We start from the raw sequence: 54,136 nt of genomic DNA, 5'->3' as shown, positions 1-54,136 counted from the left end.
GCCCGGCCTCGGCATAGAAGGGGGCGAGCGCCGCGCGCCAGCTGGCCTCGCGGGCCGCATCGGGCTCGGGTGGTGTGTGGCAGAAAAAGTTGACGTTCCAGGGACGCTGCGTGCCGGTGCTCAGGGTCGTCAGCTCGCGCTGCAGGGCCTCGGGTGTGAGCATGGCGCAGGGCAGGGAGCCCAGGCCGCCGGCGTTGCTGACGGCAATGGCCAGGGCCGCGCCCTGCACGCCGGCCATGGGGGCCTGGATCAGCGGGAATTCGGTGCCCAGCAGGGAAGGGAGGTTTTTCATGGCGCGCATTGTCCCCCTGCGCCGCCCGGTCGTGTGCTGCCCAAGGGCTTCATCGGGAAAACCCTCGGTTTGAGGCTGGGGAAATCATTTAACATATTAAATAAATGAGCACCGAAACCCCCTTTGTCCACCGCAACCTGCCGCGCCTGCTGCTCGAAGCGCGCGAGGCCGTGATGCAGCACACCCGGCCCAGCCTGCGCGAGCACGGCCTGTCGGACCAGCAGTGGCGCGTGTTGCGCGTGCTGGGTGAACACGCGGCCGATCCGGCGGGCGTGGAGACCGGCCGCGTGGCCAGCGAAGCCCTGCTGCTGGGCCCCAGCCTCACCGGCGTGCTCACGCGCATGGAACGCGACGGCCTGATCAGCCGCGCGCGTTGCCCGCAGGACGCGCGCCGCACGGTGGTGCGCGCCACGCCAGCTGGACTGAAGCTGGTGCGCACGCTGTCGTTGACCATCGAGGCGCACTACGCCTGGATGGAATCGCAACTGGGTAAGGCGCGGCTGGCGCAGCTCTACACCCTGCTCGACAGCGTGATCGCGCTGGAAGTGCCCGATGCCGATGCGGTCGAGGGCGGGGCCGAACAAGACGCCGCATGAAGGAACCGAGATGAACACCCCCTGGACCCCGCCGTACCTGCCGCAGGGCACGGTCTACGGCACCCTGCTGAACTTCCGGCGCGAACACGCGCTGTGGGCGCCGCGCATGAACGAGGCGCCCTACAAGGCGCCGCCGCAGGCGCCGGTGCTCTACATCAAGACCGCCAACACCTTCACACCGTCGGGCCATGCCATCGCGCTGCCCCGCCAGGTCGCCGAGGTCGATGTGAGCGCGTCGCTCGGTCTGGTTGCGGGCGAGGGCGGCCGGGTCGCGAGCGCCGTGCTGTTCAACAACGTGGCGATTCCGCACGAGAGCTACTTCCGCCCGTCGGTGAAGTTCCGCTGTGTGGACGGCTTCCTCGGTGTGGGGCGCGATGCCGTGGCGCTGGACGTCCTGGGGGGCCTCGACGGCCTGGCCGGGCTCGTGATCGAGCTGCGCATCAATGGCGTGCACCGCCAGACCGTGGCGCTGGCCGATCTGGTGCGCGACGCGGCCACGCTCTGGGCCGACGTGAACGCCTTCCAGGCCTTGCGGCCGGGCGACGTGTTGATGCTGGGCACCGATTGCCTGCCCGACGGCACCCGCCCGCGCGCCAAAGCCGGGGACGCGGTGGAGATCCTGGCCACCGGCTTCAAGCCGCTGGTGAACGCCTTCGTCGGAGAAGCGTCATGAAAAGAGCCCGTATCGCCTGGGCCGGCGCGGTCCACGACGCCATCGAAGCCGATGGCCAGCTCGAACTGCTCACCCCCGCTTTCAAAGGTCGCCGCGTGACTTTCAACGAGGTGGTCTGGCTGCCGCCGCTGGCGCCCGTTGACCGCGCGCGCACTGTGCTCGCGCTGGGTCTGAACTACGCCGATCACGCCAAGGAACTTGATTTCAAGGCGCCCGAAGAGCCGCTGGCCTTCGTCAAGGGCGAGTCCTCGCTGATCGGTCACCGCGCCTTCACCGTGCGACCCGACGGCGTGATGTTCATGCATTACGAATGTGAACTCGCGGTGGTGATCGGCAAGCCTGCGAAGCGCGTGAAGAAGGCCGACGCATTGCAGTACGTGGCCGGCTACACCGTGGCCAACGATTACGCGATCCGGGACTACCTGGAGAACTGGTACCGCCCCAACCTCAAGGTCAAGAACCGCGACACCTGCACACCCATCGGGCCTTGGCTGGTGGACGCGGCCGATGTGCCCGACCCGATGAACCTGGCGCTCACGACCACCGTGAACGGTCAGCTCACGCAGCAGGGCAGCACGAAAGACATGATCTTCGATGTGCCCACGCTGATCGAATATTTCAGCAGCTTCATGACCCTGATGCCCGGCGACCTGATCCTCACCGGCACGCCCGACGGCGTGGTGGATTGCCAGCCGGGGGACGTGATCGTCACGTCCATCGAACACATCGGTGAACTCATGAACACCATCACAGCGGCGCCCAAGGCCGCCTGACAACGCAGGAACCGACATGACCCAACGCATTGACCACCTCATCAACGGCAAGACGGTTGCTGGCAGCGACTACTTCGAAACGATCAACCCCGCCACACAAGGCGTGCTGGCCGAAGTGGCTTCGGGCACCGAGGCCGACATCAACGCGGCGGTGCAGGCCGCCAAGGACGCCTTCCCGGCCTGGGCCGGCCTGCCGGCCACCGAGCGCGCGAGGAAGATCCGCGCACTCGGCGAGCTGATCGCGAAACACGTGCCCGAGATCGCGCAGACCGAAACCGACGACACCGGCCAGGTGATCGCGCAGACCGGCAAGCAGCTGATCCCGCGCGCGGCGGACAACTTCAGCTACTTCGCCGAGATGTGCACGCGCGTGGACGGCCACACCTACCCCACGCCCACGCACCTGAACTACACGCTGTTCCACCCGGTCGGCGTGTGCGCGCTGATCAGCCCGTGGAACGTGCCCTTCATGACGGCCACCTGGAAGGTCGCGCCCGCGCTGGCGTTTGGCAACACGGCGGTGCTGAAGATGAGCGAGCTGTCGCCCCTGACCGCCGCGCGTCTGGGCGAGCTGGCGCTGGAGGCTGGCATCCCGGCCGGCGTGTTGAACGTGGTGCACGGCTTCGGCAAGGAAGCGGGCGAGCCGCTGTGTGCCCACCCGGACGTGCGCGCGATTTCCTTCACCGGCTCCACGGCGACGGGCAACCGCATCGTCAAGACCGCGGGCCTGAAGAAATTCAGCATGGAACTGGGCGGCAAGAGCCCGTTCGTGGTCTTCGACGACGCGGACCTGGACCGCGCGCTCGACGCCGCACTCTTCATGATCTTCAGCAACAACGGCGAGCGCTGCACCGCCGGCAGCCGCATTCTGGTGCAGCAAAGCATCTACGCCGACTTCGCTGCGAAGTTCGCCGAACGCGCCAAACGCATCGTCGTGGGCGACCCGCAGGACGAGAAGACCACCATCGGTCCGATGATCAGCCAGGGCCACATGGCCAAGGTGCGCAGCTACATCGAGCTGGGGCCGAAGGAGGGCGCGACGCTGTTGTGCGGTGGCCTCGACCGGCCGTCGTATGCGGCCGAACTGCCCGCGCATGTGCAGCGTGGCAACTATGTCTGGCCTACGGTGTTTGCCGACGTGGACAACCGCATGCGGATCGCGCAGGAAGAGATCTTCGGCCCGGTGGCCTGCCTGATTCCGTTCCGGGACGAGGCTCACGCCATCGAGTTGGCGAACGACATTGCTTACGGTCTCTCCAGCTACGTCTGGACCGAGAACCTGGGCAAGGCACACCGCGTGGCCGCGGCGGTGGAGGCGGGCATGTGTTTCGTGAATTCGCAGAATGTGCGGGATCTGCGGCAACCCTTCGGTGGCACCAAGGCTTCGGGCACGGGGCGCGAGGGCGGCACCTGGAGTTACGAGGTGTTCCTGGAGCCCAAGAACGTGGCGGTCTCCCTCGGTTCCCATCACATTCCTCATTGGGGGGTGTGATTTGTTCTCCGCTGTTTCGCTCAAAGGGGTGGGCAGGATCGAACGGCCGGGGCGCTCTGCTCCGCTCATGTCCCCCGGAACGGGCTGCGCCCGTTCCTCCTCCTTTACTTCGCTGCGCAGAACACCCCACCCGATCGATCCGACGCGAGGTGTCGGCGCTCATGCGGCGACGGACCAGCTGTGCAGTGGGTTGGCTACGCCGGGTGTCCACCGCAGCGAAGTAAAGGAGGAGGGCTGCGCGCAGCGCAGACCGGGGGACATGAGCGGAGGTGGGCGCCCGGCGTGGCCAACCCACGGGGCCAACGAAGTATTTCCCACCATCAGCAGGAGACAAAACACATGGGCAAAGTAGCACTCGTAGGAAAGATCACCCACGTCCCTTCTATGTACCTCAGCGAACTCGACGGCCCCCGCAAAGACTCCCGCCAGGACGCCATCGACGGCCACAAGGAAATCGCGCGCCGCTGCAAAGCGCTGGGCGTCGACACCATCGTCGTGTTCGACACCCACTGGCTCGTCAACGCCAGCTACCACCTCAACTGCGCGCCGCATTTTGAAGGCACCTACACCAGCAACGAGCTGCCGCACTTCATCAGCAACATGCCGTTTGCCATCCCCGGCAACCCCGAGCTCGGGCAGCTGCTGGCCAGGGTGGCCAACGAACACGGCGTGGAAACCCTGGCACACCACGCCACCACGCTCGGCCCGGAGTACGGCACGCTGGTGCCCATGCGCTACATGAACGCCGACCAGCACTTCAAGGCCGTCTCGGTCTCGGCGCTGTGCACGGTTCACTACCTCAACGACAGCGCGCGCCTGGGCTGGGCCATGCGCAAGGCGGTCGAAGACCACTACGACGGCACCGTCGCCTTCCTCGCCAGCGGCAGCTTGAGCCACCGCTTCGCACAGAACGGCCTCGCGCCCGAATTCGCCTTCAAGGTCTGGAGCCCCTTCCTCGAAACGCTGGACCACCGCGTGGTGCAGATGTGGGAAAACGGCGAGTGGGCCAACTTCTGCGGCATGCTGCCCGAGTACGCTGCCAAGGGTCACGGCGAAGGCTTCATGCACGACACCGCCATGATGCTGGGCGTGCTGGGCTGGAGCGAATACGACGGCAAGGCCGAGGTCATCACGCCGTATTTCGGTGCCAGCGGCACCGGCCAGATCAACGCCGTGTTTCCCGTCACCCCCGTCACGGGCAAAGCCATTCCCAAGGCGCAGGCCTCGGCCGCCGACGGCTTCAGCCTGGTCAGCACGAGACTCTGAACATGCCCCACCTCGTCATCCTCTACACCCCCAACCTCGACAAGCCCGCGGCCGAAGGCGGCGTCGACATGAGCGGCCTGTGCCGCGCCCTGTGCGACACCATGCTCGCGGTGCGCGACGATCAGGACCGGCAGGTCTTCCCCCACGGTGGCACGCGCGTGTTCGCCTACCCCGCCGCGCACAGCGCGGTGTCCGACGGCGGTGCGGCCGGCATCGCGGCCGGCCTGGGCGGCGACTACGCCTTTGTCTACATGAACGTGCGCATGGCCCAGGGCCGCAGCGCTGTCGTTCACCAGCGCGTGGGCGAGGCGCTGAACGCCTGCGTGAAAGAACGCTTCGCCGAGCAACTCGCCAGACGCCCCATCGGCATCACCGTGCAGGTGGACGAAGGCCACGAGGTCTTCGACGCCAAGAACAGTTCCCTGCACCCGCTCTTTGCACCCAAGAAAGCCTGACCCCATGTTCAGCCCCGAACTCATCGCCCAGCTCGCCGCCGAGCTGCAGCAGTCGCAACAGACGCGCACGCCGGTCGAACATTTCTCCAAACGCCACCCGGGCATGACCGTCGACGACGGCTACCGCATCGGCCGCGCCTGGGTCGAACTGCAGAAGGCCGAAGGACGCCAGGTCATCGGCCACAAGATCGGCCTCACCAGCCGCGCCATGCAGATCAGCAGCCAGATCGACGAGCCGGATTACGGCACGCTGCTCGATCACATGCTCTACACCGCGCAGGCCGGCGAGGTGCTGGAGATCCCCGTGAAGCACTTCATCGCCCCGCGCGTCGAGGTCGAGCTGGCCTTTGTGCTCAAGGCTCCACTCACCGGGCCGGACGTGACGGTGGACGATGTGCTCGCTGCCACCGACTACATCACGCCCGCCATCGAGATCATCGACGCACGCATCGAGCAGTTCGACCGCCACACGAAAGTGATGCGCAAGGTCTACGACACCATCAGCGACAACGCGGCCAACGCCGGCATCGTGATCGGTGCGGGCGACCCGGCGTTCCGCGCTGACCCGCGCGCCACCAACCGCCCCTGGTGTGGCGCCATCCTGCGGCAGAACGGCGCGGTCGAAGAGACGGGCCTGGCCGCCGGCGTGCAGGGCGACCCCGCCATCGGCATCGCCTGGCTGGCCAACAAACTGGCGCCCTGGGGCGAATCGCTGCAGGCCGGCGAGATCGTGCTGGCCGGCAGCTTCACGCGGCCCGTGGCCGCCAGGGCGGGCGACCTGTTCGAGGCCGATTACGGCCCGCTGGGTTGCCTGCGTTTTCGCTTCGTCTGAAAAGCACCCGAGGAGACCAACACATGTCCGAAGCCTTCCTGCGCCCCGCGCGTTTCAGCGAAGCCGAGTGGGCCGCCCGCGTGCAGCTCGCCGCGTGTTACCGCATCTTTGCCCACCTCGGCTGGGCCGAGCTGATCTACAACCACATCTCGCTGCGCGTGCCGGGGCCGGACGACCACTTCCTCATCAACCCCTTCGGCCTGCACTACACCGAGGTCACGGCGTCCAACCTGGTGAAGGTGGACATTGATGGCAACACCATCGGCCACAGCGACTGGCCCATCAACCCGGCCGGCTTCACCTTCCACGGCGCCATCCACGCCACGCTGCCCGACGCGCACTGCGTGATGCACGTGCACACCACGCCGACCATGGCGGTGTGCTGCCTGAAAGACGGCCTGTCGTTCACCAACTTCTACGCCGCGCAGCTCTGGGGCCAGGTGGCCTACCACGAGTTCGAGGGCATCACCGTGCACCGCGATGAAGGCGCTCGCATCCTCGCGTCGTCGGGTGGCAAGCCGGTGCTGCTGCTGCGCAACCACGGCCCGGTGGTCATCGGCCGTTCGCTGGCGCAGGCGTTCAACCTGATGTGGCTGGTGCAGCGCGCGTGTGAAATCCAGGTGGCCTCGCAGCCGCTGGGTGAACTGCAGCCGATCACCGAAGCCGCTTTGCAAGCCTGCGTGCGCGACTCGCTCAACTTCAACCCGAAGTTCGGCGCGGGTGAGGACTCCTTTGCCGCCATGCAGCGGCTGATCGACCGCATCGACCCGGGGTATCGCGCATGAACACGACACCGTCATTCAAGAAAGTCGCCATCGTTGGTGTCGGCGCCATCGGCGGCCTGTTCGCCGGCTGGCTGGGCTCGCGCCTGCCGGCCGGTCAGATCCAGCTCTCTGCGGTGGCGCGCGGCGACACGCTGCGGGCGTTGAAGGAGCGCGGCCTGGTCTGGGTCGACGCCGACGGCGCGGAACACCGCGTCGCCGTCAACGCCAGCGACGACCCGGCCAGCCTGGGTGTGCAGGACCTGGTGATCGTCTCGGTCAAGGGCCCGGCGATGCCCGCCGTCGCGCCCGCCGTGCGCGCCCTCATGGGGCCACAAACCACTGTGCTGGTCGCCATGAACGGCGTGCCCTGGTGGTTCTTCGACGGCCTGCCCGGCGAAGCTGCGGGGCTGCGCCTGAACGCGGTCGACCCCGGTGGCGTGACGGCCGCGCAGATCCCCACGTCGCAGGTCATCGGCTGCGTGGTGCACGCCAGCGCCGCCGCGCCCCAGCCCGCGCGCATCGAGCGCATCAAGAACAACCAGCTCATCATCGGCGAGCCGGCCGGCGGCGTGAGCCCGCGCGTGCAGGCCGTGGCCGAGCTCCTGGGCGCGGCCGGCTTCGGCGTCACCGTGTCCGAGCGCATCCAGCGCGACATCTGGTTCAAGCTCTGGGGCAACATGACGATCAACCCCATCTCGGCCATCACCGGCGCGCCCTGCGACCGCATCCTCGACGACCCGCTCGTGCGCGGCTATGTCAGCGCCATCATGCTGGAGGCCAAGGCCATCGGTGCGCGCATCGGCATCCCCATCGACCAGAGCCCCGAAGACCGCCACGCCGTCACGCGCAAGCTCGGCTCGTTCAAGACCTCCATGCTGCAGGACGTGGAAGCCGGCCGCCCCATCGAGCTCGACGCCCTGGTCGGTGCGGTGCGCGAGATCGGGCAGCACCTGGGCGAACCCACGCCGAGCATGGACGCATTGATGGGCCTGACGCGCCTGATGGGTCAGATGCGCGGCCTCTACCCCGAACCCACGAAGACACCATGAAGATCCCCCAGAACACCTTCCGAGACGCCCTCAAGGCCGGCCAACCCCAGATCGGCTGCTGGGTCGGCTTCGCTTCGCCCGACGTGGCCGAGGCCCTGGCCGGCTGCGGCTTCGACTGGCTGCTCATCGACGGCGAACATGCGCCCAACGACCCGCGCACCGCCCTCGACCAGCTGCGCGCCATTGCGCCCTATGGCAAGACCCACGCCGTCGTGCGCGCGGTCGAGGCCAATGTGGCCCTGGTCAAGCAGTACCTCGACATCGGCGCGCAGACCCTGCTGATCCCGATGATCGACACCGCCGAACAGGCCGCGCTTATGGTCCAGGCCATGCGCTACCCGCCCGAAGGCATCCGCGGCATGGGCGCGGCGCTCGCGCGCGCCTCGCGCTGGAACCAGGTGGACGACTACCTCAACCAGGCCAATCACCAGATGTGCCTGCTGGTGCAGGCCGAGACCGTGACCGCGGTGAACAACCTCAAGGCCATCGCCGAGACCGAGGGCGTGGACGGCGTGTTCTTCGGCCCGGCCGACCTCTCGGCCAGCATGGGCCACCGCGGCCAGCCCGGCCACCCCGAGGTGCAGAAGGTCATCCTCGACGGCATCGCCACCGTGCGCGCCGCCGGCAAAGCCGCCGGCATCCTCGCCACCGACCCGGCGCTGGCGCAGCAGTACCTCGACGCGGGCGCGCTGTTCGTGGCGGTGGGGGTGGACACGACGCTGCTCGTGAAGGCGGCGAGTGGGTTGGTGGAGCGGTTTGGCGCAGGGGCTTCAAAGGGGGCGGCTGCGCCGTCGGGTGGGTACTGAGCGGCGACGGGGTGTCGAATCTGAAGAAGAAGTCTTCGACAACCCGATTTTTGAAGAAAAAGTCGGTCGCCTGAAGATTTTGTCTGGCCGGTGTGTGCCTTCTGATGGTTGGGTAGCAGCAGGTTGCTGATCGGGATCTGAAGAAAAAATCTTCGAATCCTTTATTTCTGAAGATAATTTCAGAAATCTGAAGATTTTTGCTGTCACCACTCTCCTACCAACATGAGCGACGTCGGCTACGCCTGGATCCAGGACACCATGGGCACCCCGGATTTCCTGGGCGCTCAGCGGGCGCGTCTGGCGCCGGTCAGCCGCATCGAGCGCCTGGAAGACGGCGCCCTGCTGGTGCCCCTGCGGCAGGCGCCCGACGCCAGCCTGCTGCACCACGCCCTGTTCGCCCTCAAGCACGAAGGCGTCCGGCTGGACCTGCTCCTGTGCGCCCTGCGCCGGATCCCGCCCGCCGAGCTGGTGGCCTGGGTGCAGGCCACGCCCAACAGCCTCTACGGCCGCAAGCTCGGGCACCTGTGGGAGCGCCTGCACCAGCAGCGCCTGCCGGGGCTGGACGACTTCAGCTCGACAGCGCCCTATGCGCCGCTGTTCGACCCGGCGGACTACTTCGTGGGGCCCGCCCATCGCGACGCCCGCTGGCGCATCGTGTTCAACGGCCTGGGGGACATGCATTTCTGCCCGGTCGTGCGCAAGACCCTGGCGCTCAATGCCCTGATCGACAAGGACATCCTTGGCCAGGTGCAGGCGTTTGCCCAGTCTGTAGGCCAGGCCATGCTGGAGCGGGCCCTCAACTGGGCCTACCTCAGCGAAACCGAAGGCTCATTTGCCATCGAAGGCGAGTCGCCCTCTGCTGACAAGGCCACCCTGTTCGCAGCCCTGCTCAGGCGCGCACACGAACCGCGCCCCCTGACCGAGGACCTGCTGGTGGAGCTGCAGAATGCGGCCATCTCCAACCCCTTCGACAAGGCCGTTCAGTTCCGCACCGAGCAAAACCGGCTGCAACGCGACGTGCCCGGCGCCGCGGGCGTGACCTATGTGCCGCCCGAGCCCGAATTGGCCGTGGAACTGATGGAAGGCCTGATGCGACTGGCCAACCAGCCACCCGCCACGCTGGACCCGCTGGTGCACGCCAGCGTGGTGTCGTTCGCCTTCGTCTTCATCCACCCCTTCATGGACGGCAACGGGCGCCTCTCGCGCTACCTCATCCACCACTGCCTGGGCCAGTCGGGCCGCCTGCCGCCGCAGTTTCTGCTGCCGATTTCGGTGGCCATGAAGAAGCACGAGGCCGACTACCTGCAAGCGCTGACCGCCTTCAGCAAACCCGCGCGGCAACTCTGTCAGGTGTCCTGGGCTGGCGACGAGCATTACAGCTACGACTGGGTGCCCGAGGCGGACACCTGGTTCCGCCACATGGACCTCACCGAGGCGGTGACCTTCACCCTGGCCATGGCCGAGGCGTCACTGGACACCCACATGCGCCAGGAGGTGGAGTTCCTAGGCCTGTTCGACCGCGTCAAACGCCACATCAACGACCGCTTCGACCTGCGGGGCAGCGATCTGGCGACGCTGATCATCACCATCTTCCAGAACGGTGGCACGCTGTCCAACAACCGACGAAAGCGCTATGCGGACAGGGTGCAGGCCCATGTGCTGGATGCGGTGGAAAGCGCGGTTGCGAGGGCGATGCGGGGGGACCCGCTGGACGATGCGGAGCAGGCTTGAGCAAGCATCTGCCATAGCCTGACCCAGTAGTAACTCGTCGCTGGGGCGCTGTTTGTGGCGGTGGGGCTGGACACCAGCCTGCTGGTCACAAGGCCGCGGCCGAGTTGGCGCGACGCTTCTCAGGAGTGAGCGCGCTTGCGCCTTCTGCTGCCGGGGGCTACTGAGAGCGACCACAGTGGCAGGCGCACACGCTTGCGTTCAAACGATACCTCTCGGGTATGACGAGAGAGTCAATCGATATTGTTGCCAGGCCTTGCGGACATCATCACAAAGTCCTTCTTTGGAACCTCGCCAACGGATCTTCCGCCTTCAAACATCAGTGTCAGGGCATTCGTTGCCTGCATCATGACGCCCAGGCGGTCGTGCTCCAGGTGATGGAACAGGGCGGCCTTGCTGAGAAGCCGGATGCTGATGCCGGTGGAAACGATCACCATGCTTGCCGTCAAAAGGGCGAAGAAGAACCTCTGCCGCAGGGTGACTTGGTTGAACATGGAAATTTTCTACCCAACGATGTTGGGTAGTGCTGCGATTGCTTGCAGTCTCTCATTCATCGGAGCATTCATCGTGAACCTGAGATGGTGCTCGAAGCATGAGTGACCAAACGCTCAGAGAAGGTCAACCCATGCTGGCTGCAAGCCAACCGCCACCCGAACGGGTCGGGTGGCACGCTTCAGAACCGACGACCGACCGAGAGGAACACCACCAGCGGATTGAGCCGGACATCGGCCCGTGTGGAGGCACCACCGAAGGCGGGCAGTGTGCCTGTGGCCTTGGTTTTCAGAAAGATCTTGCGGGCATCGAGCGACACTGACCAGGTCGGATCGATCGGGAGCTCCACGCCGAGCTGCAGCACCGACCCCCAGGCGCTGCGAGTGTCCAGGTCGGTGATGAAGGCGTCGCGGTTCCGGGTCACGATGGTGTAGTTGATGCCGGCGCCCACATAGGGGCGTACCGGTCCGTCTTCCAACAGTTTCCAGGTGAGCGACAACACGGCCGGGGCATAGGTCACCTTGCCCAGCTGGCCGGCACTGGCCAGAGCGCCTTTGCCGCTGAGCGTGGTCTCGGGTGGAATGCCGGCCAGGAAGCGGGCGGTCAGGCGGTCCGAGATGTCGTAGGCAACCTCAAGGCCCAGCGTGGTGCTGCTGCTGGCCGATGCATCGCCGCCCGGCACCAGGCTGCCGCCGACCTGCACGTCGGCCCTGGTGCTGAAAGCGACGTGGGCCGGACCCAGGCGCACCGTCCAGGGGGAGGTACCGGCGGCGTTCGCTTGTCCGACAGTGAGGCACAGCGTGCCAGCGGCCAGGGAAATCAGGGTTTTCTTCATGGTTTGTCTCCTGCTGAAAATCAAACGTATCGGTCAAAACGGATCTGCTCGAAAGGCACCTGGTGGCGCACCATCAGCAGGTCCTGCATGGCATCGATCATGGGTGGCGGGCCGGCCATGTAGTGGTCGAAAGTGCCGAGTCCGGGCGCGAGCTGGCGCTCGACCTCGGCGTGCACGAAACCGGTGGCGCCGGACCAATCCGACGGGTTGCCCGGGCTGGACAACACCACCGTGGCCGACAACCGCTCGCCGATCAGGGTCTGCAGTTCGGCCGCGGCGCCCAGCTCGGCCTCCTGGCGCAGACCGAGAAAAAAGTGCACCCTTCTCGTGCTGTTCTCCGCCAGCACACCGCGAGCGATTGACAACATGGGCCCCAGGCCCGACCCGCCGGCCACGCACACAGCGTCGCGGGGTGAAGGCCGTAGCCAGGCGTGTCCGTAGGGTCCGTCGATGTCCAACGTCGCCCCCACGGGCAGCTCGGTGCACATCACGGTGCTGCCGCGGCCGCTGGGCGTGCGGCGAACGATGAAGCGCCACTCACCGTTACCCTGGTCCAGGTGGGACATGGAATAGGCGCGAGCCCCGGCGACCCCCGGCGGGTAGAGCAGGGCGTACTGACCGGCGAGAAAGGTCGGCGCGTTGGCCAACTTCAGGCGCAGCTCGACCATGTCGTCGGTGATGGCGCGCCGGTCCGTCAGCGTGGCCGTGATGCGTTGCGGCAGCACGGCCGGCTTGTCTGCCTCGCTGCCCAGTCGCACCCGGATGCGCGCATCGCCCTGGGGGTGCGACTGGCAGGCCAGGCGCTTGCCGCGTTTTCGGTCGCGCTCGGACAGGCCGGGCGCGCCTTCCCACAGCGTGTGCACCACGCCCTCCAGCAATTCGAAGCGACAGGCACCGCAGCCCCCCACGCTGCATTCGTAGGGGAAGGCCAGGCCCGCGCGCAGCGCGGCCCTGAGCAGGGTGTCGTCGTTCGGCCCGACGGTGAACCCCGGGCCGTTGTCGACTTCGATCCGGGTGGCTGGGAGCAGGGCGGCGATCACCTCGCTCACAGGCCCAACCCGCTGCGGAAGTCGCGGGTGGCCTGCCGCGCGCGCTCGGCGGCGCCCGCAGCGTCAGGAAGGGCCGCGCAGTAGGCGGCGATGGCGGCGTCGGCCAGCGGTTCCCACTGCTGCACCCATCGCTGGATCACCTCGCGGTTGCCGGGCTGCTCCAGCGCCATGCGGGTGAGCGTGCTGGCCCAGCGGCGCTGACGCTGTGCGTCCAGCAGCTGGGCATCGACCAGCAGGCCGAGCAAGGTGTCGCTGTTGTGCCGACCGGCATCGCCCAGGGTGCGCAACAGGCCTTCTTCCACTGCAGGGCGGATCACCAGGCTGAACGCGGTGAAGCTCTCGGCCCAGTCCCAGGCCACCAGGGCTTTTTCGATCAGCTGGCGCCAGCCCTGCCAAGCAGGATCATTCTCCCAGTAGGCACGCTCACCGCTGCCCAGGCCAATGCCCGGAAAGCTCTTGGCCAACTCGGCCGTGCGGTAGGCGGTGTGGGTGAGCCAGCGCAGCGAGTCAGCCGTCTGGTACGTCGCGCAGTTTGAGATGGTCGAGGCCGGAGCCATCTGCGACAGGTAGGCAGAGGCCATCTGCAGCGTGTGGAACAGGTAGCGTGTCGGGGTATAGAGCCGTGCCAGGCTGCCGGCCCAGGTGGGATCGAGCATGCTGTCGTGGCCGCGCGCGGAGAACTGCTCGAACAGGCCCTGGACATAGGTCTCTTGGCCGTCCTGTTGCAGGTTGTAGGTGCGGTAGACCATTTCATCCGGATCGCGGAAGGCATCCCAGTCGGGATGCTTCAATGGCGAGGCGTTGCGGTGCTGCTTGAACCACAGCGCCATCGCGAAGTTCGGGTCGAGCTCAAACGGCGCGTCCGGGTTGTCGGTGGAGTAGTGCAGATTGGTGGAAACGATCTCGTATTCGCTGGGCTTGCGGCGGCGGCCGGCCAGGTGGCTCCAGGTCTTGAGTGGCTTGAGCACGTCGGGTTGGGTCATGGGGTATCTCCGGTCAGAGCGTCTTGTTGAAATAGAAGCGCACGTGGTCTTCGGTGGTCTCGATACGGCCTGCAAACGAGCCGAGTTCGACCTCGAGTTCGGACATGCGGAACGGCCGGCCCAATGCACGTTCCAGGGTCTCTCGGCGCAGGATCAGCTCGCCTTCGCAGTCGATGCGCACATAGGCCACCTTGTCGTCGACGCGGATGGTCTTGTCGGGGTTGTCTTCTTCGGCTGCCTCAATGACGGCCGCGGTCAGCGGGCTGGCGCGCAGCACGGGGCCGACGCGGTTGTTTCGGTAGGCTTCGGCGGTGGTGGTATCGCTCATGGTGTGTCTTTCATAGGATCAAGAATGGGCGAATAGCGGTGTGACGCCCTCGACCTGGACCAGTACGTCGTTGCCTTCGATGCGCACCGGGTAGCTGGCGAGCTTGCAGTCGCCGGGGTTGAGTCCCTGGCCGGTGCGCGCGTCGAAGGTCCACTGGTGGGCACGGCAGGTCAGCACCTTGCCGTCGAACCTGCCTTCGCACAGGGGAATGTCCTGGTGAGGGCAGACCGCTTGAAAGGCGCGCACGTCACCGCCTTCCACGCCGACCAGCAACACCTCGTGCTCACCGATCTCGACCTCGGTCATCTCGCCTTCCCAGACGTCGTCGAGCGTGCAGACTTTTTGGAATGTCATGCAGCGCTCCTTCAGCTGTCGCAGAAGATGAACTCGAGCGCCTCCATCGGTTTGATGTCGGTGTCGCAGAGCTTGGCCTGGCGAGGGTAGAAACTGTCGCTGCCCTGGCGGCGCACGCGCACCACCTTGTCGGGCCGAGGTGCCACGCGCCGGCCCACCGAGTGGTGGGCGGCGGCCGCGGCCACCTCGTCCATGGTGTTCTCGGTGTCGACCGGAACGAGCTGCAGCACGAAGTCGTACTGAAAGTTGGAGATCACGGGAAAGAGTGCCATGGTGGTGTCCTTGTTCGATGAACTCAAGCGGCCTTCTTCTCGGCCCATTTGTCGCGGTAGGCCGCGACCCAGGCGTACTGGTGCGCGTCGTCGCCGATCTCGCCCGGGGCGAGATTCATGTACTGCAGCGCGCCCATGAGGTTGGGCGGCTGGATGTGGCCGGCCAGGAAGCGGTCGACCAGCGAGAGGTGGTCGCGGTAGCGCACCGGGTCCTGCTGGAACACCCAGCGGTCAATCTCGGAGTTGAAGTGGTAGGTGCGGCCCTTGTAGTCGAGCGGGTAGTCCTTCACGTTCCACTTGTTACCGGGAATCGCGCAGATCGGGATCTGGCTCATGTTGCAGACGATGGGCAGCGTCTCGGGGTAAGTGAGCTCGGTGCGCCCAGCCAGCAGGTTGTCGATGATCACGTCCCAGGCCTGGCCGAAGCTGTCGTTCCAGCCCGGGTATTTCTCTTCGAGCCAGTCACGGCAGTCGGGCGTGACGCCGGCAGCCACGTTCCACCACAGCGTGGGGCGCCAGAACCAGATGCCCATCTGGTAGGCGTGGTGCTGGTAGTCGAACTCGTTGATCATCTGGTCCCAGTACCAGGGCAGGTCCAGGCCCATGTCGAGCAGCGAGCGCTCGAACTGGCCCACGATCCACTCGCGCATGAACTCCTTGAACGACTGCTTGCGGTGGTGCAGCGGCGTGGCGTAGTCCATGGCGGTGCCGGTGAGCAGGCTGAACAGCCGCCAGGCGCGCGCGATCGCCACGTCGACCAGCTTCTGCGCCTCTTCCTTGCGGCCGTTGGCGATCAGGATCTGGAGCGCCGGGCCGCCGATCTGTGCGTGGCGCGACTCGTCGGTCTGGATGCTCGAGATCAGGCTGGAGAAGGTGAAATCACCCGCCTCGGCCGCGTCGGCGGCCAGGCCCAGGAACTGCATGTTGGTGAAGCCGGTTTCGAATGCGAAGGTCAGCATCACCGCAATGTCGGTGGCGCTGCGCGAGAGGAAAAGATCGTCGAAGGCGTGGCGAGCGGCGATGGCGCCCCATTCGTTGGTGTGGTACGCCTTGTGCGCCCAGTCGAACTGCCGGTCTTTGGCGCAATAGCTGTGTGGGAAATACAGCTGGATTTGCGCGTGGCGGTTCTCGTCCATCATGCCGAAGGTGGCCATGTTGCGCATGCCCGGGGCGCGCCCGAAACGCGCCATACGGGCCTCGGCGCTCATGGCGGCATACTCGCCCAGTGCGATCGCGCCGTAGTGCGACTTGAGGATCGACAGCCAGCCCGGGTCGGCTTCTTCGAACATGCGGCTGCGCTCGAGCGCAGCCTTCACAGAATACGCGCCCGCGTCTTTCTCTCGCTGGATCTTCACGTACTCGGGGTACGAGGTTTTATAGGGCTCGTCGTAGGACTCCCACTGTTCCATGGGCACGCCTTGCGCGCCAGTCATGAGGTCGGGGAAAAGTTCGGATTCGCTGACGTAGGTCGGCGTCCAGTTGGTGGCGCGCGCAATGTCGTACCACTCGCTGCGTTCCAGCAAGGCCATGGTTTGTCTCCAGTCGTTGTTGAAGTGGGTGCTTTCAGGGCCGGTCCGCTTGCGGGACAGAAGGCCGCTGTCACATCAACAACTGTAGGGAGCACACCGCTCTTGCACCATTGGACTTTGGTTTATTTGGCGCCTAGGGAATTCCCTCAATCTGCGGCCCGGGGACGTTCGGCAATGGCCGGGCGCAACTGTTCCAGCATGCTGATCAGCATCGGTACCGAGCCGGCCTGCATCTTCTCCATGAGGTTGTGGCGGTGCACCTTCACCGTGACCTCGCTGATGCCCATGCGGTCGGCCGTTTGCTTGTTGCGCAGACCTTGCGCGAGCAGTGTGAGAACCTCGCGTTCGCGCGGTGTCAGCGAACCGTAGCGGTCCTTGAGCACCTGGATGGTTTCGCGCTCGCGCAGCGCAGCACGTGAGCGCTCGAGCGAGGCCTCGATGGCGTCAAGCAGGTCCTGGTCGCGAAACGGTTTGGGCAGGAATTCCATCGCACCTGCCTTCATTGCGCGCACGGTCATGGGGATGTCGCCGTGCGCGGTGATGAAGACGATGGGCAACTGGTGCTGCAACGGCTGCAGCTGGTGCTGCAGCTCCAGACCGCTCAGACCCGGCATGCGCACATCGAGCACCAGGCATTCGGGCTCGTCCTTCGAGCGCACATAGTGGTTCAGAAAGTCGGTGGCGAGGGCATACGTCTCCACGCGCAAGCCGAACGAGCGCAGCAGGCTGCTGACCGCCTCGCGCATCGACAGGTCGTCATCGACCACGTGCACCAGGGCATTGCGCGGGGTCACGACGAACTCTCCTGTAACGCAACGGGGAGGCTGAAGCTGAAGGTCACGCCCGGCCCGGGGTTGGGTGTGTACCAGAGGTTGCCGCCGTGCGATTCGACGATGGAGCGGCTGATGGCCAGTCCCATGCCCATGCCGTCGGCCTTGGTGGTCTGGAAGGCGTCGAGCAACTTGTCCTTGATCGCCGGGGCGATGCCGGTGCCGCTGTCGATCACGTCCACCTGTACCCCCATGGCTTCCAGGTGGGTGGTGATCTGCAGCGTGCCTTGGTGGCCGCCGCCATCGCGCGTCATGGCCTCCAGGCCGTTCATCACCAGGTTCAGGATCACTTGTTGCAGCTGGATGCGGTCGGCCATCACTTCGGGCATCGGGGCCGTTTCCATATGCACGATCTCGATGCGCCGCGCCTGGGCTTCGCTGCGCACCAGCTCGAGCACGTCGCGGATCGCGTCGTTGATGTCGAGCACCGTGTACCGGGTTTCATGGCGCTGTACGAAGCCGCGGATGCGGGTGATGACGTCGCCAGCGCGGTTGGCGTCTCGGATGATGCGCGCCACCGCCGCCTTGGCCTCGGGCTCGTCGGGCGGGGACGCTTCGAGCCAGCGCAGGCTGGCGTGGCCGTTGGCCACGATGGCGGCCAGGGGCTGGTTGACCTCGTGCGCGATCGAGGCGGTGAGCTCGCCCAGCGTGCTGACGCGCGCGACTTGGGCCAGCTCGGCGCGCGCCCGAGCCAGCGACTGCTCGGCGTGCCGCTGCTCGGTGATGTCCGCGGCCACCAGCACCAGCAGCTGTTCACCACCGGGTGCGCCGGGTACCCGGGACATGCTGGTGATGGCACAGACCAGGGCGCCGTCCTGGCGCTGGAAGCGCCGCTGCACGTGGTGGGTGTCGAGCTCACCGGCCAGCAGGCCTTCGATGCGGCGCTGCGTGGCCGCGCGGTCTTCCACCGGCGTGAGCCTCGGCAGATGGAGCGCCAGCAGCTCTTCTTCGCTGTAGGCCACCATGTTTCGGAACGCCGGGTTGGCCGCCTTGAGGCCTCCGTCAGCGCCGATCAGCGCGATGCCCACCGGTGCATGCTCGTAGATCGCCCACCAGCGGTGCTCGGAGGCCTGCAGCGCGCGCCGGTTCTCGATCAGGCTGCGGGTCAGCTCGGCCAGGTCGTTGCTTTGCGAGAGCAGCTCGCGCTGCAGGCCGTCGCGCGCCAGCTTCATGGTGGTCAGGTTGCGCACGCGCGCGCGCAGCTCTTGTGCCGAAAACGGTTTGGTCACATAGTCCTGCGCGGCGCTGGCGAGCAGGCGCGCGCGCAGTGCTGCATCGTCCTTGGCGGACAGCACCAGCACGGGCAGGTCTTTCAGACGGGGAATGGCGTGCAAGGCATTCACCAGACGGTCACCGCCCATGCGCGGCAGCATCAGGTCGGTCACCAGCAGGTCGGGGGCCGAGGCCAGCGCGGCTTCGAGCGCGGCCTGGCCGTCGGGCGCCGAGGTCACGTTGAACTCGGTGCCCAGCGCATCGCAAATGAAACGCCTCATCTCGGGGATGTCCTCCACCACCAGGATGCGCGGCGCGTCGGTGGGTGCCTGGCCATTCATGGGGGCTTCTTCGGGCGGGGTGAGCTCGGCCAGCGCGGGGTTGAGAGCCGGCGCCTTCAGCGTGCGCGCGGGCGAGATCCCGCCGTGCAGCGCGGCCTCGCCGGGCGGGGGCTCCTGCGGCAGTTCAACCTGGAACAGCGATCCGCCCCCGGCGGCGGCCGTGACCGTGATGGTCCCGTGCAGCAGGTCGGTGAATTCCTTGGCGATCGCCAGACCCAGGCCGGTGCCGCCGAAGTTGCGGGTGGTGCCGGTCTGCCCCTGGCGAAAGCGCTCGAAGATCAGCTGTCGCATCTCGGGTGGCACGCCGGGCCCCGAGTCCTGCACCGTGATCAGGCAGCGACCTTGACTGGTCTTCTCGAGCGCACAGCTGACGCGCCCGCCGGGTGGCGTGAACTTGAAGGCGTTGGACAGCAGGTTCTGCAAGATGCGCTCGGTCTTGTCCTGGTCAAGGGTTGCGCGCAGCGTCTTGGGGGTGGCAATGACGTAGCTCAGGTCCAGCTGCGGCGCCACCGCATGAAACTGTTCTGCGTGTTCACGCACCAGCGCCGCCAGGTCGAGCTGCGTGTAGTGCAGGTCCATGCGCCGGGCGTCCAGTTTGGCCAGATCCAGCAGGTCGTTGACGTGTTTGAGCAAGGCGGTGGCGTTGCGCTGTATCACGCCGAGCTGGCGCCGCTGCGGGTCCGACAGGTTGCTGCCCGAGCCCAGCAACTCTTCGGCCGGACCCAGGATCAGGGCCAGTGGTGTGCGCAGTTCGTGGCTGACGTTGGCGAAGAAGTCGGTTTTCTGCTGGTCCAGCTGGCGGATGCGGGCGAGCAGGCTTTCGAGTTCGGCGTTCTTGCGCGCGATCTCGTCCTCGGCGCGCTTCTTCGCGGTGATGTTGCGGCCCTCGGCCAGAAGGAACACCACGTTCCCATCGTCGTCCCGCACCGGCAGCAGCGAGAAGTCCACCACAATGGTTTCGTCTCCCGCCGCCTGGCCAAAGACCTCCAGGTCGCAGCGGATGAACTCGCCGCCCCGAGCGCGGCGAATGAAGTCGCGCGCCAGTTCGGTGATTTCGCGCGACACCTGGAACCAGCGTGCCTCCCAGAACGGTTTGCCACGGATGTCGGCCAGGTCCACGCCCGCGCCTTCAAGCGCTGCGCGGTTGATCTCCAGTGTGCGCCCTTGGGCATCCAGCAAACCGACGAACTGGTACATCGAGTCCAGCACAATGCGCGCGAGCTTTTCGCGCTGAGCCTGCGGCGTGTCCGTCTGGTGGAGCGCCACCGACCCGACCTGGTACAGAGGGGATTCCGCGAACAGGGGGCTCATGGGAGGTATGTGAATGGGTGCGGGACAGGACAATATCAGGCTCCACCAGGGCGGCTGACACCCACTTCGACCGACTTCGCGTCGCCTGCCGAGAAACGGGCCTTCAGACGACCTCCAGGCGCCAGCGGAAACGCGGCCGTGAGGCCGCCGGTGATCACCAGGTCGCCGGGCTCCAGCCGCCGGTCGATGCCGGCCAGCTCGTGGGCGAGGCGGGCCACCGCATCGAGAGGATGGCCATCCGCCGCGGCGCCCACGCCCTTGCCAAGCGTTTCGCGCTCGTCGGACAGGCAGACGGCGACGGTGTCGAGGTCCATGAAACTGGAGACGGCCAGCGGTGGGCCCACGACCACCTGGCCTGCCGAAGAATGGTCGGCGGTGTTCTGTTCGAGCGTGAAGCGGTAGCCGGTCCAAGTCGAGTGCACGATCTCCAGGCACGCCAGGGCTTCGGATACCGCTGCCGCCACCGACCAGCGGTCCACCGGGGCCGATCGGGCATCGATGGCCGTTCCAAGTCGAAAGCCGATCTCGGGTTCGACCCGAGGCTGCACGAACCGGTCAGACACCGCGTCGCCGGATTCGAGCAGCATCCAGTCCGTCAGCGGCCCGAAGTTGGGCCTGTCCACGCCCATCTGGCGGCGCATCACTTCCGAGGTGTAGCCGAGCTTCCACCCGATGACACGCTCGCCCGCCGCAATGCGCAGCGCGACGAGCGCCTGCTGGATGTTGTAGGCCGTTGCAAGGTCGATCGGACCGAGCGTCTCCTCGGCATCGAGGGTGCGCCCGGCCCGGCGTGCAGACCAGAGGGTGTCGGCATGCTGTGCCGGCGTGGGCGTCCTGTTCATGTTCGCCTCCGTTCCCTTCGGCCCGCTCGCGCACCGAGCGTGCATACCGCCCGCTCAGGCGGCGGCGTGCAGCAGTCCGCGCTCGCGGGCCATGGTCATGGCCGTGTCCTCGATCATGTCTTCCTGGCCGCCGACCATCTTCCTTCGGCCCAGCTCGACCAGGATGTCGCGTGCCGGAATGCCGTACTTCACACTCGCCCGCTTGGCAAACAGCAGGAAGCTGCCGTAGACACCGGCGTAGCCCAGCGTGAGCGCGTCGCGGTCGATGCGGATCGGGAAGTCCATGATCGGCACCACCAGGTCTTCGGCCACGTCCTGGATCTTCCAGACGTCGACGCCGGTGCTCACGCCCATGCGGTCGAGCACGGCAACCAGCACTTCCATCGGCGTGTTGCCGGCGCCCGCGCCCAGGCCGGCGGCGGCGGCGTCGATGCGGGTGGCGCCGCACTCGATGGCGGCGACCGAGTTGGCCACGCCCATGGCGAGGTTGTGGTGACCGTGGAAGCCCAGCTCGGTCTCGGGCTTGAGCGCGTCGCGCACAGCCTGCAGGCGGGCCTTCACGTCGCCCGGCAGCATGTAGCCGGCCGAGTCGGTGATGTAGATGCAGTTGGCGCCGTAGCCCTCCATCAGCTTGGCCTGTTTCACCAGGCCTTCGGGGCTGTTCATGTGGGCCATCATCAGGAAGCCGACGGTGTCCATGTCGAGCTTGCGCGCATAGGTGATGTGCTGCTCGCTCACGTCGGCCTCGGTGCAGTGCGTCGCAACGCGGATGGTGTGCACGCCCAGACCGTGCGCCATCTTCAGGTGGTCGACGGTGCCGATGCCGGGCAGCAGCAGGGCCGAGACCTTGGCCTGCTTCATCAGCGGGATCACGGTGCCCAGGTACTCCTCGTCGGAGTGGGCCGGGAAGCCGTAGTTGACGCTGGAGCCGCCCAGGCCGTCGCCGTGGGTGACTTCGATCAGCGGCACACCGGCGGCGTCGAGGCCGCAGGCGATGCTCTTCATCTGGTCGAGCGTCATCAGGTGGCGCTTGGGGTGCATCCCGTCGCGCAGGGTCATGTCGTGCAGGGTGATTTTCTTCGTCATGGTGGTGTGCTCCGGTTCAGGCGGCAACGGGTTCGAGCACCAGCTCGCCCTTCAGGATCTCTTCGGCAAACATCTCGGCCGTGCGCGCGGCGGCGGCGGTCATGATGTCCAGATTGCCGGCGTACTTGGGCAGGTAGTCGCCCAGGCCCTCGACCTCCATGAAGACTGAGACGCGGTTGCCGTCGAAGACGGGGCCGTTGACCAGCTGGTAGCCCGGCACGTACTTCTGCACTTCCTTGATCATGTCGTGCACGCTCTTGGTGATCGCGGCCTGGTCGGGCGTGCCTTCGGTCAGGCAATGCACCGTGTCGCGCATGATCAGCGGCGGCTCGGCCGGGTTGATCACGATGATGGCCTTGCCCTTCTTCGCGCCGCCGACCTTCTCGACCGCGCCGGCCGTGGTGCGGGTGAATTCGTCGATGTTCTTGCGGGTGCCGGGGCCGACCGATTTGGACGACACGGTGGCGACGATCTCGCCGTAGGCCACGGGCTGCACACGCGACACCGCGTAGACCATGGGAATGGTCGCCTGTCCGCCGCACGTCACCATGTTCACGTTCATCTCGCGCAGGCCGACATGCTGCTTGAGGTTGACCGGCGGTACGCAGTAGGGGCCGATGGCCGCGGGCGTGAGGTCGATCATCATCGCGCCCTGCGCGTTGACCTTGCGCGAGTTCTCGGCGTGCACATAGGCGCTGGTCGCGTCGAACACGATCTGCACGCCGTCGGCCTTCATGTGCGGAATCAATCCGTCCACGCCATCGGCTGTGGTCTTGATGCCCATCTCTTTGGCGCGCTTGAGGCCGTCCGAGGCCGGGTCGATGCCCACCATCCAGACGGGTTCCAGCACCGGGCTGCGCTGCAGCTTGGCCAGCAGGTCGGTGCCGATGTTGCCTGGGCCGATGAGGGCGCATTTGATTTTTCTTTGAGTCATTTCAGAGGCTTTCATTTCAGTGATTCATTCAGTCGGAGCGCAATGCTTTCACCGGGAACCCGGCGGAACCGGCTCAGCCGGTCCGCACCGGGTTGCCCCCTTGGGGGTTGACGCGAAGCGGCGCGGGGGCCGGCTCACCGTCCCAGGTCTTTGGCGGTGACGCCTGCGATGCCCCAGTTTGTCTTGGGCACTTCGGTGATCCAGACGCGGACGGTTTCCTTTGGCGCGCTGGTGGCTTCGACCAGCGCGGCGCTGACCTTTTCGATCACGGCACGCTTCATGTCTTCGGTGCGGCCTTCGATCATGTAAATCTGGGCAAATGGCATGGGGTTCTCCTCGGGGTTCAAACGAAGCGCAGGCCGGTGCTGCCCATGCCCTGCACCTTCAGGGTCACGGCATCACCGGCGTTGACGGACACGGCTTCGGTGATGCCGCCGGACAGGATCAGGGTGCCGGCGGGTATCTCTTCGCCGCGCGCGCCCAGGTGGTTGGCCAGCATGGCAATGGCGGTCGCCGGGTGGCCCAGCACGGCGGCGCCGGCGCCGAAGGCCACGGGCTGGCCGTTCTTCTCCATCACGATGCCGACGGTGCGCAGGTCCTGGCCGTCGACCTTCATGGGCTGGCCGCCGACCACGAAGCGCGCGGCCGAGGTGTTGTCGGCGATCACGCTCTTGAGGTCGAACTTGAAGTCGCGGTAGCGGCTGTCGATCACCTCGATGCCGGGCAGCACGAAGTCGGTCGCGGCCAGCACGGTGCCCATGTGGCAGCCCGGGCCCTTGAGCGCGCGCTTGAGCACGAAGGCGATCTCGGGCTCGACCTTGGGGTGGATGAGTTCGCTGGTCTTGACTTCGCCGCCGTGCGGCACGGCGTAGTCCTCGGTCATCCAGCCGAACACAGGCGAGCTCACGCCCATCTGCTTCATCTTGGCGAACGAGGTCAGGCCGGCTTTCAGGCCCGCGAGCTTGAGACCGCGCGCCTGTTTGCGCGCGAGGATGGCGGCCTGGATCGCGTAGGCGTCGGCCCAGTCCATGTCCGGGTGGTCGTCGGTGATCTTGGTGGTGTCCCTGGCCTGCAGCTGGCAGCTCTCCAGGTGTTCGGCCAGGGCGTCGATGGTGGCTTTGTCGAGTTTCATGGGGGTGTGCCGAACGGGTTCAGTTGAAGCGCACCGAGCACTCGCCCAGCCCGCCGATGGAGACGCGGAAGAAGTCGCCCTTCTGTGCCGGGAACATGGCCGCCAGCGCGCCCGAGAGGATCACGTCGCCGGCCTTCAGGCCAATGCCCAGGCGGCCCATGGTGTTGGCCAGCCAGGCCACCGCGTTGAGCGGCGAGCCCAGGGCCGCGGCGCCGGCGCCGGTGGCGACGATCTCGCCGTTTTTTTCCAGCACCATGCCGCAGGTCTGCAGGTCCAGCGCGAGCGGGCTGACGGCGCGGTCGCCGAGCACGAACACGCCGCAGGACGCGTTGTCGGCGACGGTGTCGGTGATCTTGATCTTCCAGTCGCGGATGCGCGAGTCGACGATCTCGAAGCAGGGCATCACACACTCGGTCGCGGCCAGCACATCGGCCACGCCCACGCCCGGCCCCATCAGGTCGCGCTTGAGCAGGAAGGCGATCTCGCCCTCGGCCTTGGGCTGGATCAGGGTCGAGATGTCGATGGCCTCGCCCTGGTTGACGATCATCGCGTCGGTCAGGTAGCCGAAGTCGGGCTGGTGCACGCCCAGCATGTTCATCACAGCGGCCGAGGTCACGCCGATCTTCTTGCCCACGATCCGCTCGCCGTCCTGCAGGCGGCGCTGCAGCATGCGCTCCTGGATGCGGTAGGCCTGCTCAATGGTGATGTCGGGGAAGCGGGTGGACAGCGGGTCGACGACCTGGCGGTCGCGCAACGCGGTGTAGAGCTCGTCGCCCAGGGTTTCGATGGAGATCATGGTGTGGGTGCTTTATGTAGAGGTCTTGTCGGCTTCGTCGAGGAAGTTGGCCACCAGTTGCGCAAAGCGCGCCGCGTGTTCGATCTGCGTCCAGTGGCCGCAGTGGCCGAACACGTGCAACTGGCTGTTGGGAATCCACTGGCTCAGCGTGAGCGAGGTCTGCAGCGGGATCACCTGGTCCTCGCGGCCGTGCACGATCAGGGTCTCGTGCGGCAGCGCGCGGACGGCCGCCTCGGGGCTGGCCATGGCGTCGACCCAGCGCTGGCGCGGGGCCGGGAACATGGCCGAGAAGGACTCCTGGAAACCGGGGCGGATGCTGGCCTGGTAGCGCAGCTGGGCCAGCTCGTCGGTCACCAGCGCGCGGCTGTAGGCAAAGATGTCCAGCAGGCGTTTCATGGTGTCCAGCGAGGGCTCATAACCCCACACCGCGTCCAGGCCCGGCGTGATCGGGAAGGGCACACCGACCGAACCCATGAGCACCAGGCGGCGCACGCGCTGGGGCGCGCGGATCGCCAGCGCGAGCGAAAGCGCACCGCCAAAGCTGTTGCCGACCACGTCGGCCTGCTCGACGCCCACCGCGTCCATGACATCCAGCGCCTGCTGCACCCAGGTGTCCATGGTGTAGCTGATGCCCGCAGGCCGGTCGGTGTAGCCGAAGCCCACCATGTCGGGCGCGATCACGCGGCGGTCCTGTGCGATGACGGGCATCGCCAGTCGCCAGTTGGCCCAGGCGCTGACGCCGGGGCCGGAACCGTGGATGAACAGCACCGGTGGCTGACCGGGTTTCGATTCACCCAGGTCGTGCACGTTGCTGTTGAACGTGCCAGTGCGGATGCTCAGCGCGACTTCGGGGTTGTGGGGTGCGTTCACAGCTTCACCATGACGTTTCTGAGTTCCGTATAGAACTCGAGCGAGTGCACGCCGCCTTCGCGGCCGATGCCGCTCGCCTTGGCGCCGCCGAATGCGGTGCGCAGGTCGCGCAGGAACCAGCTGTTGATCCAGCACAGCCCCACCTCGATCGCAGCGGCCATGCGGTGGGCGGTGCCGAGGTTCTGCGTCCACACGGTGGTGGCCAGGCCGTAGTCGGTGGCGTTGGCCAGGGAAATCGCTTCTTCTTCGGTGTCGAACGGTGCGATGTGGCAGCAGGGGCCGAAGATCTCTTCGCGAACCACGCTGGCGTTCTCGGGCAGGCCGGTCCAGATGGTGGGCTGCACGAAGTGGCCCTGGGCGTATTCGCCGTCCATTTCAGGCGCGCCACCGCCTGTGACCACCGTCGCGCCTTCGGCCCTGGCCTTGGCGTAGTAGCCCAGCACCTTGGCTTTGTGTTCGGCCGAGATCAGCGGACCCAGACCGACACCGGGTGTATCGGGACCGCCGACCTTCAGGGCTTCAGCCTTTTCCTTCAGCGCAGCCACGAACCGGTCGAAGATCGGGCGCTGCACGTACACGCGTTCGGTGCCCAGGCAAACCTGGCCACAGTTCTCGAACGCGCTGCGCGTGATGCCCGCGACGGCTTTGTCGAAGTCGGCGTCGGCGAACACGATGCCGGCGTTCTTGCCGCCCAGCTCGAAGCTGACCGGGCGCACGCCTTTGGCGGCGGCGGCCATGATGGCCTCGCCGGTGCGGGTCTCGCCGGTGAAGGTGATGCCGTTGACGCGCGGGTGCCTGGTGATGAATTCGCCCGCCGATCCGGGGCCGAAACCGTGCAGCACCTGGTACACGCCCTTCGGCACGCCGACCGCGTTCATCACCTCGCCCAGCAAGGTGGCGGTGGCGGGGGTTTCTTCGGAAGGCTTGACGATCACGGTGTTGCCGCAGGCCAGCGCCGGGCCGACCTTCCAGGTCATCAGCAGCAGCGGCAGGTTCCAGGGGCAGATCACGCCGACCACGCCGAGCGGTGAGCGGATGGCGTAGCTCACGGCGGTGCCGCCGTCGGGCGTGGTCATCTGGAAGCTCTCGGTCGGCACGTTCTTCACGATGTCGGCGAAGACCTTGAAGTTGGCTGCGCCGCGCGGGATGTCGATGTGGCTGGCCAGCGAACGCGGCTTGCCGGTGTCCGCCAGTTCAGCTTCGAGGAAGTCGTCGAAGCGGCGGTTGATCTCGTCGGCCACGGCGTGCAGCAGCTCGGTGCGCTTGACCACGCTCATGCGACCCCAGTCGCCCTTGAGCGCGGCGTGGGCGGCGTCGACGGCGGCGTCGACCTCGGCCTGACCCGCTTCATGGACCATGCCGACCACGGCGTTGGTCGCCGGGTTGCGGTTCTCGAAGGTCTTGCCGGTGGCGACGAACTCGCCGTTGATGAAGTTGTGGAACTGTTTCATGTTGCGTGAGGGAGATGGGAAATCAATCCAGGCCCAGGGCCTTCAGGCCGGCGCGGGCACAGGCTTCGTCCTGCTCGGCCGATCCACCGGAGACCCCGATGCCACCGATGCGCGTGCCGTGCTCGACGATGGGCAGGCCGCCGCCGAACAAGACCAGACGCTGGCGCTGGTTCAGACCGATGCGCAGCAGCTCGTCGTCGCCGATGACGCCGCCCCACTTCGAGGTCGGGAAGCCGAAGCTCGCGGCGGTGTAGGCCTTGTCGATCGCAATGTCGATCGAATGCAGAAAGGCATGGGGCATGCGCAAGAAGGCGGCGAGGATGCCCGAGGCATCGGTCACGGCCACGTTGATGCGTATGCCCAATGCTTCTGCGTGCGCAATCGCGGCCTGACAAGCCAGCGAAGCCGCTGAAGCGGTGATCACGGAAGAGGGAGCAGAGAGTGCGGATGACATGAAAGGAAGCGGTTTTGGCGTGAGGGGACTTCAACCCAAGGGCACCGAGGAACCGGCTTCGCCGGGCCTCAGGTGCCGTCCCCCCTCGAAGCGCCGCAGGCGCGCCACGGAGGGGGGGGAAGCCGCGTCAGCGGCGCAGGGGGGTGGTCAGGTGTACACCTCGGTAAAAGAAGCCACCAGGTCACCCGTGTGATAGAAGATGCCGCTGCCCAGCATGTCTTCGGTCCAGGTGGTGACCGGACGATCACGCTGCGCCAGGTAGCCCAGGCCCGCAAAGGTCTCGTTGCGGTTGCCGCTGGGGTCGAAGAAGTAGATGGTCTCGCCGCGCGTGATGCCGTGGCGCGTGGGCGCCACGTCGATGCGCACCTTGTTCTTGGCCATCACGTCCGCCGCCTTGAGCACGTCGTGCCACGAGTCCAGGAAGAACGCGATGTGGTGCAGGCCGCTGCGCGGACCGCCCACGAAAGCGATGTCGTGCGGCGTCGTGGTGCGGCTCATCCAGGTGGCGGCCTGCATGTTGCCGTCGGGGCCGACCAGCACCTGCTCGGTCAGGAAAAAGTCCAGCGCCTCGGTCATGAAACGCGTGTTGTCGGCCACGGTGTTGATGCCGGCTTCCGGGTTCATCTCGCACATCAGCAGCAGGTGGTCCAGCCAGTGCGCGCCAGCACCTTTCAGGCCATCGGGCCAGGGATCGGGGTTGGTGGTGCCGACATCGGTTCCCACGTATTCCTTCATCGCATAGAGGCGCATTTCATGGCCGCTGGGCAGGTTGAACTGCAGCATCCGCCCGGTGGAAGGCAGCGTGCCTTCGGGCAGCATCGTGGTCTTCACGCCCCAGGCTTCCACGCTTTTTTGCAGCGCGTCCAGGTCGGCGTCTTTCTCGACCTTGTAGGCCACGTGGTTCAGGCCGGCCTGGTCCGACGGCGTCAGGATCAGCGAGAACTTGTCCCACTCGTCCCAGCATTTGAGGTAGACGTTGCCGGCCTTGTCCTTCATGGTCGTCTTGAGGCCGAGCACGTTTTCGTAGTGCCGGACCGCGGCGTCCATGTCCATCACTTTCAGGCTCGCGTGCCCGATGCGCATCACACCCATGATTTGTCTCCTGTGAGTTGGTTTACTGCTGCTGAGGGATCGGGCTGGCAGTCGCAGACTCTGCGCGCCCTTTTGAAAACGGTTTCTCCAACTTGCCGGCCACCTCCAGGTGCACCGGCGTCTGGGGCGCCACGCGGCAGGCCAGCGTGTAGCCCAGGCGTTCTTCTTCTCGCGTCACGTGGGCGCGGCTGATCGGACCGAGGGCCTTGATATCGCCATCGAGGATGCGGACCTTGCAGACGCCGCAGCCACCGTTGACGCAGCCCACCGGGATGCCCTTGCGGCCCAGGCGCAACATGCCGGTGAGCAGGCTTTCGTTGGCGGCGCAGGGGAAGGTCTCGTCGGTCTGCGCGACGTTCACGGCGAACTTGGGGCGGGTGTCGAAGATGGACATGGCCGTCACACCCGCTGGAAGAGAGGGCTGCGCGTGGCCTGTGCATCGGCCGCCGAGAGGAACTTCTCGGTGTAGATGTCGCGCTCGAACAACCGGCCCTGCATCAGGGTCGTGATGCAGGCCTCGATCATGGGCGGCGGTCCGCACAGGTAGGCTTTGCGACCGGCGAAGTTGCCGTTGAAGTGCACCTTGGCCGCCTCGTGCACGAAGCCGCGCAGGCCGTCCCAGTCCGAGCCCTCGGGCTCGTGCGAGAGCGCCGGCACGTACGTGAAGTTGGCGTGCTGCGCGGCGAGCGCGCGGAACTCGGCGTCGTAGTACAGCTCCTCGCGCGAACGTTGTCCGTAGACCAGGGTGATCGGCAGCGTGCAGCCGCGCGCGAGCAGGTCCGTGATCATCGAGCGCGGACTCGACAGGCCCGAGCCGCCGGCCATGAACAGCATGGGCTGTTGCGCCGATTCGCGCACAAAGAAGCGGCCGTAGGGGCCGGCCACACGCAGACGGTCGCCGGTCTTCAGCTGCTCGTGCAGCCAGGTGGTGCCGGCGCCGCCGGGCAGCCTGCGCACGTTCAGTTCGATGCTCTTCGTGGCGTTCACATCGGCGGGGTGATTGGCGATCGAGAAGGCGCGGCTGCCCACGCCCGGGATCTCCACCTGCACGTACTGCCCCGCCTGAAAGTCGATGGCTTTGTCCAGCTGCAGATGGATCGCCTTGATCGTGGGCGTGAGGTCCTCGATGCGGCTGACCGTGGCGGCGAAGTCGCGCACCGGGATCACGCGCGCATCGGGCTCCTCGTCGATGTCGGCCTCGATGATGGTGTCGGCCTGCAGCGTGCAGCAACAGGCGAGGGTCTTGCCTTCGTCGCGTTCGAATTCCATCAGGGCAAACGGGTTGGCCGCGCCGTGGTCCACCTCGCCGTCGCACACCTGCACCTTGCAGGACCCGCACAGACCGTGCCCGCAGGCGTGCGGCAGGTAGATGCCCTGCCGCAGCGCCGCGTCGAGCACGGTCTGGCCTTCCTCGACCTCGATGGTCGCGCCCAGGGGTTCAATGGTCAGTTGGTAGCTCATGGACAGCTCAGCTGAAGGATCCCTTGATGCCGGTGAGGCCGGGCGTGCGGAAACGGATCGCGTCCTTGTGTTGCAGGCCGTTGTCGGCCAGCGACTTCGCCGGATCGGGCTGCCAGGGCTGGCCCGACTTGAGCCACTCGACGCTGGACCAGTCGATGCTTGCGAAATCCGGGTGCTCGCCATAGATGCCGGACAGCACCGCGGTGGGCAGGGCACCGAACGGCATGTCGGGTGGCAGCGGCAGGCAGAACGGCGCGCAGAACATCAGGTGGTCTTCCCAGCCGATATAGAGCAGGGGCGCGGGAAAGTTCTCGCGCACATCCTTGGCCGGGAAGTTGTAGTCAGAGATGGCGACGACGCTCATTTCGCGGCTCCCGGTTCGGTGGTGGCGGCCGTGGCGGTCGCGGGTGGGTCGCCCCGCCAGGCGGCGAAGTTCTTCTGGTCTTCCGAGCCTTCGAAGTCGAAGTTGTCGCGGCCAACGTTCAGCTCGTAGTAATCGAGCACCGCCATCAACGGGTCGAAGCCCTCCACGGTCGGGTCGGTGCCGGGCTTGAAACAGTGGCCCTGGTAGATCTGGTGCACCGGCAGCCAGCTCTGCACGTATTTCTCGGGTTCGTGGTCGAAGATGCCCTTGCAGTGGTCCGAGCAGAAGTGGTACTTGTTGCCGAAGTAGTCGCTCTCTCGGTAGCAGATCTTGCTGGCGTCTCCGGGTTCGGTGAACAGCATCGGGATCTGGCAGGTGGTGCACAGCATGGGCAGCGTCTTGTTGTAGAAGCGCTTGCCGGCCTGCTGCTGCTCGCGGTAGTGCTCCAGCCGCGGGCGGTAGTACTTGTCGAAGGTGTCGGGGTATTTCTCCGACAGCCAGCTCATCTCTTCTTCGGTGGGCACCCAGGTGTGGAAGGGCGCGGCCGCGTTGTAGTTGTAGAAGGTGTTCCAGGCCTGGTGGCTGATGTGGTCCTTGCCTTCGCAGGCGTCCTTCCAGCCCTTGGGCTCGCGGATGCCGTAGCGCGCCAGGTCCTTGAAGAGGGCGCCACCGTTTTCTTCGGCGTACATCTCCCAGGCTTCTTTCCAGCTCATCACGCGTTTGGGCAGCATGTAGTCCTGCATCATGGCCACCAGGGTGAGCAGGCGGTAGCCGCGCCAGAACCATTTGTCGATCCAGCCCTGCACGATGGGCACGTTGGCCGGATCCTGTTCCAGCAGGAACTTGATGCACTCGATGCCCAGCGTCATGTGGCGGCTCTCGTCGCTCTGCGCGCTGAAGCCGAAGGTGACGGTGCTCATGTCGCCGTTGTGCGCCGCGCCGCTCATGAAGGGCACGAACAGCAGGTTGGTCAGCACGTACTCGAACGAGAAGCTCACGGCCACCAGGAACTCGAACGGCCCACCGGTGATGGCGTCTTCGAAGAAGGACTTCGGCACGGAGAGGTACCAGACGCGGTCGAACCAGTGGTTCGAATGGTGCATGCCGTTGAAGTACTTGTTGTAGTGGCTGATGGCGTGGGTTTCGGTCTGGTAGTGGCGCAGCTCGTCCACCGACTGCATCTGCGCGGCCACCCGCGCGCCCTCGCCGGTGAACTGGCGACCCACGTGTGCGAAGCCGCGGTGTGCGTAGTACTCCAGCGGCGTCACGCCCTGTATGAACAGCTTGAGTGCGTTGATGTAGCGAGCATCGCTCACGCCGAGCTGGCCGTTGTTCTGCGCGAACGCCTCGATCACGGCGTAGAGCTTTTTCTCCTTCTCGCCCTGGTACTTCCAGTACGCATCCATGGTCAGGCGGAACGGGTCTTCCCATTTGTTCCAGTCGTGGATCTTGATGCCTTCGTATTTGTCGTACGGGAAGACCTTGTCCATCGGCTGGTAGCTGGTTTCCCAGCCGAGGCCGCGGGTCATGGCGGCGTAGCGGTCTTTCAGACCGAGCTTTTTTCGGGTGACGCGGGTGTCCATGTTTGTCTCCTCTGTTGGGTTGTTCAATGCTTCCAGCTGAGCGTGAGCTGGTCGTCGTCTTCGTCGATGTGGCCCGAGAGCGTCACCAGGTTGATGTGGATCTGCTGCAGGTCGTAGGGCCGGCCGGTCTGTTCCTCGATGGTCGAGCGGCGGATCGTCAGGCTGTTGGGCGCGTCGATCTTGACCAGGCCTGGCGAGTGCACGACCTGGGCGCCAGGGTTGTCTGCCACGATGGCGTCGATCACCGGGCGGGACTCTTCGTTGTGCTGAAAGGCGATGAATACGTTGGACATGGGGTTTCCTTGTGGGCGGGATTCAGAGGGCGAGGCCGGCTTTTTTGCAGCGCGCCCTGAACTGGTCCATCACCTCGCCCAGCGCGGCGGGTCCCTGGGCACCCAGCGCGAGGTCGGCCACCGGTGTCAGCGCGGCTTGTGCGCGGTCCGACCAGTCGCTCACCCACTGCGAGATCAGGGCGCGGTTGGCGTCTGACTCGGCCGCGGCCACCTTCACCAGCGCGTCGACCCAGCGTGCCGTCTCGTCGTGCCACTCGGGCATGAAGCTGGTCAGCATGGCCACCGCCGTGCCACCCTGAAGGGCGATGTGGTCGTCCACGAAGTGGGTGTAGACCAGCGGGTACAGCAGGCCGTCGAGCGCCAGGTTTTGCGCCACGAACAGTTCGAACGGGTCCTGCAGCACCAGCGTGTCTTCAACGTAGCGGCGCAGGCCCTGCCAGTGCGGGTCGTCCAGCCAGGCCTGCTTGCCGGCGTCCAGCGCCTCCGGCTCGGCCATCGCCAGGCCGAGGCGGGTGAGGTACTGCGCCACCCCCAGGTTGTCCATGGCGTGGAACATGGCGGGTGCGGTGAAGGCCGTGCCAAAGCCGTAGGCGGCGATGGACGCGTTGTTCATGTTGGCGCCCCAGGCCGCGTGCCGCAACGGCAGCAACACCCGCAGGGCCTTCTCGCGCACCGCGTCCGGGATCATGCCGACCATGCCGCGCGATTCGACGAACTGGAAGCTGGACTCCACCGCGTCCTGCTGGCGCGCCCGCGTCATGGTCCAGGTGGCGTAATAGAACTGGCGCGGGTCCTTGAGCACGTACCAGTCGGCCAGCACCACACGGCTGCGCGAGGGGTCGAACAGTTCGTGCGCCGGGTCCCAGGTCGGGCGGTAGTGGAAGTTCGTCATCGGCTGGGCGCCGAAGGTGGCTTCCTGGTAGCGCGAGGCCACCTTGTCGCCGCCCATGTGCTGCGCCACGTGGGCGTAGGTGTTGCGCAGCGGTGTGATCTCGCGCGCCTGCAGATCGATGTTCATCGGGTCTTGTCTCCTGGAGTTGTGGGGGCTGTGCGCCGGTCTTCAGTCTTCGCGCCAGATCACCTGGTGCCTGGCGCAGAACTCGTCGAACGCCGCCGCGGGCAGCATCAGTTCCACCGCCAGCTCGGGCCAGCCGATCGAGAACTCGAAGCTGACCAGACCATCGCCGCGGCGCTCCAGCAGGCGCACGTAGCGGCGCTGCAGGTCCACGGTGGGCAGGTTCTGGGATTCGGGGGTGGTGGCAGTGGTCATGGTCGGGCGGGTTGGACACGGCTGCTCTTGCACGGGGTGTGCCTGAATCGACTCGAACCGGTAAAAATCTCGATATTTAAGGGAAAACCCCTAAAAATCCCGATTCCCAACAGGCGGGTTTTCCCGGGTGTTGGGGGTCCATCAGGCCTGTCAAGCACCGTTCAACACCTGGAAACACAAAACAATTTCACGAAATCATCGATGTCCTGGTCGGGTTTTGATGAAATGGTGAAGTCCGCCAGGAACCTGGGCTGGCTTGCTCCGGAGGCTGCCTGCGGTCAAAATATCGAGAATTCTGGCGAACACAGCCCGATGTACAGGAGACCCCGTGGAACCCCATCTGAACTACCCCCCGGACGCTGACCTGAGGAAGCTGTTGCGTTTTGAACCCGACAGCGGCGCGATCTGGCTGGGCGAACGCCGCATGGTGTTGTTGCACACGGCGGCGCTCAGTGCGCTGCGCCGCGACCTGATCACCTCGGTCGGCACCGAACACACCCGCCGCCTGCTCACGCGCATGGGCTACGCCAGTGGCGCGCACGACGCCGGCTTCGCCCGCAAGACCCGGGGCAACCGCAGCCTGGAAGAGATGTTCCTGGTGGGGCCGCAGCTGCACATGCTGGAAGGCGCAGCGCGGGTGACGCCGCTGCATCTGAAGATGGACGCGGCCACCGGGCTGTACGAGGGCGAGTTCCGCTGGGACGACTCCTGGGAAGCCCACGCCCACCGGCTGGCCTATGGCGTGGTGGACGAGCCCGCCTGCTGGATCCTGCTGGGCTACGCCAGCGGCTACACCAGCGCGTTCATGGGCAAGCTGATCCTGTTCAAGGAGATCAAGTGCGGTGCCTGCGGAGACGACCACTGCCACATCGTCGGCAAGCCGATCGACGAATGGCCGGATGGCGAGGCCTACCGCCCGTACTTCGAAGACGACTCACTGCTGCACAAGCTGGACGTGCTGAGCCAGCAGGTGGAGGCGCTGAAGACCACGCTGGAGCCCGCGACATCGGGCGGCATGCTGATCGGTGCCTCACCGGCGTTCCAGCATGCCCACGATCTCATGCAGCGCGCCGCGTGCACCCAGGTCACGGTGCTGCTGACCGGTGAGACGGGGGTGGGCAAGGAGCGTTTCGCCCGGGCCCTGCACGAACATTCCGACCGCGCCACGGGCCCGTTCGTGGCGGTGAACTGCGCAGCCTTGCCCGCCGAGCTGATCGAGGCCGAGCTGTTCGGGGTGGAGAAGGGGGCCTACACCGGGGCGCACGCGGCGCGCGCCGGACGCTTCGAGCGCGCCGAGGGCGGCACGCTGTTCCTCGACGAGGTCGGCGACCTGCCGCTGGCGGCGCAGGCCAAGCTGCTGCGCGTGTTGCAGGAAGGCGAGATCGAACGGCTGGGGGCCGAGGCCACGCGCAAGGTCAATGTGCGCATGGTCACCGCGACCAACGTGGACCTGGAGGCCGCGGTGGCGCAAGGCAGGTTCCGGCGCGACCTGCTGTACCGCCTCAATGTCTATCCGATCTGCATCCCGCCGCTGCGCGAACGCAGCGCCGACATCGAGCCGCTGGCGCGCCACCTGCTGGCGCGTTTCATGGCGCTGCACAACAAGCGCCTGAGCGGTCTGGGCGACCGCGCCCTGCAGGCCCTGATGCGGCACGACTGGCCGGGCAATGTGCGCGAGCTGGAGAACCTGGTCGAACGGGGCGTGATCCTCGCCGCCCAGGGTGGCACGGTGGAACTGGAGCACCTGTTCCCGAACCAGTCGGGGGCGCGCCAGGAAGGGGTGGATCCCCAAGGGCGGCTGGCCCGGGTCTTGCCTGCGGGAGAGAACGAACTCTGCGAGCGCATTGTGAGCAGCGGGCTGTCGCTCGAACAGCTGGAGGCCCGGGTGCTGGCGCTGGCGGTCGAGCGCAGCGGCGGCAACCTGTCGGGCGCTGCGCGTCTGCTGGGCCTGACCCGGCCCCAGCTGGCCTACCGGCTCAAGCGCCAGCAGATCGACGAAGAATCGTCTTGAACAACGTGACCGGGAAGAACCCCATGCTGCCCAACCAGACTTTCACCGACCACCTGCTGCGTCCGGTCAGCGAATCGCCGCGCACCCTGTCCGAGCGCGCGTACCTCGCGGTCCGGCAGGACATCGTGCAGGGGCGCCTCGCGCCGGGCGAGCGCCTGCGTGTCGAGCACCTGAAAGACCGCTACGCCGTCGGCGCCGGCACGCTGCGCGAAGCGCTGGCCCTGCTGGTGTCCGACGCCCTGGTCACGGTCGAAGGCCAGCGCGGCTACCGCGTGGCCGAGATCTCGCTGGGCGACCTGAAAGACCTGACCGACACCCGGGTGATGCTGGAAACCGAAGCCCTGCGCCAGTCGATCCGGCTCGGCGACGCGCGCTGGGAAAGTGATCTGACGCAGGCCTTCGCGGCACTGACCGAAGCCGAGCAGCAGCCGGGCGGTCTGGAGCCCCTGCGCTGGGAAGCGGCCAACAAGCGCTTTCACGAAGCCCTGATCTCGGCGCACCGCTCACCCTGGAGCAAACACCTGCTGGGCATCCTCTACCGCCACGGCGAGCGCTACCGCCACGTGGCGATCCAGATGGGCGCGACCCAGACCATCGAACGCGACGTGCACGACGAGCACACCCGCATCTACACCGCCGCCGTCGCGCGCCAGGAAGCGCGTGCTGCGCTGGCGCTGGAGGCCCATATCCGGCTCACCTGTGACATCCTGGTCCAGCACGCAGGCGATGCGCCGCAGGCCATGCCGGGCGGGCGGGCCGATCTGGCCTTGCCGGTCTGAATGTTCGTGGCGGGCCTTCGCCCGGCGATCGCGGGGGGCTTGTGACCGGGCGGCCCTGCGGCGCGTCATCCGGCCCGGTGCATCACGCGCCCAGTGCAGGGAACAGCTTGGTCAGCCCGGCCGCCATCACCTCGACCGACAGCGCAGCCAGGATCAGGCCCATCAGCCGGGTCATCACGTTGATGCCGGTCTGCCCCATCAAGCGCGCAATCGGTTTGGCGAGCGAAAAACACACGGCGGTGGCCAGCGCGATCACCACGCCGTAGCCCACCAGCGCGGCGTGCTGGAAAAAGGTCTTGGCCTGGTCGGCGTAGATCACCACGGTGGACATGGTGGCCGGGCCGGTGAGCAGCGGGATGGTCAACGGCACCACGGCGATGGAAGCGCGCGCCGAGGCGTCGTCCATTTCGCCCTGGGTGGTTTTCGCTTCGGCCGGTTGCGCGTTCAGCATCGACAGCGCCGACGTCAGCAACAACATGCCGCCGCCGACCTGGAAGCTCGCCAGCGAGATGCTGAAAAATTCCAGGATCTGTAGACCGATGATGGCGCAGGTGGCGATCACCGCGAACGCGCTCACCGACGAAATCAGGATGGTGCGCCGGCGCTGCGCCGAACTGAAGCCCTGCGTGTAGTGAATGAAAAACGGAACGATCGCCAGCGGGTTGACGATGGCCAGCAGGGTGATGAGGGGCTTGAAATCCATGGCCGGCATTGTGGGGCAGGAAGGGTCTGCCCGCGCTGCATCAGCGGATTTCAGGGGGCATTCATGCCGGGTTTGAGGTCCCAGGCTCGCGGCGCCGGAACATGCCGTAGCCTTCCATGTGCAGCACCTTGTCGCCGTGCTGGTTGAACATTTCCCACACCGTGCGCACCAGGCCCACGTCGGGCCGCTTGCTCATGGCGCGCTTCTCGGTGATGGTGTGCTGCAGCCGCAGCACGTCGCCGGGGTAGACCGGCTTGGTCCACTTCAGGCTCTCCAGCCCGGGCGAACCGAGGCTCGACGTTTCATGCAGGAAGTTGGTCACCATCAGCCGCATGGCCATGGCGCAGGTGTGCCAGCCGCTGGCGCTCAGGCCCCCGAACACCGAGGCCTTGCCACCTTCTTCGCTCAGGTGAAAGGGCTGCGGGTCGAACTGGCTGGCGAAGGCGATGATTTCTTCCTTCGTCGGCGAGAGGCTGCCCAGGTCGCGCACCTGGCCGATTTCCAGGTCTTCCCACCAGATCCTGATGTGCGGGCTTTCTTCGGGTGTCGTTGCGGTCATTCAGCGTCCTCCGGATACGTCGAGCAGGCTCATGGTGGTGTAACTCGCGGCGTCCGACAGCAGCCAGACGATGGCCTGCGCCACCTCGTCGGCCGTGCCGCCGCGCTGCATGGGCACCTGGTGCTTGAGCTCGTTCACGCGGTTGGGCAATCCGCCCGAGGCGTGGATGCTGGTCTCGATCAGGCCCGGGCGTACCGCGTTGACCCGTACCCCTTCGGCAGCGATCTCCTTGGCCAGGCCGATGGTGAACGCGTCGATCGCGCCCTTGGCCGCCGCGTAGTCCACGTACTGCCCCGGTGAGCCCAGGCGCGACGCGGCGCTGGAGAGGTTGACGATGGACCCGCCCGCGCCGCCGTGCCGCGTGCTCATGCGCCTCACCGCTTCGCGCGCGCACAGCATCGAACCGATCACGTTGATGTCGAACATGCGCTTCCAGCGCGCCACGCTCATCTCGTCCACCCGCGCGGTCACGTCCACCACGCCCGCGTTGTTCACCAGCCCGGTGAGCCGCCCGAGCCGGGTGTCCACCTCCTCGAACATCTTCAGCACCTGTGCCTCCTCGGCCACGTCGGCCTGCACCGTGATCGCCGTGCCGCCGCTGGCGTGGATGGCGCGCACCACCTCATCGGCCGCCAGCGAGTTCGCGGTGTAGTTCACCGCCACGGTCCAGCCTTGCTGCGCGGCGAGCAGGGCGGTGGCCGCGCCGATGCCGCGGCTGCCACCGGTCACCAGCAAAACCTTCTTTTGCGTTGCGCCGTCTTTCTGATTCATAACCTGTCTCCTGCAAAAGCCGCCGGTATGGCTTACAACACCGCTTGTACCGCCCTTCATTACAACAGCGTCAGGAGACCGCCATGCGTCGCACAGTCGACTATTACTTCGCACCCCAGAGCCCCTGGATGTACCTCGGCCACGAGCGCTTTGCCGAACTGCTGCAGCGCACCGACACCCAGGTGCGTGTGCTGCCGGTGGACTTCGGCCAGGTGTTCCCGGTGTCGGGGGGGTTGCCGCTGCCGCAGCGGGCGCCCCAGCGCCAGGCCTACCGGCTGCTGGAGCTGCGCCGCTTCAGTGAGGCGCTGGGCATCCCGCTCAACCCGCAGCCGCGCTGCTTCCCGGTGGCCGGCGACCCGGCGGGCTGGCTGATCACGGCCGTGGCACAGCAGGACGGTGACGCCGCCGCGATGCGGCTGACCGGCGCGGTGGGCCGGGCGGTGTGGGCGCAGGAGCGCGACATCGCCGACGCCACCGTGCTCGCCGAACTGCTGGACGAATGTGGGCTGGACCCGCAGCGCCTGGCGCAGTCGCAGCAGGACGGCGCGAAAGCGCTGTACGCCGCACACACCGCGCAGGCGATTGACGCCGGGGTGTTCGGTGCGCCAAGCTACGTCATCGACGGCGAAGTTTTCTGGGGCCAGGACCGGCTCGATTTTGTCGAGCGCCGGCTGATGGCCTGAGCGGTTTTCTTCACAACAACACAGGAGCATTCCATGGGGCAATTCACCAACCTCACCGCCGCCGACGGCTTCACCTTCCCCGCCTACGTGGCGCAACCCGCCGGCCAGCCCAAAGGCGGCCTGGTGGTGTTGCAGGAGATCTTTGGCGTCAACGCGCACATCCGCGCCGTGGCTGATGGCTACGCAGCCGACGGCTATTTCGTCGTCGCACCGTCAACCTTCCACCGTGTCAAAGCCGACGTGGAACTGGGCTACGCCGAAGCCGACATGCAGGCCGGCATGGCGCTCAAGGCCGCGGTCGAGGCGCTGCCGGCGGCGGGCGTGATGCCCGACATCCAGGCCGCCATTGACCACGCGGCGCAGGGTGGCAAGGTCGGCATCCTGGGCTATTGCTGGGGTGGTCTTCTGACTTGGCGCTCGGCCAGTGTGCTCAGCGGACTGTCGGCCGCCGTGCCGTATTACGGCGGCGGCATGACCAGCGATGCCGAGGCGGCGCGCCAGCCCCGCGTGCCGGTGATGGCCCACTTCGGCGAGCAGGACCACTGGATTCCGCTGGACAGCGTGCGCGCCTTTCAGAAGGCGCAGCCCGGTGTCACGGTGCACATCTATGCCGCGAACCACGGCTTCAACTGCGACCACCGCGGCGCCTGGAACGCCGAGGCCGCCCAGCTCGCGCGCGAGCGCACGCTGGCTTTCCTGGCGCAGCACCTGGGGTGAGACCATGAGCGCCGCCCGGCCGTTCCGAAGGCGCTCAGCCCCGCAGTGCGCAGCACGGAGGGAAAGTCCGGTGAGCGCCGCCCGGCCGTTCCGAAGGCGCTCAGCCCCGCAGTGCGCAGCACGGAGGGTAGTCCAGTGAGCGCCGCCGGCCTGACGCGGTTCTCCGGGCTGGCCCTGTTGGCCTGCTGGGTGCTGTCGGCCGCGGCGCAGGGGGCCTACACCGGGCCCTTGTTCGACGCCCACCTGCACTACAACGACGAAGCCTGCGTGCACGACGCGCCCGAGCCGGGCTGCCCGCACCCGCTGGCGGACGTGCTCACGCGCATGCAGCAAAGTGGCGTGCGTGCGGTGCTGGCGAATTCGCGCCCCAACGACGGCACCCGGGCCCTGTCCTCGGCCCGTGAGCAGACGCGCGCCGCGGGCGTCACCGTGGTGCCATTCGTGCGGCTCTACCGCAACCGCGCCGACTACAACAACTGGTTCCGCGACGGCACCATCGTCAACCTGGTGCAAGCCGAACTGGCCAAAGGCACACCCGCTGGCCCCTACCGTGGACTCGGCGAGTTCCACCTGTACGACAGCGCCAACGCCAACGGACCGGTGGCGAAGCAGCTCATGGCGCTCGCCGAGGACAAGAACCTGGCGATCCTGGCCCATGTGGACGACGCGGCGATCGACCTGCTGATGGCGCACACGCCCACCCAAGGCCAGAAACTTCACTTGATATGGGCCCACACCGGCATCGGCGGCACGCCAGTGGCGCGGGTGGATCAACTCATGGCGCGCTACCCGCGCCTGATGGGCGAGCTCTCGTACCGGCCAGGCCTCACCTGCGAAGGCGGCCAGCTCTGCCCCGAGTGGCGTGCCCTGCTGCTCAAGTACCCGGACCGGTTCATGATCGGATCGGACACATGGATCAACCAGCGCTGGCTTTATTACGGCGAACTGATGCAGGGCTACCGCACCTGGCTCGGTGGTCTGCCCGACGATGTGGCGCGACGCATAGGCTGGGACAATGGGGCGCGCCTGTTTGGCGTGCCCACCCCGAAAAACTGACCATGATCCAGTTGCACTACTACCCCAGCACCGCCAGCATGGTGCCGCACATCCTGCTCGAAGAACTGGCCGTTCCTTATGAGCGCGTCCTGGTCGATCGCGCGCAGGACGTGCAGAAGACGATGGCCTACCTCAAGCTCAACCCCAACGGCCTGATTCCGGTGCTCACCGATGGCGATCTGGTGCTGTACGAGACGGCGGCCATCTGCCTGCACCTGTGCGACACGCACCCGGCCAGCGGGCTGGTGCCCGCGCTGGGCACACCCGAGCGCGCGCACTTCTACAAGTGGCTGATGTGGCTGACCAACACGCTGCAGGCCACCCTGATCGTCTATTTTTATCCCGAGCGCTGGGTGAACGCCGGCAACATGGCGGGCGCCGCCGAGGTGAAGCACCACGCCGGGATCCGCATCAACAACCTCTTGAAACAGCTCGACAACGAGCTGACCCGCCACGGCGGGCCCTGGTTCATGGGCGAGGCCTACACCGCACTGGACCCGTATGTGTTCACCCTGTGTCGCTGGACACGCAATTTCGACAATGCGCCGGCCCGCAGCAAACGCCTGCTGGGCCCGTATCTGCAGCGCATGCTGGAGCGACCCGCGGTGCAGCGCGCGCTGGCCAACGAGGGCTTGAGTCCGCCCTTCGTCTGAATGCGGTTTCGCCCTTGGCGCACACGTGGATGCAAAACGGTCCGAGGGGACTGTGCAGTCGCGGTGAGGATCAGCGCTCGCCGGTGCGGGCGAGGTAGCGTTTGCGCCAGAACAGCACGCTGAGCACCACGGCCGTGAGCGTCATCGAGCCCATGGCCCACCAGAATCCCGACTCCTTGTGCAGCAGTGGAATGAATTCGAAGTTCATGCCGAAGATGCCCGCGATCAGGTTCAGCGGCAGGAAGATGGCGGTCAGCGCCGTGAGCGTGCGCATGATGTCGTTGGTGCGGTTGCTCTGTGCCGAAAAATGCATCTGCACCGCGGTCTCTGCGTTCTGCTCCAGCCGGCGCACGTTGTGCACCACACGTTCGATGTGCTCCAACACGTCGCGGCTGCGCACCTTGAGCAGCTCCAGTCCGCGATGGCCCCCAAAGTGGTCGCTGGCGGAACCCTCGATCACTTCCCAGCCAGACAGCGCTTCGATCCAGTCCTGGATGGCGGCGCGCTGGTCTTCGCAGATTTCGTCCAGGTGGTGCAGCGAAATGCGCGCGTCCAGCAACGAGCCCCAGTTGTTGAAGCGCGTCGAGGGGTGCAGCAGTTCGGCTTGCCAGTGGTCCAACTGGCGGGTGAGTTCGCGCCGCAGATCGAGGTAGCCATCCACCATCTGGTTCACGATGCGCAGCATCAGGTCGGCCGGCCCGCTGGGCAGGTTCACGCCAGCGGCGCGCGAAGCGGCCGAGGCTGCGGCGAGCAGTCGCGAGGCGTACTGTTCCAGCACCGTGCAGCCCGCGGGGTGGACCGTGACCAGTACGCGGTCGAACACCGCAAACCCGACCGGGCTTGTGTCGATGCGGCGCAGCACCGGCGGACCGCCGCGTTTGATGTGTTGCGTCAAGACCTGACCGGGGTGCGCGAGGTCGGTCTCGCTGTGCCCTGCAGCAAGCCGACGGAACACCAGGATGTCGTACTGCGAGGTGTAGTCGAAGTGCGAGGGCAACTGGTTGTTGAGCAGGTCGGACACGTGCAGGTCGACCAGCGTCACGCTGTGCAGGGCGTGCAGCGTGGACTGGATGTGACCTTGCTCCAGTTCGAACTCGCGCCGGCCGCAGGCGATCCAGACAAAACTGCGTGGCGCCAGTTCGGTGGGCAGCGCCCCGGTTTCGTGCACGGCACCGGGCAGAACGTGGAAGATGCGCATGCGTCGGTGGCCAGGCAGGCGGTGGTGGGGTGGATCAGCCGCGCAGCAGGCGGGCCGCGTCGCGCGCGAAATAGGTCAGCACGCCGTCGGCACCGGCACGCTTGAAGGCCAGCAGGCTTTCCATCATCACCGCGTCGTGGTCCAGCCAGCCGTTGATCGCAGCGGCCTTGAGCATGGCGTATTCGCCGCTGACCTGGTAGGCGAAGGTCGGCACGCGGAACTCGTCCTTCACGCGGCGCACGATGTCCAGGTAGGGCATGCCGGGCTTGACCATCACCATGTCGGCGCCTTCGGCCAGATCCAGCGCCACTTCGCGCAGGGCTTCGTCGCTGTTGCCCGGGTCCATCTGGTAGACCTTCTTGTCGGCCTTGCCCAGGTTGGCGGCCGAGCCCACGGCGTCGCGGAACGGACCGTAGAAGGCGCTGGCGTACTTGGCGCTGTAGGCCATGATGCGCGTGTGCACCAGACCCTTGGCTTCGAGAGCCAGGCGGATGGCGCCGATGCGGCCGTCCATCATGTCGCTGGGCGCCACCATGTCCACACCGGCCTCGGCCTGTGTAAGCGCCTGCTTCACCAGGATCTCGACCGTGGGGTCGTTCAGGATGTAGTTGTGCTCGTCCAGCAAGCCGTCCTGACCGTGGCTGGTGAAGGGGTCGAGCGCCACGTCGGTCATCACACCCAGTTGGGGAAATTGTTTCTTCAGTTCGCGCACCACGCGCGGCACCAGGCCATCGGGGTTCAGCGCTTCACGGCCGTCGGGCGTCTTGAGCGACGGGTCGATCACCGGGAACAGCGCCATCACCGGAATGCCCAGTTTCACGCAGTCTTCGGCCACCGGTAGCAGCAGGTCCAGGCTCAGGCGCTCCACGCCCGGCATGGAGCCCACCGCTTCGCGTCGGCCGTGCCCATCGAGCACGAACACCGGGTAGATCAGGTCGGCCGGGCTGAGCCGGTGCTCGCGCACCAGATCGCGTGTGAAGGCATCACGCCGCAGGCGGCGGGGGCGGGACAGGGGGTAGGGGGCTGGGATGTGCATGCCTGTATTGTGGCAAAGCCGCCGCGGGTGGCCGACCCGGTTCGGTTGAATCCAGTCCTCAAAGTGTCTGAAACTACCGGGTTTCAATTCGTAAGAAGATGGGGGTGATTGAAAAACCCAGAAGTTTGTGTTGAACTCTCTCATAAGAAGAAAATACAAATGTGCGCCGGCTGTCCTGGGCTGGCGAAGGTATTTTTTTGATCTTCCGATCGGCCGTCCGCATCGAAACGCCCTGGGGGCGATGTGACATGACCGGATGCGCCGGCTGCATGCGACTGTCGATAGGGTCCTGGCTTCTTTATTCACCGAGTTCTGCCATGTTGCAAACCAAGAAAAACTCCGCCACCCCACCCGTGGGTACCAAACCGGCGGTCGCCGGTGCGCCCGAAGCCTGGTCGCTCGACGACCATTGGCCCGAGCTGGTGGCTAGCCTCGCCGAGCAGTTCACCGAAAACGTCAGCTCCCTGGAAAACCAGATCGATCAGTTGCTGGCCAAGGGGCGCATCAACAAGCTGGAGCATCGGGCCCTGAGCATTCCGGCCGAGCGCATCAAGCTCGCTGGTGTCAGCGCCCAGCAGATCAACCGTTTCTACAGTGGTCGCATCCGCCAGTCGCATGAGAAGGTGGACATGGCGAAGCTGGTTGAAGACGTGTTGCAGGAGCGCAAGCAGGAGCTTGGCACGCTGGGCATTGCCTTGCGGCGCAAGCTCAAACAGGTGGATGTGCTGATCGATCCCACAATTGCACATACCTTCGTCAATGCCGTGCTTGACTGGGGGCTGCCGTTTGGCAGCCGGGTCGACATGCGTCTGGACCTCAACGCCTGGCCGCAACATGCGCGTTTGCAGATGCGCGTGGCCAATGACGGTGTGCCCCCGTCAAGCGTTGCGTCGACGGACAGCCTGAGCTGGATTCTGATCCGCCAGATTGCCATGGTGTCGGGCGGTGTCGAGATCGAGCGCGAAGTGAACGAGGAGGGTGTGAGTTTCACAGCCATGTTTACCCGCACCGTGCAGGCCGTCGACGGTATTTCGGCCGTGGACCTGTCGGACGACCACTCGTCGATGTTCAAGTCGCTTTCCGGTACCTATGTGCTCACCATTTCACCGAGCTTGCAGATCCGTGCCGACGTGCGTGACGCGCTGCGTGAGATAGGTATTTCTTCGGACAGTGTGGTTGATTTCCAACAAGCCCGCGATGCCATCAAGAGCCGCATGCCCAGCCTGATCGTGGTGGATTCGGAAATCAAGGACGACTACTTTGATGCCTTCCGCCGGGATCTGCTGCGCGAAGTCTTCGAGTTCCCTTTCGTCGAGATCTCGCCGGACGACAGCTCATTCGACATGTCGGGATTTGGCGAGTTTTCCATGGCCAAGGTGGGCCGGGGCAACATCCGCGAAGCCCTTGGCACGGCGGTGATGTTCGAACTGGCCAAGATGATGTAGTAGTCCATAGGTGTTCCTGAGGCTGACGCTGCGGCCCATTTGTCAAATCTGACAGTGGCGGCGACAAAAATCCGGACATTGTGTTGTAACATTCACTCGGGCGAGCCGAAGGGTGAGCCCCCCGCTTTTCCTCCCTGAGCGGGTGCCTTAGTGTGTGACAGCAAAAAGGCTTCCTAACCCGGCCCTGAGGGCCGGGTTTTTTTTGTCCGTCGCCGAGGCGCAACCCACCCGGCGCAGCATGTGCAGTACTCCCTGGCGGGCTAAACTGCCAGCATGCTCTGGGTCAAATCCTTCCACATCGTTTTTATCGCCAGCTGGTTCGCCGGCCTGTTTTACCTGCCCCGGATTTTTGTCAATCTGGCCATGGTTCCGCCCGAAAGTGTTGCCGAGCGCGAGCGCTTGCTGCTCATGGCGCACAAGCTGATGCGCTTCACCACCCTGTTGGCTGTTCCAGCGGTTGCACTGGGTCTGTGGCTCTGGCTGGGTTATGGGATCGGTCTGGGCGCCGGCAATGGCTGGATGCACGCCAAGCTGTTCGTCGTGGCGCTGATCCTCGGCTATCACCACGCTTGCGGCGTCATGCTTCGCAGGTTCCAGCAGGGCATCAACCGCCGGGGCCATGTCTGGTACCGCTGGTTCAACGAGGCACCGGTGATCATGCTGGTGGTCGTGGTGCTGCTGGTGGTGATCAAGCCCTTCTGAGGCCCAGGGGTGGTCACGACCCCGCGTTCTTCGGCTTGGCCACTCGCGTTGCTGTTTGCGGCGCTGGTGGTGTATGCGAGCCTGTATCCGTTTCAGGGCTGGCGCATGCAGGGCGTGGAGCCGATGGCCTTCATGCTGGCGCCGCTGCCGAAGTACTGGACCGCCTTTGATGTGGTGAGCAACTTTCTGGGCTACGCCCCGCTGGCGTTTCTGCTGGCGCTGTCCCTGCTGCGCTCCGGTGCTGGGGGATGGTCCTGGTTGTTGGGCTTCACCTTGCCGCTTCTGCTGTCGTTCGGGGTGGAAACCCTGCAGAACTACCTGCCCATGCGGGTGGCATCCAACCTCGATCTGGCACTGAACGGTGCCGGTGCGCTGCTGGGTGCGACCGCAGCCTGGATGCTGGAGCGGCTGGGTGGACTGCGCCGCTGGAGCCAGTTTCGGGCCGACTGGTTCGTGTCTGGCGCCCACGGCTCGCTGGTGCTGCTGGCCTTGTGGCCGGCAGCCTTGCTCTACCCGGTTTCGGTGCCCTTTGGCCTGGGCCAGGTCTGGGACAGGCTGGAGATGGAGCTGGCGAACCTGCTTGCGGAGACCCCATTTCTGGCCTGGGTGCCGTTCCGGGTTGAAAACCCGCTGCCGTTGAGTCCGCTGGCCGAAGCATTCTGTGTGGCGCTCGGGTTGCTGGCGCCGCTGCTCATGGGTTTCGCCGACATGCGTTCGCTGTCGCGCCGCGTGGGGTTTCTGGTGGCCTTTTTTGTGTGCGCGCTGGCTGTTTCAGGGTTGTCGTCGGCACTCACTTACGGTCCGGAGCATGGCTGGGCGTGGATCACGTCCCAGGCCTTGTTGGGACTGGCCCTGGCGTTCGTCGCCGGCCTGGCACTGCTCGCCCTGCCACGCCGGGTATGTCATGCGCTCATGCTGCTGTGCCTGGCCACGTCGCTCAGCCTGCTGAATCGAGCGCCAGTCAGTCCTTACTTCGACCAGTCGCTTGAAGTCTGGGAGCAAGGGCGCTTCATCCGTTTTTATGGCCTTTCACAATGGCTGGGTTGGTTGTGGCCTTTTTCGGCGCTGCTCTTTGGCCTGCGCGCCATCGCCCGACACCCTGGTGCCGGACAGGGCGCCCACTAAAATCGGCGCATGTCTGAAAACAAGTCGTATTACGAGCGCCACATCTTCTTCTGTCTCAATCAGCGCGAGGGGAACGAGGATTGCTGTGCCCAGCACAAGGCGCAGGCCGCCTTTGATCGTTGCAAATCCCAGGCCAAGGCCCAGGGTTTGCTCGAACCCGGCAAGGTTCGGGTCAACAAGGCGGGTTGCCTGGACCGTTGTGCCGGTGGACCGATTGCCGTGGTCTACCCGGAAGCGGTCTGGTACAGCTATGTCGACGAGAGCGACATCGACGAGATCGTGCAGTCCCATTTGCGCGACGGCGTGGTGGTGCAGCGGCTGCTGACCCCGCCGGACGTTGGACGCTGAATGCGCTCGCCTGACTGTCGAGTTCTCGTGCAGGTCGCCGATGCCAGGCTGTCCGGGGCGCACCGATGAACGCCCAGACCGAATACCTGCTGCAGGATGGTCCGGCCGGTGTGCTGGAAGTCGCGATGGACCGGCCTTCGGGCGACGCGGTCGGGATCGCGGTGCTGGCCCACCCGCACCCGCTGCATGGCGGCACACTGAGCAACAAGGTTGTCCAGACCCTCGCGCGCGCCTGCGTGCTGGCGGGCTGGACGGCTGTCCGCTTCAACTTCCGCGGCGTCGGGCGCAGTGAGGGGGCCTACGACGAGGGTCGTGGCGAGTTGGCCGATCTGTTGTCGGTGATCGAAGCGCAGGCGCCATCTGGTCCCTTGTGTCTGTCCGGGTTTTCATTCGGGGCGTTCGTCACCAGCCATGCGGCCCGCCAGCTCCATGCGCAACGCGAGATCCGGCGCCTGATTCTGGTGGGCACGGCCGCCAGCCGATTTGAAGTCGCTCCGGTGGCTGAGGAACTTCACCCGCGCACCCTGGTCATCCATGGCGAGCAGGACGACACGGTGCCTTTGGCTTCGGTCATGGACTGGGCGCGGCCCCAGGTGTTGCCTGTGCTGGTGGTGCCCGGTGGCGGCCACTTTTTTCACGGGCAGTTGCCGTTGCTGCGCGAATTGGTCCTGCGCCATCTGCACGCCTGAAGCGGCCGCCCCTTTCCCCCATTTTTTATTTCAGGAACCGGATTTTGTTGCGTCGATTGTTTTCCCGTGCTTTGTTTCTGTTGGCCGCTGCGGTGGCGTTTTCGACCTCTGCCCAGGTGCCCCAGCCGCCCGAAGTGGCGGCCCGCGCCTATTTGCTGATGGATGTGACCTCGGGCCAGGTGCTGGCGTCGAAAGACCCCGATCTGGCGGTGGAGCCGGCGTCTCTCACCAAGCTGATGACCGCCTACATCGTGTTTGATGCCCTGAAGACGGGCAAGCTCAGTCTGACCCAGACTTTGCCGGTGAGTGAGCGGGCCTGGAAAATGCCGGGTTCGCGCATGTTCATCGATCCCAAGATGCAGGTACCCGTGGAAGACTTGGTCAAAGGCATGATCGTGCAGTCGGGCAACGATGCCACCGTAGCGCTGGCTGAGGGATTGGGCGGCAGCGTGGAGCGTTTTGTGCAGCTGATGAACCAGCAGGCGAAAGCCTTGGGCATGAACGCCAGCGGCTTCAAGAATCCCGAAGGCCTTACCGAGGCAGGTCACACCACCACCGCCCGCGACCTGGCCACGCTCGCCACCCGCCTGATGCGCGATTTCCCCGACTTCGTGCCCTATTACGCCATTCAGCGCTACCGTTATCCCGGCACCCCTGCCGCCAACGACACCAACCGCAATCTGCTGCTGTTTCGCGACCCCAGTGTGGACGGCCTGAAGACCGGTCACACCAGTGCCGCGGGCTATTGCCTGGTCGCCACCGCCCATCGGGCCGTACCCGCCTTGGGCAGCGGGCCGCAGGGGCAGCGGCGTCTGTTGAGCGTGCTGTTGGGCGCTTCGAGCGAAAACGCCCGCGCCGCCGAAAGCCAGAAGTTGCTGAACTGGGGCTACACCGCGTTTGATGCCGTGCGCCTGTCCCCTGTTGGCGAGCCGCTGGTATCGCCGCGCGTCTGGAAAGGCAAGGCGGAAGTCGTCAAGCTGGGCCGGCCCGAGGGTGTTGTGGTGTCCGTTCCTGCTGGCGAGGGTGCGAGGCTGAAGACCGAGGTCACCCGCCCGGAACCTTTGGTCGCGCCTTTGATGCGCGGCCAGGCGGTGGGCATTCTGAAGGTGAGTCTGGCCAACGGTACGCCGGTGGCCGAGGTGCCGCTGAGCGTGCTGGAGACGGTCGAGGAGAGCGGTGTCTTCGGCCGGGCCTGGGACGCTGTGCGCCTCTGGATTCAGTAAGCTGCGTCTGAAATGCGCGGCACGAAGACACCTCGCGCTTGAGAAAGCGCTGTGCATCCGCGTGTGTTCCGGCGACTTTTTGCGTGGGCGTTTGTCAGAAGAACAAGCCCGTGCTACATTAGAGGGCTTTTCGGAATCTTCCGAGAAGTTTTCGTTTTCGCTTTTTTAAACGTTTAGGGACGTTTCTTCATGCCAACCATCAATCAACTCGTGCGCCACGGCCGGGAGGTCGAAAAGACCAAATCCAAGAGCCCGGCCATGGAAAACTCTCCGCAGCGTCGCGGTGTGTGCACCCGTGTGTACACCACGACCCCCAAGAAGCCCAACTCCGCTCTGCGTAAGGTTGCCAAAGTGCGCCTGACCAACGGTTTTGAGGTCATTTCCTACATCGGCGGCGAAGGCCACAACCTGCAGGAACACAGCGTCGTGCTGGTTCGCGGCGGTCGTGTCAAGGACTTGCCTGGTGTGCGTTACCACATCGTGCGCGGTTCGCTGGACCTGCAGGGCGTGAAAGACCGCAAGCAGTCGCGCTCCAAGTACGGCGCGAAGAAGCCCAAGGCCAAATAATCTTGGTTTTTCGGTGTTTGGCCGGCCGGCAAGCTGTGTCGAACGTAGTGACCCCAAAACGCCATGTCGGCGTCGGGTCGAGTAAGTGAGGGCCTTGCTGGGTTCTCGCGGTGTCTGAAAAGATGCCAACTGAAGCAAATTTGAGGTGTAAAAATGCCACGTCGTCGCGAAGTCCCTAAACGTGAAATCCTGCCGGATCCCAAGTTCGGCAACGTCGAGCTCTCCAAGTTCATGAACGTGATCATGGAAGGCGGCAAGAAAGCTGTCGCCGAGCGCATCATTTACGGTGCGCTGGAGCAGATCGAGAAAAAGACCGGCAAAGACCCGGTCGAAGCCTTCTCCATTGCCATCAATAACGTCAAGCCCATGGTGGAAGTCAAGTCCCGCCGTGTCGGCGGCGCGAACTACCAGGTGCCTGTTGAAGTGCGCCCGGTTCGTCGCCTGGCGCTGTCGATGCGCTGGATCAAGGAAGCTGCCCGCAAGCGCAGCGAGAAGTCCATGGCCATGCGCCTGGCCAACGAGCTGATCGAGGCCACCGAAGGCCGTGGCGGCGCCATGAAGAAGCGTGATGAAGTGCACCGCATGGCCGAAGCCAACAAGGCTTTCAGCCACTTCCGCTTCTAAGTTCCGCTTTTCCCAGTCATCCAAGGCGAGCCCGCAAACCCCAGAAGGGGTGGCGGGCTTGCCCAATTCAGGAGTATTTCCATGGCACGCACTACGCCACTGGAGCGGTACCGCAATATCGGTATCTCCGCTCACATCGACGCCGGCAAGACCACCACGACCGAGCGCATTCTTTTCTACACGGGTGTGAACCACAAGATCGGTGAAGTGCACGACGGTGCCGCCACCATGGACTGGATGGAGCAGGAGCAGGAACGTGGCATCACGATCACCTCCGCCGCCACGACCTGTTTCTGGAAGGGCATGGACCTGTCCTTCCCCGAACACCGCATCAACATCATCGACACCCCCGGCCACGTGGACTTCACCATCGAGGTGGAGCGCTCCATGCGCGTGCTCGACGGCGCCTGCATGGTGTACTGCGCCGTGGGCGGTGTTCAGCCCCAGTCGGAAACCGTCTGGCGCCAGGCCAACAAATACAAGGTGCCGCGTCTGGCCTTCGTGAACAAGATGGACCGCACCGGTGCCAACTTCTTCAAGGTCGTCGAGCAGATGAAGTTGCGCCTGAAGGCCAATCCTGTGCCGATCGTGATCCCGATCGGTGCCGAAGAGCATTTCAGGGGCGTGGTGGATCTGCGCAAGATGAAGGCCATCATCTGGGATGAAGCGTCCCAGGGCATGAAATTCAACTACGAAGAAATTCCCGCTGAACTCCTGGAGCAAGCCAAAGAGTGGCGTGAAAAGATGGTCGAGGCTGCGGCCGAAGCCAGCGAAGAGCTGATGAACAAGTACCTTGAAGAAGGTGACCTGACCGAAGAGGAAATCACCCAGGGTCTGCGCGTGCGCACGCTGGCGACCGAGATCCAGCCGATGCTGTGCGGAACCGCGTTCAAGAACAAGGGTGTGCAGCGCATGCTCGACGCCGTGATCGAGTTGATGCCCTCCCCGGTGGACATCGCCGACGTCAAGGGCACGGACGACGACGAAGCCGACACGACCCGCAGGCCTGATGACAACGAGAAGTTCTCGGCATTGGCCTTCAAGCTGATGACCGACCCGTATGTCGGCCAGCTCACCTTTGTCCGCGTCTACTCTGGCGTGATGAAAAAGGGCGATTCGGTCTACAACCCGATCAAGGGCAAGAAAGAGCGCATTGGCCGTATCGTTCAGATGCACGCCAACAACCGGCTGGAAGTCGAAGAAATTCGCGCCGGCGACATCGCTGCCTGCGTGGGCCTGAAGGACGTGACCACGGGTGAAACCCTGTGCGACCCGGATGCCATCATCATGCTCGAGCGCATGGTCTTCCCGGAGCCTGTGATTGCGCAGGCTGTGGAACCCAAGACCAAGGCCGACCAGGAAAAAATGGGCATTGCCCTGCAGCGCCTGGCCGCAGAAGATCCGTCTTTCCGCGTCAAGACCGACGAAGAGTCGGGTCAGACCATCATCGCCGGCATGGGCGAACTGCACCTGGAAATCATCGTTGACCGCATGAAGCGTGAGTTCGGTGTGGAAGCCAACGTGGGCAAGCCACAAGTGGCTTACCGCGAGACCATCCGCAAGACGGTGGAAGACTCCGAAGGCAAGTTTGTGCGCCAGTCCGGCGGCAAGGGCCAATACGGTCACGTGGTGTTCAAGATCGAGCCCAACGAAGCCGGCAAAGGCTTTGAATTCGTCGACGCGATCAAGGGCGGTGTGGTTCCTCGCGAATACATCCCTGCGGTGGAAAAGGGTGTGATCGAAGCCCTGACGACTGGCGTGCTGGCGGGTTATCCGGTGGTGGACGTGAAGGTCACGCTGCACTTCGGTTCCTACCACGACGTGGACTCGTCCGAAATGGCCTTCAAGATGGCCGCCATCTTCGGTTTCAAGGAAGGCTGCCGCAAGGCCAGCCCGGTGATCCTGGAACCCATGATGTCGGTGGAAGTCGAGACGCCTGAAGACTACGCCGGTAACGTGATGGGCGATCTGTCCAGCCGTCGCGGCATGGTGCAGGGCATGGAAGACATGGTCGGTGGCGGCAAAGCCATTCGCGCCGAAGTGCCTCTGTCGGAGATGTTCGGTTACTCGACCACGCTGCGCTCCATGTCGCAAGGCCGTGCCACCTACTCGATGGAGTTCAAGCACTACGCCGAAGCACCGCGCAACGTGGCTGAAGCCATTGTTGCGGCGCGCGCCAAGTAAGTTTTAGCCGGTCTGCGATCACGCGCCGCCCTGTCCCCGTGCGGGGCGAATCAGCAGTGTGATGCAGACCTTAAACCGTGACACGGGTTTGTTCTTTAGGAATTGAAAAATGGCAAAAGAGAAATTTGAGCGGACCAAGCCGCACGTGAACGTCGGCACCATCGGTCACGTGGACCACGGCAAGACGACACTGACGGCGGCGATCACCACCGTGCTGTCGGCCAAGTTCGGCGGTGCAGCCAAGGCCTACGACCAGATCGACGCGGCTCCGGAAGAAAAGGCCCGCGGCATCACCATCAACACCGCCCACGTGGAATACGAAACGGCCAACCGCCACTACGCCCACGTTGATTGCCCCGGCCACGCCGACTACGTCAAGAACATGATCACCGGTGCCGCCCAGATGGACGGCGCCATCCTGGTGTGCTCGGCCGCTGACGGCCCCATGCCCCAGACCCGCGAGCACATCCTGCTGGCCCGTCAGGTGGGCGTGCCTTACATCATCGTGTTCCTGAACAAGTGCGACATGGTCGACGACGCCGAGCTGCTCGAACTCGTTGAAATGGAAGTGCGCGAACTGCTGGACAAGTACGAATTCCCCGGCGACGCCACCCCCATCATCCACGGCTCGGCCAAGCTCGCCCTCGAAGGCGACAAGGGCCCTCTGGGCGAAGAAGCCATCATGAAGCTGGCCGATGCGCTGGACACCTACATCCCCACGCCTGACCGTGCGGTGGACGGTGCCTTCCTGATGCCCGTGGAAGACGTGTTCTCCATCTCCGGCCGCGGCACCGTCGTGACCGGTCGTATCGAGCGCGGCATCGTCAAGGTCGGCGAAGAAATCGAGATCGTCGGTATCAGCGACACCCAGAAGACCACCTGCACCGGCGTGGAAATGTTCCGCAAGCTGCTGGACCAGGGCCAGGCTGGCGACAACGTCGGTATCCTGCTGCGCGGCACCAAGCGCGAAGACGTGCAGCGCGGCCAGGTGCTGTGCAAGCCCGGCTCCATCAAGCCGCACACGCACTTCACCGGCGAGATCTACGTGCTGTCCAAGGATGAAGGTGGCCGTCACACGCCGTTCTTCAACAACTACCGTCCGCAGTTCTACTTCCGCACCACCGACGTGACCGGCTCGATCGAGCTGCCCGAAGGCAAGGAAATGGTCATGCC

At 65.5% G+C, this 54,136-nt stretch carries 60 protein-coding genes (1 of these 60 cut by a window edge); 27 read left to right on the top strand and 33 right to left on the bottom strand.

Annotated elements, in window-relative coordinates:
• Positions 1 to 292: the 5' end (the start) of an NAD(P)H-dependent flavin oxidoreductase gene (locus AC0GNO_RS19590; RefSeq protein ID WP_472905168.1), read on the bottom strand. It extends 761 nt beyond the left edge of the window; 292 of the gene's 1,053 nt are visible here — the first part of the coding sequence; the start codon lies at positions 290 to 292; its stop codon lies off the left edge, out of view.
• A gap of 104 nt (positions 293 to 396) precedes the next feature.
• On the opposite strand from AC0GNO_RS19590, the gene hpaR reads away from it, so the two are divergent.
• The 11 genes from hpaR to AC0GNO_RS19535 all read left to right on the top strand — a co-directional run bounded on the left by hpaR (position 397) and on the right by AC0GNO_RS19535 (position 10,729).
• Entirely contained in the window at positions 397 to 888 is a 492-nt protein-coding gene (gene hpaR / locus AC0GNO_RS19585) for a homoprotocatechuate degradation operon regulator HpaR (protein ID WP_472905167.1), read from the top strand.
• Positions 889 to 898: 10 nt separating this feature from the next.
• Positions 899 to 1,561 (top strand): fumarylacetoacetate hydrolase family protein, encoded by a 663-nt coding sequence (locus AC0GNO_RS19580; RefSeq protein ID WP_472905166.1) that lies wholly within the window; start codon positions 899 to 901, stop codon positions 1,559 to 1,561.
• Positions 1,558 to 2,334 carry a fumarylacetoacetate hydrolase family protein gene (locus tag AC0GNO_RS19575; RefSeq protein WP_472905165.1) on the top strand — a complete coding sequence of 259 codons (777 nt, stop codon included), beginning with the start codon at positions 1,558 to 1,560 and terminating at the stop codon, positions 2,332 to 2,334. The genes AC0GNO_RS19580 and AC0GNO_RS19575 overlap by 4 nt, the downstream gene beginning before the upstream one ends.
• 16 nt (positions 2,335 to 2,350) lie before the next feature.
• On the top strand, positions 2,351 to 3,826 hold the full coding sequence (gene hpaE, locus AC0GNO_RS19570; protein ID WP_472905164.1) for a 5-carboxymethyl-2-hydroxymuconate semialdehyde dehydrogenase: 1,476 nt from the start codon (positions 2,351 to 2,353) through the stop codon (positions 3,824 to 3,826).
• A gap of 339 nt (positions 3,827 to 4,165) precedes the next feature.
• Positions 4,166 to 5,092, top strand: coding sequence for a 3,4-dihydroxyphenylacetate 2,3-dioxygenase (gene hpaD / locus AC0GNO_RS19565; RefSeq protein WP_472905163.1), 927 nt, complete (start codon positions 4,166 to 4,168; stop codon positions 5,090 to 5,092).
• A 2-nt stretch (positions 5,093 to 5,094) separates the two neighbouring features.
• Positions 5,095 to 5,547 carry a 5-carboxymethyl-2-hydroxymuconate isomerase gene (locus AC0GNO_RS19560; RefSeq protein WP_472905162.1) on the top strand — a complete coding sequence of 151 codons (453 nt, stop codon included), beginning with the start codon at positions 5,095 to 5,097 and terminating at the stop codon, positions 5,545 to 5,547.
• Positions 5,548 to 5,551: 4 nt separating this feature from the next.
• A complete protein-coding gene (hpaH, locus tag AC0GNO_RS19555) occupies positions 5,552 to 6,379 on the top strand; it encodes a 2-oxo-hept-4-ene-1,7-dioate hydratase (protein WP_472905161.1) in 828 nt (275 codons plus the stop codon).
• 23 nt (positions 6,380 to 6,402) lie between these two features.
• The gene (locus AC0GNO_RS19550) at positions 6,403 to 7,164 is read left to right on the top strand and encodes a class II aldolase/adducin family protein (protein WP_472905160.1); all 762 of its coding nucleotides are present in this window, start codon (positions 6,403 to 6,405) and stop codon (positions 7,162 to 7,164) included.
• The gene (locus tag AC0GNO_RS19545; RefSeq protein WP_472905159.1) at positions 7,161 to 8,192 is read left to right on the top strand and encodes a 2-dehydropantoate 2-reductase; all 1,032 of its coding nucleotides are present in this window, start codon (positions 7,161 to 7,163) and stop codon (positions 8,190 to 8,192) included. Before AC0GNO_RS19550 ends, AC0GNO_RS19545 begins: the two co-directional genes overlap by 4 nt.
• Positions 8,189 to 8,998, top strand: a complete 810-nt coding sequence (gene hpaI / locus AC0GNO_RS19540; RefSeq protein WP_472905158.1) for a 4-hydroxy-2-oxoheptanedioate aldolase — start codon at positions 8,189 to 8,191, stop codon at positions 8,996 to 8,998. The genes AC0GNO_RS19545 and hpaI overlap by 4 nt, the downstream gene beginning before the upstream one ends.
• 222 nt (positions 8,999 to 9,220) lie before the next feature.
• Positions 9,221 to 10,729, top strand: coding sequence for a Fic family protein (locus AC0GNO_RS19535; RefSeq protein WP_472905157.1), 1,509 nt, complete (start codon positions 9,221 to 9,223; stop codon positions 10,727 to 10,729).
• 230 nt (positions 10,730 to 10,959) lie between these two features.
• On the opposite strand, the gene AC0GNO_RS19530 is transcribed toward AC0GNO_RS19535, so the two are convergent.
• The 27 genes from AC0GNO_RS19530 to AC0GNO_RS19400 form a co-directional block, all read right to left on the bottom strand.
• Positions 10,960 to 11,220, bottom strand: coding sequence for a hypothetical protein (locus AC0GNO_RS19530; protein ID WP_472888187.1), 261 nt, complete (start codon positions 11,218 to 11,220; stop codon positions 10,960 to 10,962).
• A gap of 179 nt (positions 11,221 to 11,399) precedes the next feature.
• Complete coding sequence (locus AC0GNO_RS19525) at positions 11,400 to 12,053, bottom strand: OmpW/AlkL family protein (RefSeq protein WP_472888186.1); 654 nt, start codon at positions 12,051 to 12,053, stop codon at positions 11,400 to 11,402.
• A 20-nt stretch (positions 12,054 to 12,073) separates the two neighbouring features.
• The gene (locus AC0GNO_RS19520) at positions 12,074 to 13,102 is read right to left on the bottom strand and encodes a 2Fe-2S iron-sulfur cluster-binding protein (protein WP_472905156.1); all 1,029 of its coding nucleotides are present in this window, start codon (positions 13,100 to 13,102) and stop codon (positions 12,074 to 12,076) included.
• On the bottom strand, positions 13,099 to 14,085 hold the full coding sequence (locus AC0GNO_RS19515; protein ID WP_226464545.1) for an aromatic/alkene monooxygenase hydroxylase subunit beta: 987 nt from the start codon (positions 14,083 to 14,085) through the stop codon (positions 13,099 to 13,101). Before AC0GNO_RS19515 ends, AC0GNO_RS19520 begins: the two co-directional genes overlap by 4 nt.
• A 13-nt stretch (positions 14,086 to 14,098) precedes the next feature.
• Entirely contained in the window at positions 14,099 to 14,413 is a 315-nt protein-coding gene (locus AC0GNO_RS19510) for an MmoB/DmpM family protein (RefSeq protein ID WP_226464546.1), read from the bottom strand.
• Positions 14,414 to 14,431: 18 nt separating this feature from the next.
• Positions 14,432 to 14,767 (bottom strand): Rieske 2Fe-2S domain-containing protein, encoded by a 336-nt coding sequence (locus tag AC0GNO_RS19505; protein WP_304921008.1) that lies wholly within the window; start codon positions 14,765 to 14,767, stop codon positions 14,432 to 14,434.
• A gap of 11 nt (positions 14,768 to 14,778) precedes the next feature.
• Positions 14,779 to 15,039, bottom strand: a complete 261-nt coding sequence (locus AC0GNO_RS19500; RefSeq protein ID WP_226464548.1) for a toluene-4-monooxygenase system B family protein — start codon at positions 15,037 to 15,039, stop codon at positions 14,779 to 14,781.
• 23 nt (positions 15,040 to 15,062) lie between these two features.
• Positions 15,063 to 16,568, bottom strand: coding sequence for a ferritin family protein (locus AC0GNO_RS19495; RefSeq protein ID WP_472888183.1), 1,506 nt, complete (start codon positions 16,566 to 16,568; stop codon positions 15,063 to 15,065).
• A 146-nt stretch (positions 16,569 to 16,714) separates the two neighbouring features.
• Positions 16,715 to 17,362, bottom strand: coding sequence for a response regulator transcription factor (locus tag AC0GNO_RS19490; RefSeq protein WP_472905155.1), 648 nt, complete (start codon positions 17,360 to 17,362; stop codon positions 16,715 to 16,717).
• Positions 17,359 to 20,262 carry an ATP-binding protein gene (locus AC0GNO_RS19485; protein ID WP_472905154.1) on the bottom strand — a complete coding sequence of 968 codons (2,904 nt, stop codon included), beginning with the start codon at positions 20,260 to 20,262 and terminating at the stop codon, positions 17,359 to 17,361. The genes AC0GNO_RS19490 and AC0GNO_RS19485 overlap by 4 nt, the downstream gene beginning before the upstream one ends.
• Before the next feature lie 35 nt (positions 20,263 to 20,297).
• Positions 20,298 to 21,104, bottom strand: a complete 807-nt coding sequence (locus tag AC0GNO_RS19480; protein ID WP_472905153.1) for a 2-keto-4-pentenoate hydratase — start codon at positions 21,102 to 21,104, stop codon at positions 20,298 to 20,300.
• Positions 21,105 to 21,158: 54 nt separating this feature from the next.
• Entirely contained in the window at positions 21,159 to 22,190 is a 1,032-nt protein-coding gene (gene dmpG, locus AC0GNO_RS19475; RefSeq protein WP_472905152.1) for a 4-hydroxy-2-oxovalerate aldolase, read from the bottom strand.
• 16 nt (positions 22,191 to 22,206) lie between these two features.
• Positions 22,207 to 23,124 carry an acetaldehyde dehydrogenase (acetylating) gene (locus AC0GNO_RS19470; protein WP_472905151.1) on the bottom strand — a complete coding sequence of 306 codons (918 nt, stop codon included), beginning with the start codon at positions 23,122 to 23,124 and terminating at the stop codon, positions 22,207 to 22,209.
• 134 nt (positions 23,125 to 23,258) lie between these two features.
• Positions 23,259 to 23,450: a 2-hydroxymuconate tautomerase gene (locus AC0GNO_RS19465; protein ID WP_226464554.1), complete on the bottom strand. Its 192-nt coding sequence runs from the start codon at positions 23,448 to 23,450 to the stop codon at positions 23,259 to 23,261.
• Positions 23,451 to 23,467: 17 nt separating this feature from the next.
• Complete coding sequence (gene dmpH / locus AC0GNO_RS19460; protein ID WP_210829607.1) at positions 23,468 to 24,256, bottom strand: 2-oxo-3-hexenedioate decarboxylase; 789 nt, start codon at positions 24,254 to 24,256, stop codon at positions 23,468 to 23,470.
• 19 nt (positions 24,257 to 24,275) lie between these two features.
• Positions 24,276 to 25,052: a 2-oxopent-4-enoate hydratase gene (dmpE, locus tag AC0GNO_RS19455; protein ID WP_210829605.1), complete on the bottom strand. Its 777-nt coding sequence runs from the start codon at positions 25,050 to 25,052 to the stop codon at positions 24,276 to 24,278.
• A 12-nt stretch (positions 25,053 to 25,064) separates the two neighbouring features.
• Complete coding sequence (locus tag AC0GNO_RS19450; RefSeq protein ID WP_472905150.1) at positions 25,065 to 25,922, bottom strand: alpha/beta fold hydrolase; 858 nt, start codon at positions 25,920 to 25,922, stop codon at positions 25,065 to 25,067.
• Positions 25,919 to 27,373: a 2-hydroxymuconic semialdehyde dehydrogenase gene (locus AC0GNO_RS19445; protein ID WP_472905149.1), complete on the bottom strand. Its 1,455-nt coding sequence runs from the start codon at positions 27,371 to 27,373 to the stop codon at positions 25,919 to 25,921. The genes AC0GNO_RS19450 and AC0GNO_RS19445 overlap by 4 nt, the downstream gene beginning before the upstream one ends.
• Positions 27,374 to 27,395: 22 nt before the next feature.
• Positions 27,396 to 27,827 carry a GlcG/HbpS family heme-binding protein gene (locus tag AC0GNO_RS19440; RefSeq protein ID WP_472905148.1) on the bottom strand — a complete coding sequence of 144 codons (432 nt, stop codon included), beginning with the start codon at positions 27,825 to 27,827 and terminating at the stop codon, positions 27,396 to 27,398.
• A 147-nt stretch (positions 27,828 to 27,974) separates the two neighbouring features.
• A complete protein-coding gene (locus AC0GNO_RS19435) occupies positions 27,975 to 28,919 on the bottom strand; it encodes a catechol 2,3-dioxygenase (RefSeq protein WP_210829597.1) in 945 nt (314 codons plus the stop codon).
• 22 nt (positions 28,920 to 28,941) lie between these two features.
• Positions 28,942 to 29,313 (bottom strand): 2Fe-2S iron-sulfur cluster binding domain-containing protein, encoded by a 372-nt coding sequence (locus AC0GNO_RS19430; protein ID WP_210829594.1) that lies wholly within the window; start codon positions 29,311 to 29,313, stop codon positions 28,942 to 28,944.
• A 5-nt stretch (positions 29,314 to 29,318) separates the two neighbouring features.
• Positions 29,319 to 30,380: an NADH:ubiquinone reductase (Na(+)-transporting) subunit F gene (locus AC0GNO_RS19425; protein WP_210829592.1), complete on the bottom strand. Its 1,062-nt coding sequence runs from the start codon at positions 30,378 to 30,380 to the stop codon at positions 29,319 to 29,321.
• Between the two features lie 7 nt (positions 30,381 to 30,387).
• Positions 30,388 to 30,744, bottom strand: coding sequence for a phenol hydroxylase subunit P4 (locus AC0GNO_RS19420; RefSeq protein ID WP_472905147.1), 357 nt, complete (start codon positions 30,742 to 30,744; stop codon positions 30,388 to 30,390).
• A complete protein-coding gene (locus AC0GNO_RS19415) occupies positions 30,741 to 32,327 on the bottom strand; it encodes an aromatic/alkene/methane monooxygenase hydroxylase/oxygenase subunit alpha (RefSeq protein WP_290967546.1) in 1,587 nt (528 codons plus the stop codon). Before AC0GNO_RS19415 ends, AC0GNO_RS19420 begins: the two co-directional genes overlap by 4 nt.
• A 23-nt stretch (positions 32,328 to 32,350) precedes the next feature.
• Complete coding sequence (locus AC0GNO_RS19410; RefSeq protein WP_210829587.1) at positions 32,351 to 32,620, bottom strand: MmoB/DmpM family protein; 270 nt, start codon at positions 32,618 to 32,620, stop codon at positions 32,351 to 32,353.
• A gap of 22 nt (positions 32,621 to 32,642) precedes the next feature.
• Complete coding sequence (locus AC0GNO_RS19405) at positions 32,643 to 33,638, bottom strand: aromatic/alkene monooxygenase hydroxylase subunit beta (protein WP_472905146.1); 996 nt, start codon at positions 33,636 to 33,638, stop codon at positions 32,643 to 32,645.
• Positions 33,639 to 33,680: 42 nt separating this feature from the next.
• On the bottom strand, positions 33,681 to 33,890 hold the full coding sequence (locus AC0GNO_RS19400) for a phenol hydroxylase subunit (RefSeq protein ID WP_290967552.1): 210 nt from the start codon (positions 33,888 to 33,890) through the stop codon (positions 33,681 to 33,683).
• Between the two features lie 328 nt (positions 33,891 to 34,218).
• Between AC0GNO_RS19400 and AC0GNO_RS19395 the strand changes: the two genes are divergently transcribed.
• Complete coding sequence (locus AC0GNO_RS19395) at positions 34,219 to 35,901, top strand: sigma 54-interacting transcriptional regulator (protein ID WP_472905145.1); 1,683 nt, start codon at positions 34,219 to 34,221, stop codon at positions 35,899 to 35,901.
• Positions 35,902 to 35,924: 23 nt separating this feature from the next.
• Positions 35,925 to 36,680, top strand: a complete 756-nt coding sequence (locus AC0GNO_RS19390; protein ID WP_472905208.1) for a GntR family transcriptional regulator — start codon at positions 35,925 to 35,927, stop codon at positions 36,678 to 36,680.
• A gap of 82 nt (positions 36,681 to 36,762) precedes the next feature.
• Here AC0GNO_RS19390 and AC0GNO_RS19385 read toward each other — a convergent pair whose 3' ends face one another.
• From AC0GNO_RS19385 to AC0GNO_RS19375, 3 genes are all read right to left on the bottom strand, one after another.
• Positions 36,763 to 37,383: a MarC family protein gene (locus AC0GNO_RS19385; protein ID WP_472905144.1), complete on the bottom strand. Its 621-nt coding sequence runs from the start codon at positions 37,381 to 37,383 to the stop codon at positions 36,763 to 36,765.
• A 61-nt stretch (positions 37,384 to 37,444) separates the two neighbouring features.
• Entirely contained in the window at positions 37,445 to 37,942 is a 498-nt protein-coding gene (locus tag AC0GNO_RS19380; RefSeq protein ID WP_472905143.1) for a MaoC family dehydratase, read from the bottom strand.
• The gene (locus AC0GNO_RS19375; protein ID WP_472905142.1) at positions 37,943 to 38,713 is read right to left on the bottom strand and encodes an SDR family oxidoreductase; all 771 of its coding nucleotides are present in this window, start codon (positions 38,711 to 38,713) and stop codon (positions 37,943 to 37,945) included.
• A gap of 83 nt (positions 38,714 to 38,796) precedes the next feature.
• On the opposite strand from AC0GNO_RS19375, the gene AC0GNO_RS19370 reads away from it, so the two are divergent.
• The 4 genes from AC0GNO_RS19370 (at position 38,797) to AC0GNO_RS19355 (ending at position 41,822) form a co-directional block, all read left to right on the top strand.
• Positions 38,797 to 39,396, top strand: coding sequence for a DsbA family protein (locus AC0GNO_RS19370; protein WP_472905141.1), 600 nt, complete (start codon positions 38,797 to 38,799; stop codon positions 39,394 to 39,396).
• 33 nt (positions 39,397 to 39,429) lie between these two features.
• Positions 39,430 to 40,113 carry a dienelactone hydrolase family protein gene (locus tag AC0GNO_RS19365; protein WP_472905140.1) on the top strand — a complete coding sequence of 228 codons (684 nt, stop codon included), beginning with the start codon at positions 39,430 to 39,432 and terminating at the stop codon, positions 40,111 to 40,113.
• A gap of 168 nt (positions 40,114 to 40,281) precedes the next feature.
• On the top strand, positions 40,282 to 41,169 hold the full coding sequence (locus AC0GNO_RS19360; protein ID WP_472905207.1) for an amidohydrolase: 888 nt from the start codon (positions 40,282 to 40,284) through the stop codon (positions 41,167 to 41,169).
• Between the two features lie 2 nt (positions 41,170 to 41,171).
• Positions 41,172 to 41,822: a glutathione S-transferase family protein gene (locus AC0GNO_RS19355; RefSeq protein ID WP_472888164.1), complete on the top strand. Its 651-nt coding sequence runs from the start codon at positions 41,172 to 41,174 to the stop codon at positions 41,820 to 41,822.
• 70 nt (positions 41,823 to 41,892) lie between these two features.
• On the opposite strand, the gene AC0GNO_RS19350 is transcribed toward AC0GNO_RS19355, so the two are convergent.
• Positions 41,893 to 43,020 (bottom strand): magnesium transporter CorA family protein, encoded by a 1,128-nt coding sequence (locus AC0GNO_RS19350; protein WP_177136994.1) that lies wholly within the window; start codon positions 43,018 to 43,020, stop codon positions 41,893 to 41,895.
• 34 nt (positions 43,021 to 43,054) lie between these two features.
• The gene (hemB, locus tag AC0GNO_RS19345; protein WP_177136995.1) at positions 43,055 to 44,056 is read right to left on the bottom strand and encodes a porphobilinogen synthase; all 1,002 of its coding nucleotides are present in this window, start codon (positions 44,054 to 44,056) and stop codon (positions 43,055 to 43,057) included.
• A 161-nt stretch (positions 44,057 to 44,217) separates the two neighbouring features.
• Here hemB and AC0GNO_RS19340 point away from each other — a divergent pair, with 161 nt between their 5' ends.
• From AC0GNO_RS19340 to tuf, 10 genes are all read left to right on the top strand, one after another.
• The gene (locus tag AC0GNO_RS19340; RefSeq protein WP_472905139.1) at positions 44,218 to 45,501 is read left to right on the top strand and encodes a hypothetical protein; all 1,284 of its coding nucleotides are present in this window, start codon (positions 44,218 to 44,220) and stop codon (positions 45,499 to 45,501) included.
• Between the two features lie 273 nt (positions 45,502 to 45,774).
• Positions 45,775 to 46,203 carry a CopD family protein gene (locus AC0GNO_RS19335; protein WP_177136997.1) on the top strand — a complete coding sequence of 143 codons (429 nt, stop codon included), beginning with the start codon at positions 45,775 to 45,777 and terminating at the stop codon, positions 46,201 to 46,203.
• A gap of 9 nt (positions 46,204 to 46,212) precedes the next feature.
• On the top strand, positions 46,213 to 47,328 hold the full coding sequence (locus tag AC0GNO_RS19330) for a VanZ family protein (RefSeq protein WP_472905138.1): 1,116 nt from the start codon (positions 46,213 to 46,215) through the stop codon (positions 47,326 to 47,328).
• A 9-nt stretch (positions 47,329 to 47,337) separates the two neighbouring features.
• The gene (locus AC0GNO_RS19325) at positions 47,338 to 47,676 is read left to right on the top strand and encodes a (2Fe-2S) ferredoxin domain-containing protein (RefSeq protein ID WP_472890548.1); all 339 of its coding nucleotides are present in this window, start codon (positions 47,338 to 47,340) and stop codon (positions 47,674 to 47,676) included.
• Between the two features lie 65 nt (positions 47,677 to 47,741).
• Positions 47,742 to 48,365 (top strand): alpha/beta hydrolase, encoded by a 624-nt coding sequence (locus tag AC0GNO_RS19320; protein ID WP_177137000.1) that lies wholly within the window; start codon positions 47,742 to 47,744, stop codon positions 48,363 to 48,365.
• Between the two features lie 56 nt (positions 48,366 to 48,421).
• Complete coding sequence (locus tag AC0GNO_RS19315; protein WP_472905206.1) at positions 48,422 to 49,588, top strand: D-alanyl-D-alanine carboxypeptidase family protein; 1,167 nt, start codon at positions 48,422 to 48,424, stop codon at positions 49,586 to 49,588.
• A 189-nt stretch (positions 49,589 to 49,777) separates the two neighbouring features.
• The gene (gene rpsL, locus AC0GNO_RS19310; protein ID WP_056266875.1) at positions 49,778 to 50,155 is read left to right on the top strand and encodes a 30S ribosomal protein S12; all 378 of its coding nucleotides are present in this window, start codon (positions 49,778 to 49,780) and stop codon (positions 50,153 to 50,155) included.
• Between the two features lie 153 nt (positions 50,156 to 50,308).
• Complete coding sequence (gene rpsG / locus AC0GNO_RS19305; RefSeq protein WP_068169697.1) at positions 50,309 to 50,779, top strand: 30S ribosomal protein S7; 471 nt, start codon at positions 50,309 to 50,311, stop codon at positions 50,777 to 50,779.
• 81 nt (positions 50,780 to 50,860) lie between these two features.
• Positions 50,861 to 52,963, top strand: a complete 2,103-nt coding sequence (gene fusA / locus AC0GNO_RS19300; RefSeq protein ID WP_472890550.1) for an elongation factor G — start codon at positions 50,861 to 50,863, stop codon at positions 52,961 to 52,963.
• A gap of 109 nt (positions 52,964 to 53,072) precedes the next feature.
• On the top strand, positions 53,073 to 54,136 hold a 1,064-nt coding region (gene tuf / locus AC0GNO_RS19295; protein WP_472904379.1), incomplete at its 3' end, for an elongation factor Tu.

The sequence above is a fragment of the Hydrogenophaga sp. L310 genome, assembly GCF_055703065.1.
Note: the sequence above shows the minus strand (reverse complement) of the source record. Positions and strands in the feature narration are given on the sequence as shown.

What these genes read in the sequence shown, in the direction of transcription:
- hpaR (WP_472905167.1), top strand. Translation starts at nt 397, where the DNA reads ATGAGCACCGAAACCCCCTTTGTCCACCGCAACCTGCCGCGCCTGCTG.
- AC0GNO_RS19580 (WP_472905166.1), top strand. Translation starts at nt 899, where the DNA reads ATGAACACCCCCTGGACCCCGCCGTACCTGCCGCAGGGCACGGTCTAC.
- AC0GNO_RS19575 (WP_472905165.1), top strand. Translation starts at nt 1,558, where the DNA reads ATGAAAAGAGCCCGTATCGCCTGGGCCGGCGCGGTCCACGACGCCATC.
- hpaE (WP_472905164.1), top strand. Translation starts at nt 2,351, where the DNA reads ATGACCCAACGCATTGACCACCTCATCAACGGCAAGACGGTTGCTGGC.
- hpaD (WP_472905163.1), top strand. Translation starts at nt 4,166, where the DNA reads ATGGGCAAAGTAGCACTCGTAGGAAAGATCACCCACGTCCCTTCTATG.
- AC0GNO_RS19560 (WP_472905162.1), top strand. Translation starts at nt 5,095, where the DNA reads ATGCCCCACCTCGTCATCCTCTACACCCCCAACCTCGACAAGCCCGCG.
- hpaH (WP_472905161.1), top strand. Translation starts at nt 5,552, where the DNA reads ATGTTCAGCCCCGAACTCATCGCCCAGCTCGCCGCCGAGCTGCAGCAG.
- AC0GNO_RS19550 (WP_472905160.1), top strand. Translation starts at nt 6,403, where the DNA reads ATGTCCGAAGCCTTCCTGCGCCCCGCGCGTTTCAGCGAAGCCGAGTGG.
- AC0GNO_RS19545 (WP_472905159.1), top strand. Translation starts at nt 7,161, where the DNA reads ATGAACACGACACCGTCATTCAAGAAAGTCGCCATCGTTGGTGTCGGC.
- hpaI (WP_472905158.1), top strand. Translation starts at nt 8,189, where the DNA reads ATGAAGATCCCCCAGAACACCTTCCGAGACGCCCTCAAGGCCGGCCAA.
- AC0GNO_RS19535 (WP_472905157.1), top strand. Translation starts at nt 9,221, where the DNA reads ATGAGCGACGTCGGCTACGCCTGGATCCAGGACACCATGGGCACCCCG.
- AC0GNO_RS19530 (WP_472888187.1), bottom strand. Translation starts at nt 11,220, where the DNA reads ATGTTCAACCAAGTCACCCTGCGGCAGAGGTTCTTCTTCGCCCTTTTG.
- AC0GNO_RS19525 (WP_472888186.1), bottom strand. Translation starts at nt 12,053, where the DNA reads ATGAAGAAAACCCTGATTTCCCTGGCCGCTGGCACGCTGTGCCTCACT.
- AC0GNO_RS19515 (WP_226464545.1), bottom strand. Translation starts at nt 14,085, where the DNA reads ATGACCCAACCCGACGTGCTCAAGCCACTCAAGACCTGGAGCCACCTG.
- AC0GNO_RS19510 (WP_226464546.1), bottom strand. Translation starts at nt 14,413, where the DNA reads ATGAGCGATACCACCACCGCCGAAGCCTACCGAAACAACCGCGTCGGC.
- AC0GNO_RS19505 (WP_304921008.1), bottom strand. Translation starts at nt 14,767, where the DNA reads ATGACATTCCAAAAAGTCTGCACGCTCGACGACGTCTGGGAAGGCGAG.
- AC0GNO_RS19500 (WP_226464548.1), bottom strand. Translation starts at nt 15,039, where the DNA reads ATGGCACTCTTTCCCGTGATCTCCAACTTTCAGTACGACTTCGTGCTG.
- AC0GNO_RS19495 (WP_472888183.1), bottom strand. Translation starts at nt 16,568, where the DNA reads ATGGCCTTGCTGGAACGCAGCGAGTGGTACGACATTGCGCGCGCCACC.
- AC0GNO_RS19485 (WP_472905154.1), bottom strand. Translation starts at nt 20,262, where the DNA reads ATGAGCCCCCTGTTCGCGGAATCCCCTCTGTACCAGGTCGGGTCGGTG.
- AC0GNO_RS19480 (WP_472905153.1), bottom strand. Translation starts at nt 21,104, where the DNA reads ATGAACAGGACGCCCACGCCGGCACAGCATGCCGACACCCTCTGGTCT.
- dmpG (WP_472905152.1), bottom strand. Translation starts at nt 22,190, where the DNA reads ATGACGAAGAAAATCACCCTGCACGACATGACCCTGCGCGACGGGATG.
- AC0GNO_RS19470 (WP_472905151.1), bottom strand. Translation starts at nt 23,124, where the DNA reads ATGACTCAAAGAAAAATCAAATGCGCCCTCATCGGCCCAGGCAACATC.
- AC0GNO_RS19465 (WP_226464554.1), bottom strand. Translation starts at nt 23,450, where the DNA reads ATGCCATTTGCCCAGATTTACATGATCGAAGGCCGCACCGAAGACATG.
- dmpH (WP_210829607.1), bottom strand. Translation starts at nt 24,256, where the DNA reads ATGAAACTCGACAAAGCCACCATCGACGCCCTGGCCGAACACCTGGAG.
- dmpE (WP_210829605.1), bottom strand. Translation starts at nt 25,052, where the DNA reads ATGATCTCCATCGAAACCCTGGGCGACGAGCTCTACACCGCGTTGCGC.
- AC0GNO_RS19445 (WP_472905149.1), bottom strand. Translation starts at nt 27,373, where the DNA reads ATGAAACAGTTCCACAACTTCATCAACGGCGAGTTCGTCGCCACCGGC.
- AC0GNO_RS19440 (WP_472905148.1), bottom strand. Translation starts at nt 27,827, where the DNA reads ATGTCATCCGCACTCTCTGCTCCCTCTTCCGTGATCACCGCTTCAGCG.
- AC0GNO_RS19435 (WP_210829597.1), bottom strand. Translation starts at nt 28,919, where the DNA reads ATGGGTGTGATGCGCATCGGGCACGCGAGCCTGAAAGTGATGGACATG.
- AC0GNO_RS19430 (WP_210829594.1), bottom strand. Translation starts at nt 29,313, where the DNA reads ATGTCCATCTTCGACACCCGCCCCAAGTTCGCCGTGAACGTCGCGCAG.
- AC0GNO_RS19425 (WP_210829592.1), bottom strand. Translation starts at nt 30,380, where the DNA reads ATGAGCTACCAACTGACCATTGAACCCCTGGGCGCGACCATCGAGGTC.
- AC0GNO_RS19420 (WP_472905147.1), bottom strand. Translation starts at nt 30,744, where the DNA reads ATGAGCGTCGTCGCCATCTCTGACTACAACTTCCCGGCCAAGGATGTG.
- AC0GNO_RS19415 (WP_290967546.1), bottom strand. Translation starts at nt 32,327, where the DNA reads ATGGACACCCGCGTCACCCGAAAAAAGCTCGGTCTGAAAGACCGCTAC.
- AC0GNO_RS19410 (WP_210829587.1), bottom strand. Translation starts at nt 32,620, where the DNA reads ATGTCCAACGTATTCATCGCCTTTCAGCACAACGAAGAGTCCCGCCCG.
- AC0GNO_RS19405 (WP_472905146.1), bottom strand. Translation starts at nt 33,638, where the DNA reads ATGAACATCGATCTGCAGGCGCGCGAGATCACACCGCTGCGCAACACC.
- AC0GNO_RS19400 (WP_290967552.1), bottom strand. Translation starts at nt 33,890, where the DNA reads ATGACCACTGCCACCACCCCCGAATCCCAGAACCTGCCCACCGTGGAC.
- AC0GNO_RS19390 (WP_472905208.1), top strand. Translation starts at nt 35,925, where the DNA reads ATGCTGCCCAACCAGACTTTCACCGACCACCTGCTGCGTCCGGTCAGC.
- AC0GNO_RS19385 (WP_472905144.1), bottom strand. Translation starts at nt 37,383, where the DNA reads ATGGATTTCAAGCCCCTCATCACCCTGCTGGCCATCGTCAACCCGCTG.
- AC0GNO_RS19380 (WP_472905143.1), bottom strand. Translation starts at nt 37,942, where the DNA reads ATGACCGCAACGACACCCGAAGAAAGCCCGCACATCAGGATCTGGTGG.
- AC0GNO_RS19375 (WP_472905142.1), bottom strand. Translation starts at nt 38,713, where the DNA reads ATGAATCAGAAAGACGGCGCAACGCAAAAGAAGGTTTTGCTGGTGACC.
- AC0GNO_RS19370 (WP_472905141.1), top strand. Translation starts at nt 38,797, where the DNA reads ATGCGTCGCACAGTCGACTATTACTTCGCACCCCAGAGCCCCTGGATG.
- AC0GNO_RS19365 (WP_472905140.1), top strand. Translation starts at nt 39,430, where the DNA reads ATGGGGCAATTCACCAACCTCACCGCCGCCGACGGCTTCACCTTCCCC.
- AC0GNO_RS19355 (WP_472888164.1), top strand. Translation starts at nt 41,172, where the DNA reads ATGATCCAGTTGCACTACTACCCCAGCACCGCCAGCATGGTGCCGCAC.
- AC0GNO_RS19350 (WP_177136994.1), bottom strand. Translation starts at nt 43,020, where the DNA reads ATGCGCATCTTCCACGTTCTGCCCGGTGCCGTGCACGAAACCGGGGCG.
- hemB (WP_177136995.1), bottom strand. Translation starts at nt 44,056, where the DNA reads ATGCACATCCCAGCCCCCTACCCCCTGTCCCGCCCCCGCCGCCTGCGG.
- AC0GNO_RS19335 (WP_177136997.1), top strand. Translation starts at nt 45,775, where the DNA reads ATGCTCTGGGTCAAATCCTTCCACATCGTTTTTATCGCCAGCTGGTTC.
- AC0GNO_RS19325 (WP_472890548.1), top strand. Translation starts at nt 47,338, where the DNA reads ATGTCTGAAAACAAGTCGTATTACGAGCGCCACATCTTCTTCTGTCTC.
- AC0GNO_RS19320 (WP_177137000.1), top strand. Translation starts at nt 47,742, where the DNA reads ATGAACGCCCAGACCGAATACCTGCTGCAGGATGGTCCGGCCGGTGTG.
- rpsL (WP_056266875.1), top strand. Translation starts at nt 49,778, where the DNA reads ATGCCAACCATCAATCAACTCGTGCGCCACGGCCGGGAGGTCGAAAAG.
- rpsG (WP_068169697.1), top strand. Translation starts at nt 50,309, where the DNA reads ATGCCACGTCGTCGCGAAGTCCCTAAACGTGAAATCCTGCCGGATCCC.
- fusA (WP_472890550.1), top strand. Translation starts at nt 50,861, where the DNA reads ATGGCACGCACTACGCCACTGGAGCGGTACCGCAATATCGGTATCTCC.